This window comes from Ruegeria sp. H6, assembly GCF_056532975.1.
In genome coordinates this window covers 57,672-115,342 of sequence record NZ_JBQFOA010000012.1, presented here as the reverse complement: position 1 = coordinate 115,342, position 57,671 = coordinate 57,672, and the positions used below count along the sequence as shown (strand labels likewise).

52 protein-coding genes and 1 pseudogene (1 of these 53 only partly in view) are annotated in these 57,671 nt (G+C 57.3%); 26 read left to right on the top strand and 27 right to left on the bottom strand.

Annotated elements, in window-relative coordinates; genetic code table 11:
- Positions 1 to 742, bottom strand: partial view of a Na+/H+ antiporter NhaC gene (nhaC, locus tag ACR0AG_RS17775; RefSeq protein WP_480841374.1) — the 5' portion only. Its footprint begins 695 nt before the window's first position; the window shows 742 of its 1,437 coding nt (coding positions 1–742); it begins with the start codon at positions 740 to 742; its stop codon lies off the left edge, out of view.
- Between the two features lie 135 nt (positions 743 to 877).
- On the opposite strand from nhaC, the gene ACR0AG_RS17770 reads away from it, so the two are divergent.
- From ACR0AG_RS17770 to ACR0AG_RS17740, 7 genes are all read left to right on the top strand, one after another.
- A complete protein-coding gene (locus ACR0AG_RS17770; protein ID WP_480841372.1) occupies positions 878 to 1,309 on the top strand; it encodes an Lrp/AsnC family transcriptional regulator in 432 nt (143 codons plus the stop codon).
- A 279-nt stretch (positions 1,310 to 1,588) separates the two neighbouring features.
- Positions 1,589 to 2,857: an MFS transporter gene (locus tag ACR0AG_RS17765; protein WP_480841370.1), complete on the top strand. Its 1,269-nt coding sequence runs from the start codon at positions 1,589 to 1,591 to the stop codon at positions 2,855 to 2,857.
- Between the two features lie 29 nt (positions 2,858 to 2,886).
- Complete coding sequence (locus ACR0AG_RS17760; protein ID WP_480841368.1) at positions 2,887 to 4,140, top strand: ArsB/NhaD family transporter; 1,254 nt, start codon at positions 2,887 to 2,889, stop codon at positions 4,138 to 4,140.
- 271 nt (positions 4,141 to 4,411) lie between these two features.
- Complete coding sequence (locus ACR0AG_RS17755; RefSeq protein WP_480841366.1) at positions 4,412 to 4,729, top strand: hypothetical protein; 318 nt, start codon at positions 4,412 to 4,414, stop codon at positions 4,727 to 4,729.
- A 60-nt stretch (positions 4,730 to 4,789) separates the two neighbouring features.
- Entirely contained in the window at positions 4,790 to 5,506 is a 717-nt protein-coding gene (locus ACR0AG_RS17750; RefSeq protein WP_480841364.1) for a HupE/UreJ family protein, read from the top strand.
- Between the two features lie 12 nt (positions 5,507 to 5,518).
- On the top strand, positions 5,519 to 6,133 hold the full coding sequence (locus ACR0AG_RS17745) for a transmembrane anchor protein (protein ID WP_480841362.1): 615 nt from the start codon (positions 5,519 to 5,521) through the stop codon (positions 6,131 to 6,133).
- Between the two features lie 309 nt (positions 6,134 to 6,442).
- Positions 6,443 to 7,168, top strand: a complete 726-nt coding sequence (locus ACR0AG_RS17740) for an alpha/beta hydrolase (RefSeq protein ID WP_480841360.1) — start codon at positions 6,443 to 6,445, stop codon at positions 7,166 to 7,168.
- 87 nt (positions 7,169 to 7,255) lie between these two features.
- Here ACR0AG_RS17740 and ACR0AG_RS17735 read toward each other — a convergent pair whose 3' ends face one another.
- The 8 genes from ACR0AG_RS17735 to ACR0AG_RS17700 all read right to left on the bottom strand — a co-directional run bounded on the left by ACR0AG_RS17735 (position 7,256) and on the right by ACR0AG_RS17700 (position 15,515).
- The gene (locus tag ACR0AG_RS17735) at positions 7,256 to 7,963 is read right to left on the bottom strand and encodes a hypothetical protein (protein WP_480841358.1); all 708 of its coding nucleotides are present in this window, start codon (positions 7,961 to 7,963) and stop codon (positions 7,256 to 7,258) included.
- A 417-nt stretch (positions 7,964 to 8,380) separates the two neighbouring features.
- Positions 8,381 to 9,403: a HupE/UreJ family protein gene (locus ACR0AG_RS17730; RefSeq protein WP_480841356.1), complete on the bottom strand. Its 1,023-nt coding sequence runs from the start codon at positions 9,401 to 9,403 to the stop codon at positions 8,381 to 8,383.
- The gene (locus ACR0AG_RS17725) at positions 9,400 to 10,494 is read right to left on the bottom strand and encodes a peptidyl-prolyl cis-trans isomerase (protein WP_480841354.1); all 1,095 of its coding nucleotides are present in this window, start codon (positions 10,492 to 10,494) and stop codon (positions 9,400 to 9,402) included. The genes ACR0AG_RS17730 and ACR0AG_RS17725 overlap by 4 nt, the downstream gene beginning before the upstream one ends.
- A 23-nt stretch (positions 10,495 to 10,517) precedes the next feature.
- Positions 10,518 to 11,777: a TRAP transporter large permease gene (locus ACR0AG_RS17720; protein ID WP_480841352.1), complete on the bottom strand. Its 1,260-nt coding sequence runs from the start codon at positions 11,775 to 11,777 to the stop codon at positions 10,518 to 10,520.
- Complete coding sequence (locus ACR0AG_RS17715) at positions 11,774 to 12,277, bottom strand: TRAP transporter small permease (protein ID WP_480841350.1); 504 nt, start codon at positions 12,275 to 12,277, stop codon at positions 11,774 to 11,776. Before ACR0AG_RS17715 ends, ACR0AG_RS17720 begins: the two co-directional genes overlap by 4 nt.
- A complete protein-coding gene (dctP, locus tag ACR0AG_RS17710) occupies positions 12,274 to 12,714 on the bottom strand; it encodes a TRAP transporter substrate-binding protein DctP (protein WP_480841348.1) in 441 nt (146 codons plus the stop codon). The genes ACR0AG_RS17715 and dctP overlap by 4 nt, the downstream gene beginning before the upstream one ends.
- Positions 12,618 to 14,084, bottom strand: coding sequence for an ABC transporter transmembrane domain-containing protein (locus ACR0AG_RS17705; protein WP_480841346.1), 1,467 nt, complete (start codon positions 14,082 to 14,084; stop codon positions 12,618 to 12,620). Before ACR0AG_RS17705 ends, dctP begins: the two co-directional genes overlap by 97 nt.
- Positions 14,085 to 14,102: 18 nt before the next feature.
- On the bottom strand, positions 14,103 to 15,515 hold the full coding sequence (locus ACR0AG_RS17700) for a TolC family protein (RefSeq protein ID WP_480841344.1): 1,413 nt from the start codon (positions 15,513 to 15,515) through the stop codon (positions 14,103 to 14,105).
- 200 nt (positions 15,516 to 15,715) lie between these two features.
- On the opposite strand from ACR0AG_RS17700, the gene ACR0AG_RS17695 reads away from it, so the two are divergent.
- Positions 15,716 to 16,402, top strand: a complete 687-nt coding sequence (locus tag ACR0AG_RS17695; RefSeq protein ID WP_480841342.1) for an OmpA family protein — start codon at positions 15,716 to 15,718, stop codon at positions 16,400 to 16,402.
- A 150-nt stretch (positions 16,403 to 16,552) separates the two neighbouring features.
- Here ACR0AG_RS17695 and ACR0AG_RS17690 read toward each other — a convergent pair whose 3' ends face one another.
- The 10 genes from ACR0AG_RS17690 to ACR0AG_RS17645 form a co-directional block, all read right to left on the bottom strand.
- Positions 16,553 to 18,349 carry an aminopeptidase P family protein gene (locus tag ACR0AG_RS17690; protein ID WP_480841340.1) on the bottom strand — a complete coding sequence of 599 codons (1,797 nt, stop codon included), beginning with the start codon at positions 18,347 to 18,349 and terminating at the stop codon, positions 16,553 to 16,555.
- On the bottom strand, positions 18,342 to 19,340 hold the full coding sequence (locus ACR0AG_RS17685) for an ABC transporter ATP-binding protein (protein ID WP_480841338.1): 999 nt from the start codon (positions 19,338 to 19,340) through the stop codon (positions 18,342 to 18,344). The genes ACR0AG_RS17690 and ACR0AG_RS17685 overlap by 8 nt, the downstream gene beginning before the upstream one ends.
- On the bottom strand, positions 19,337 to 20,329 hold the full coding sequence (locus ACR0AG_RS17680) for an ABC transporter ATP-binding protein (RefSeq protein ID WP_480841335.1): 993 nt from the start codon (positions 20,327 to 20,329) through the stop codon (positions 19,337 to 19,339). Before ACR0AG_RS17680 ends, ACR0AG_RS17685 begins: the two co-directional genes overlap by 4 nt.
- Positions 20,330 to 20,333: 4 nt before the next feature.
- Positions 20,334 to 21,185 carry an ABC transporter permease gene (locus ACR0AG_RS17675; protein WP_480841333.1) on the bottom strand — a complete coding sequence of 284 codons (852 nt, stop codon included), beginning with the start codon at positions 21,183 to 21,185 and terminating at the stop codon, positions 20,334 to 20,336.
- The gene (locus ACR0AG_RS17670; RefSeq protein WP_480841331.1) at positions 21,182 to 22,123 is read right to left on the bottom strand and encodes an ABC transporter permease; all 942 of its coding nucleotides are present in this window, start codon (positions 22,121 to 22,123) and stop codon (positions 21,182 to 21,184) included. The genes ACR0AG_RS17675 and ACR0AG_RS17670 overlap by 4 nt, the downstream gene beginning before the upstream one ends.
- Positions 22,124 to 22,184: 61 nt before the next feature.
- Positions 22,185 to 23,768: an ABC transporter substrate-binding protein gene (locus ACR0AG_RS17665; protein WP_480841329.1), complete on the bottom strand. Its 1,584-nt coding sequence runs from the start codon at positions 23,766 to 23,768 to the stop codon at positions 22,185 to 22,187.
- A 97-nt stretch (positions 23,769 to 23,865) separates the two neighbouring features.
- Positions 23,866 to 24,468 (bottom strand): helix-turn-helix domain-containing protein, encoded by a 603-nt coding sequence (locus tag ACR0AG_RS17660; protein ID WP_480841327.1) that lies wholly within the window; start codon positions 24,466 to 24,468, stop codon positions 23,866 to 23,868.
- Between the two features lie 27 nt (positions 24,469 to 24,495).
- Positions 24,496 to 24,768, bottom strand: coding sequence for a hypothetical protein (locus ACR0AG_RS17655; protein WP_480841325.1), 273 nt, complete (start codon positions 24,766 to 24,768; stop codon positions 24,496 to 24,498).
- Between the two features lie 130 nt (positions 24,769 to 24,898).
- Entirely contained in the window at positions 24,899 to 25,543 is a 645-nt protein-coding gene (locus ACR0AG_RS17650) for an RraA family protein (protein WP_480841323.1), read from the bottom strand.
- On the bottom strand, positions 25,540 to 26,688 hold the full coding sequence (locus ACR0AG_RS17645) for an aminotransferase-like domain-containing protein (RefSeq protein WP_480841321.1): 1,149 nt from the start codon (positions 26,686 to 26,688) through the stop codon (positions 25,540 to 25,542). The genes ACR0AG_RS17650 and ACR0AG_RS17645 overlap by 4 nt, the downstream gene beginning before the upstream one ends.
- 246 nt (positions 26,689 to 26,934) lie before the next feature.
- On the opposite strand from ACR0AG_RS17645, the gene ACR0AG_RS17640 reads away from it, so the two are divergent.
- On the top strand, positions 26,935 to 27,399 hold the full coding sequence (locus ACR0AG_RS17640; RefSeq protein WP_480841319.1) for an Lrp/AsnC family transcriptional regulator: 465 nt from the start codon (positions 26,935 to 26,937) through the stop codon (positions 27,397 to 27,399).
- Positions 27,400 to 27,544: 145 nt separating this feature from the next.
- The gene (locus ACR0AG_RS17635) at positions 27,545 to 29,227 is read left to right on the top strand and encodes a phosphoenolpyruvate hydrolase family protein (RefSeq protein ID WP_480841317.1); all 1,683 of its coding nucleotides are present in this window, start codon (positions 27,545 to 27,547) and stop codon (positions 29,225 to 29,227) included.
- Here ACR0AG_RS17635 and ACR0AG_RS17630 read toward each other — a convergent pair.
- Positions 29,222 to 29,776 (bottom strand): hypothetical protein, encoded by a 555-nt coding sequence (locus tag ACR0AG_RS17630; protein ID WP_480841315.1) that lies wholly within the window; start codon positions 29,774 to 29,776, stop codon positions 29,222 to 29,224. The genes ACR0AG_RS17635 and ACR0AG_RS17630 overlap by 6 nt on opposite strands.
- Before the next feature lie 257 nt (positions 29,777 to 30,033).
- Here ACR0AG_RS17630 and ACR0AG_RS17625 point away from each other — a divergent pair, with 257 nt between their 5' ends.
- The 9 genes and pseudogenes from ACR0AG_RS17625 (at position 30,034) to ACR0AG_RS17585 (ending at position 39,056) form a co-directional block, all read left to right on the top strand.
- Positions 30,034 to 31,038, top strand: a complete 1,005-nt coding sequence (locus ACR0AG_RS17625; protein ID WP_480841313.1) for a branched-chain amino acid ABC transporter permease — start codon at positions 30,034 to 30,036, stop codon at positions 31,036 to 31,038.
- Positions 31,035 to 32,030 (top strand): branched-chain amino acid ABC transporter permease, encoded by a 996-nt coding sequence (locus ACR0AG_RS17620; RefSeq protein ID WP_480841311.1) that lies wholly within the window; start codon positions 31,035 to 31,037, stop codon positions 32,028 to 32,030. Before ACR0AG_RS17625 ends, ACR0AG_RS17620 begins: the two co-directional genes overlap by 4 nt.
- A gap of 43 nt (positions 32,031 to 32,073) precedes the next feature.
- Positions 32,074 to 33,318 carry an ABC transporter substrate-binding protein gene (locus ACR0AG_RS17615; protein WP_480841309.1) on the top strand — a complete coding sequence of 415 codons (1,245 nt, stop codon included), beginning with the start codon at positions 32,074 to 32,076 and terminating at the stop codon, positions 33,316 to 33,318.
- 5 nt (positions 33,319 to 33,323) lie between these two features.
- A complete protein-coding gene (locus tag ACR0AG_RS17610; protein WP_480841307.1) occupies positions 33,324 to 34,109 on the top strand; it encodes an ABC transporter ATP-binding protein in 786 nt (261 codons plus the stop codon).
- Positions 34,102 to 34,557 (top strand): ATP-binding cassette domain-containing protein, encoded by a 456-nt coding sequence (locus ACR0AG_RS17605; protein WP_480841305.1) that lies wholly within the window; start codon positions 34,102 to 34,104, stop codon positions 34,555 to 34,557. Before ACR0AG_RS17610 ends, ACR0AG_RS17605 begins: the two co-directional genes overlap by 8 nt.
- Positions 34,509 to 36,176 (top strand): annotated as a pseudogene (locus ACR0AG_RS17600) (Tm-1-like ATP-binding domain-containing protein). Before ACR0AG_RS17605 ends, ACR0AG_RS17600 begins: the two are co-directional and overlap by 49 nt.
- 14 nt (positions 36,177 to 36,190) lie before the next feature.
- The gene (locus ACR0AG_RS17595; protein WP_480841303.1) at positions 36,191 to 37,027 is read left to right on the top strand and encodes a phosphoenolpyruvate hydrolase family protein; all 837 of its coding nucleotides are present in this window, start codon (positions 36,191 to 36,193) and stop codon (positions 37,025 to 37,027) included.
- 15 nt (positions 37,028 to 37,042) lie between these two features.
- Positions 37,043 to 38,629: a flotillin family protein gene (locus ACR0AG_RS17590; RefSeq protein WP_480841301.1), complete on the top strand. Its 1,587-nt coding sequence runs from the start codon at positions 37,043 to 37,045 to the stop codon at positions 38,627 to 38,629.
- Entirely contained in the window at positions 38,622 to 39,056 is a 435-nt protein-coding gene (locus tag ACR0AG_RS17585) for an SRPBCC family protein (protein WP_480841299.1), read from the top strand. Before ACR0AG_RS17590 ends, ACR0AG_RS17585 begins: the two co-directional genes overlap by 8 nt.
- A gap of 31 nt (positions 39,057 to 39,087) precedes the next feature.
- On the opposite strand, the gene ACR0AG_RS17580 is transcribed toward ACR0AG_RS17585, so the two are convergent.
- Genes ACR0AG_RS17580 through ACR0AG_RS17550 form a run of 7 tightly spaced genes read right to left on the bottom strand, consistent with a single transcriptional unit; the run spans position 39,088 to position 48,555 of the window.
- A complete protein-coding gene (locus ACR0AG_RS17580; RefSeq protein WP_480841297.1) occupies positions 39,088 to 39,603 on the bottom strand; it encodes a hypothetical protein in 516 nt (171 codons plus the stop codon).
- On the bottom strand, positions 39,596 to 42,376 hold the full coding sequence (locus ACR0AG_RS17575) for a 2Fe-2S iron-sulfur cluster-binding protein (RefSeq protein WP_480841295.1): 2,781 nt from the start codon (positions 42,374 to 42,376) through the stop codon (positions 39,596 to 39,598). Before ACR0AG_RS17575 ends, ACR0AG_RS17580 begins: the two co-directional genes overlap by 8 nt.
- Positions 42,373 to 42,639, bottom strand: coding sequence for a sarcosine oxidase subunit delta (locus ACR0AG_RS17570; protein ID WP_480841293.1), 267 nt, complete (start codon positions 42,637 to 42,639; stop codon positions 42,373 to 42,375). The genes ACR0AG_RS17575 and ACR0AG_RS17570 overlap by 4 nt, the downstream gene beginning before the upstream one ends.
- A gap of 11 nt (positions 42,640 to 42,650) precedes the next feature.
- Positions 42,651 to 43,901, bottom strand: coding sequence for a sarcosine oxidase subunit beta family protein (locus ACR0AG_RS17565; protein WP_480841291.1), 1,251 nt, complete (start codon positions 43,899 to 43,901; stop codon positions 42,651 to 42,653).
- Positions 43,898 to 44,572, bottom strand: a complete 675-nt coding sequence (locus ACR0AG_RS17560) for a TetR/AcrR family transcriptional regulator (protein WP_480841289.1) — start codon at positions 44,570 to 44,572, stop codon at positions 43,898 to 43,900. The genes ACR0AG_RS17565 and ACR0AG_RS17560 overlap by 4 nt, the downstream gene beginning before the upstream one ends.
- A 16-nt stretch (positions 44,573 to 44,588) precedes the next feature.
- Positions 44,589 to 46,118: a trimethylamine methyltransferase family protein gene (locus ACR0AG_RS17555; RefSeq protein ID WP_480841287.1), complete on the bottom strand. Its 1,530-nt coding sequence runs from the start codon at positions 46,116 to 46,118 to the stop codon at positions 44,589 to 44,591.
- Positions 46,119 to 46,149: 31 nt separating this feature from the next.
- A complete protein-coding gene (locus ACR0AG_RS17550) occupies positions 46,150 to 48,555 on the bottom strand; it encodes a GcvT family protein (protein ID WP_480841438.1) in 2,406 nt (801 codons plus the stop codon).
- A 300-nt stretch (positions 48,556 to 48,855) separates the two neighbouring features.
- Between ACR0AG_RS17550 and ACR0AG_RS17545 the strand changes: the two genes are divergently transcribed.
- The 7 genes from ACR0AG_RS17545 (at position 48,856) to ACR0AG_RS17515 (ending at position 57,592) form a co-directional block, all read left to right on the top strand.
- Positions 48,856 to 49,470 carry a helix-turn-helix domain-containing protein gene (locus ACR0AG_RS17545; RefSeq protein ID WP_480841285.1) on the top strand — a complete coding sequence of 205 codons (615 nt, stop codon included), beginning with the start codon at positions 48,856 to 48,858 and terminating at the stop codon, positions 49,468 to 49,470.
- A 72-nt stretch (positions 49,471 to 49,542) separates the two neighbouring features.
- A complete protein-coding gene (locus ACR0AG_RS17540) occupies positions 49,543 to 51,102 on the top strand; it encodes an ABC transporter substrate-binding protein (protein WP_480841283.1) in 1,560 nt (519 codons plus the stop codon).
- 57 nt (positions 51,103 to 51,159) lie between these two features.
- The gene (locus ACR0AG_RS17535) at positions 51,160 to 52,104 is read left to right on the top strand and encodes an ABC transporter permease (protein WP_480841281.1); all 945 of its coding nucleotides are present in this window, start codon (positions 51,160 to 51,162) and stop codon (positions 52,102 to 52,104) included.
- Entirely contained in the window at positions 52,085 to 52,960 is an 876-nt protein-coding gene (locus ACR0AG_RS17530) for an ABC transporter permease (protein WP_480841279.1), read from the top strand. The genes ACR0AG_RS17535 and ACR0AG_RS17530 overlap by 20 nt, the downstream gene beginning before the upstream one ends.
- Positions 52,961 to 54,628: a dipeptide ABC transporter ATP-binding protein gene (locus ACR0AG_RS17525; protein ID WP_480841277.1), complete on the top strand. Its 1,668-nt coding sequence runs from the start codon at positions 52,961 to 52,963 to the stop codon at positions 54,626 to 54,628. It abuts the gene before it with no gap.
- Between the two features lie 21 nt (positions 54,629 to 54,649).
- A complete protein-coding gene (locus ACR0AG_RS17520) occupies positions 54,650 to 56,677 on the top strand; it encodes a CocE/NonD family hydrolase (RefSeq protein ID WP_480841275.1) in 2,028 nt (675 codons plus the stop codon).
- A 48-nt stretch (positions 56,678 to 56,725) separates the two neighbouring features.
- The gene (locus ACR0AG_RS17515; RefSeq protein WP_480841273.1) at positions 56,726 to 57,592 is read left to right on the top strand and encodes an alpha/beta fold hydrolase; all 867 of its coding nucleotides are present in this window, start codon (positions 56,726 to 56,728) and stop codon (positions 57,590 to 57,592) included.
- Positions 57,593 to 57,671: the final 79 nt, after the last annotated feature.

Sequence of the window (57,671 nt, the reverse complement as noted above, 5' to 3'; positions counted from 1 at the left end):
GTAGGATCATGGCGATGTTGATCGTGAAATTGTCCTGCAACACCGTCAGAATGGTCGAAATACGCTCGATATTCTCTTCACCGCCTGAATAGGACAGGCCCAGCACCGTTTCGATGATCAGAGTCAGCGTGATCGATACCCCGGTCGTGTAGGACATGTGCTTGATATGCGTGAACAGATCCGTCCCGGCCAGGGCGGGTGCCATGTTGGTCGTGTCGGACAAAGGGGACATCTTGTCGCCAAAATACGCCCCTGACAGGACCGCGCCCGCCACCAGAGGCAGCGGAAAGCCCAGACCAGCCCCAACTCCCATCAGCGCCACGCCGATGGTTCCGGTTGTGCCCCAACTGGTGCCCGTGGCCAGTGATGTCAGCGCGCAGATGACCACTGTGACCGGCAGGAAAACCGACGGGGACAGGAACGTCAGCCCATAATAGATCAGCGTGGGTACAACGCCGCCCAGAATCCAGACCCCGATCAGAATGCCGACAACGATCAGGATGATCGTGGCGGGCAGCGCATTGGTGATCCCGCGCACCATGCCGTTCTGGATGTTTTGCCAGCTAAAGCCACAGCGCAACGCCACCAGCGACGCCACAAGAACGCCGAGCAACATCGGTACATGCGGGTCCAGACCGTAGACAACGATCGAAACGCTGATGCCGACGACAAGTGAGAAAAGCGATACCATCGCCTCCCAAAAGTGCGGCATGCGCGCACCCTTTGGAATATCCGTTTTCATATTCTGCCTCCCGTCAGAGTGATCATTCCTCGATGAAATATCCGGCGAGAGTACTTTCCTTCATGGTCTGTTTTTAGATGGATTTTTGTGCAAGATGATAGTGAGACTTACGATTCGAAGGTCAAAACATTCGATATGGACGAAAAAGATCACCTGATCGTCTCGGAACTCAGGCGCAATTCACGGGTTACGTTGTCGGTTCTGGCATCGTTGACGGGGCTTTCGCGGGTTACGATACGGGCGCGGATAGACCGGCTGGTCAAGTCCGGCGTGATCCTTGGCTTCACCATCACCTTGAAAGATGATGTGCAAAAAGCGGCCATTCGCGGCCTGACGATGCTGGGGATCGAAGGGGTTGGCACCGAACGGATCAAGCGAACTTTACGAGGGTATCCCGAGGTGACCGCAATCCACGCGACCAACGGAAAATGGGATCTGATTGTCGAAACCGGAACAGAAACCGTCGAGGAGCTGGACATCGTTTTGGGTAAGATCCGCCGCATTCCAGGCGTGCGCGATAGCGAAACCAACCTGTTGCTGGCCACTCAGATGAATATCGACGTTTAGTGCGGTATTCACCCTTCGTTCACTCACCTTCAGGTTGGTCTTTCGAGAAACGTTCGGACAGGTCATTTCAGATAGCCGGCCTGCGACACAGGGCAGAGATTTGGCTTTTGGTACGTTTACTGCGCAGTCCGATCGGATCGGCCAAGAATACCTTCCAGCTGAGTTCGATTTCCACTTTGGGTTGTTCTCCAAAGCGGTATCCGACAAAGTGTCTGCAACGCTGAGTGCGTGAATTTCGCAACGGACCGGGCTCAACAGCCGTGACGTGGAGGAAACAAGGTGAGTAATAAACTCCTGAGAAAAGGAGTGGGCTTAGCACCAAAGGCGCCCCGTTTGAATCGTCCTCTGCTTGGCGTCAATTTCTTCGCTGGCGACGTTATGGCTGGGTTCGGGCCCTATTTGGCGATCTATTTGCTCGCTCAACTGCATTGGTCGCCCCAGAATATCGGGTTCGCTCTGGCTTTGGGGTCAATCGTGACAGTTCTGGCGCAGACACCAGCCGGAGCGTTGATCGACTGGACCAAGGCCAAACGCTTGCTCATGGTTGTCTGTGTTTCAGCGGTTGGCCTGGCGGCTCTTACGTTGGTTTTTTTCGAACAAACCTTCGCGATTTTCGCGGCGCAGGCGACAATGGGTGTGGCCCTGGCATTTCTTGGACCGCTGATTGCCGCAATAACGCTGGGTGTCGTCGGGCGCAAAGCGTTTACGCGGCAAACCAGCGCAAACCAGGCCTGGAATCACGCCGGGAATGTAGTGGCTGCCGCGCTTGCCGCCGCGCTTGCCTTAGCCGGATATGTGGATGGAATATTTGTCCTGATTTCCGCCATGTGCATTGGGATGATCATTTGCACGATGATGATCAATCCTTCGGATATCGACCACGAAGCAGCTCGCGGTGGTGTAGCTGAAGACAGTTCCGGACAGGAAAAACCCAGCGGATTTGTTACGGTCATCCGTGATCGCAGGCTTTTGATTTTTGGGGTTTCGATCGTCCTTTTTCATTGCGCCAACGCCAGTATGCTGCCTTTGGTCAGCCAAAAGGTGGCGAGCGGTGGCGACACAAAATCCGGCATTGCTTTTACATCGGCTTGCATAATTTCCGCCCAATTCATCATGATCGGCATGGCGGTACTTTGTGGTAAAACCGCAGACAGCTGGGGACGCAAACCGTTATTCTTGTTGGCATTCGCGATACTCCCGATACGCGCAATCCTATACACCCTGACAGACAATTCGTTCGCCTTGGTTGCGATCCAGTCGTTTGACGGTGTGGCCAACGGTATTTTTGCAGTGCTGTTTCTGCTGATCGTCTCAGACATTACCAAAGGAACCGGACGGTTCAACATAGCTCAGGGTGCTTTGGCCACGTTGGTGGGTGTAGGAGCGTCTGCCAGTAACTTAATCGCAGAAGAAATCGTACAATATGCCAGTTATGACATGGCCTTCTATTTCCTCGCGATCGTTTCGGTCCTGGGTGCGACCATCTTCGCTGCGCTGATGCCGGAAACTGCGCAGCACAAATTGTCACCAAACGCCCTAAAGAACTAACTTAATGCTTCTTAGACGGAGGCCATGTCTTGTCGTTTAGCCTTGTTGTTTCAATTGCCGTTTTCACGCTGATCGCCATCCGAGAATGGCTGCCGTCCTTTCTGAAGATTTGGCATGTGATGGCAGCAGGTGCATTCGTTCTGTTGGTGAGTGGTACGATTTCGCCCAAAACTGCGGTCGAAGTGATCGACTGGAATGTCATGCTATATCTTTTTTCGGTGTTTTCGATCGGTCGAGCGCTTTACGAAAATGGCATTTCGCACAGGATCGCCGGGTGGATGGTCGGGTGGCGGACACCCGGTGTCTCGCTTGTGGCATTCATGATGCTTTTTGCGTTGATTGCCGCCGTCTTAACCAATGATGCCGCCGCCATCATCGGAACTCCCATCGCGTTGATGCTGGCACGCCAGACCGGTGCAGATCAAAAGACATTTCTTGTGGCACTCTGTGTATCCGTCACAATTGGCAGCATGGCGACCCCGATTGGAAACCCTCAAAACCTCTTGATCGCCGCAAGCGGGGAAGTTCCCGCACCAATGGTTACCTTCTTGCACTGGTTGATTGTTCCGACGCTGATCTGTCTTGGTGGCAGCGCGCTTTGGTTATCAAAGCGCATGGTTGTTGTTGCTCCGGATTGCCAGGATTCCGGAATGCTCAAGTCGAGCGAAGGATCGCAATGGCCTGTGCTGGTCGCAATTGCGGTACTTGTGGTGCTGGTTTCCGTTGAGAGTGTCCTTGCCGCGACCGGGTCCGAGCTCGGCTACCCATTAGGTGTAGCCGCAGCTATCGCGTGTCTGCCTGTGTATCTGTTCGACGCATCCCGCGCCAAGACCTTTGTCCGTCTGGATTGGCCAACATTGGCGTTCTTTGTCGCCATGTTTATCGTGACCGGAGCCCTTTTGGATTCTGGCTCGATTAAAACCATACTTGGCGAAGAACGAGATCATATGAATGAGCCGCTCGTGACTGCCGGGATAAGTTTCTTCGGAAGCCAGGTATTTTCGAACGTCCCCCTCGTCGACATGTATCTCAAACTTCTGCCGTCTTTTGATGTGCCTAACCTAATGATGCTGGCCGGAGTTTCTACTTTGGCAGGTAACGTGTTCATCATCAGCGCGGCAAGCAATGTCATCGTACTGCAGATGGCTGATCGAATGGGGGCCGAAGACGTGACCTTTACACAATTTATGAAAGCAGTCTTGCCGATAGGCGTCGTATCAACGCTGGTGACCATCGGTTGGATTTTAGTTCTGGAGGAACACTTGTCCCGAGCAAGTTTCTGAGCATTGGTTCAAATTGGAGCTATTACTTGAAAATTGGCTTATGTACCGAGTTCGGTAGTCGAGGTCTGAAAGAGGTGTAAGGCATCGCCGGGAATAGCTCGATTCATCTCCGGAATGCGATCGGAATCGATCAAAAGCTCTGTCGCGGAATTGACCAACTTGCGCGCACTACGGTAGACATGAACAAAATCGCGGCGGCCGCCTAAAGGCTGCACTCATCGGGCAAGCAGATGCAATGAAACAGGCTTATGAGCATACTATAAAGGCTGGCTTGGCTGTCCTTTGTCTGTCGTTGATCCTGTGGTCCGTGACGCCATCCTTTTCCCACGCACCGGTGGTTTTTGAGACGATTCAGGATCATCTGGAAATGGTCGAGGATCATGGCCATTCGCACGGGTTCGAAGAAGACCTCTTTTGGGCCATGCACGGCCATAGCCATGATGTGGCGGATCATGACCACAATCAGGCCTTTCTCGCCAGTGGCCCCGGCACCAATCCAGAGATGAACGCAGGAGAGGCTTGGCGCGGGTTGTTTCACGCCCAAGGCCCCACCCGTCAGTTCCGAATAGACCGACCTCCGCGCGCTTGATCGGCGCTGCGCGGCTCACGCGCGTTATTGATCAATCCAAATACTAAGCGGAGTTACTCCATGAAAACCTTCATTGAAGGCGTCAGACGCGATCCCAAGCGTCTCGCGTTCTTCGTCTTATCCATGCTGCTGCTATCGACAAGCGCAGCTTTGGCGCATGATGTTACGCCCGGCGATGCCGGCTATATCCAAGAGATCTGGGGCGTGCACATCATCCCCTTCATGTATCTCGGGGCCAAACATATGGTCACGGGCTACGACCATATCCTGTTCCTCCTGGGCGTCGTCTTCTTCCTCTATCGGTCAAAGGACGTTGCGGTCTATGTGAGTCTCTTTGCCCTGGGTCATTCCATCACGATGCTGGCGGGCGTCTGGTTTGGTTGGGGGATCAGCTCATACATTGTAGACGCTATCATCGGGTTGTCTGTCGTCTACAAAGCGCTGGACAACCTTGGGGCCTATCAACGGTGGTTCGGTTTTCAGCCCAACACCAAGGCGGCGACTTTCATCTTCGGCCTGTTCCACGGCACCGGCCTGGCGACGAAGATACTGGACTATCAGATTGCGCCGGACGGGTTGTTGCCCAACCTTCTGGCCTTCAATGTTGGCGTCGAGATCGGACAGCTTCTGGCGCTGGCCGCCATCCTCATCATCATGGGGTACTGGCGGAAAAGTGCCAAGTTCTTCCAGCAAGCCTACACGGTCAACGTTGTCATGATGACCATCGGCTTTGTGCTGATGGGATACCAGATCACCGGCTATTTCGTGGCCGCATAAGGAAATCCAGAAATGTTTAACGCAAAGAAACCAAGCCTCGAAGAATTGCCAAGCTCAACCCAGCTTCTTCGGTCCACCATCATCGCCGCCGTTAGCGCCGTGGCGATCCTGATCGCTGTTGTTTTGCCTGCGGAATACGGGATCGACCCGACCGGGGCGGGCCGCGTGCTTGGCCTGACTGAGATGGGCGAAATCAAGCAGGATCTGGCCGACGAAGCCGAACAGGATCAGCAACTTCATGGGGCTGATCAGTCCTCCAGCTTGCTGGGCGATATATTCGGTCTGTTTGTTGGCTCTGCACACGCGCAGGAGGCGTGGCAGGACACAATCACCTTCACGCTTGAACCGGGCGCGTTCACCGAGATCAAGGCAACCATGGAAGAGGGCGCGACCCTTTTCTATGCGTGGACGTCGGAGGGCCGTCGGATAAACTTTGACCTTCACGCCCATGCGGGCGACCAAAACGTGACCTATGAGAAGGGGCGCGGTCAAACCGAAGGCGAAGGCAGCTTCGAAACCCCTTTCGCCGGTGATCATGGCTGGTTCTGGCGCAACAGGGACGATGAGGCGGTCACCGTTACGCTCAACTTGAAGGGCGCGTATTCGGGAATTGTTCAAAGCGATTAAGACCAAGAGCCGCGCATCCAGGAACCGGATGCGCGGCCCGGTCTATTAAGGCCGAAGCAGAGCAGACCAATCTGGCCGCCGGAACACTTCTTTTCCTCCGCTCTTGAACTTTGACGAACAACATCTGCAGCTTCGGGGTTGTCGCTTCGGCGGTCGCTTGAAAACTCGAAGAAATGCAAATGCACGTCGCAAATCAGAGGAAAATGAGCGTTCCGGTTGATCTGAGCAATCCAGTAGCCAATTGTTCACTTCCTGTTTCGTGTCTACCTTGCACTGGTAAGGTCGCCGTGAAATCAAAATGAGGTCTGGATGAAGCCGCGCGCAATTGTTCTCGTTCACGGGCTATGGCACGGAGGTTGGTGCTGGTCGCGTGTCGCTGATCTGCTCAGAGGTCAGGGATACCGTGTTGATACCCCTACCAATACGGGTGTCGGTGAACGCTCCCACTTGCTGACCAGAGATATTACCCTTGAGACGTTTGTGGACGACATCGTGCAACATGTTCTTTTTGAGCAATTGCAGGATATCATTCTGGTTGGTCACAGCTTCGGAGGGGCCACCGTCACGGGCGTCGCCGATAGAATCCGCGACAGGGTCGCGAAGCTGATCTATCTCGACGGGGCAATTCTGGAATCCGGCGAAACTTGGATGAGCCTTCTTGACGCGGAGTTCGCCAAGGCAAGGACAGACTTGGCGCAATCCAGCAGCGGTGGGCTTACTTTGCCCCCAGTTGAACCGGCTGCAATGGGTGTGACCAAGGATGAAGATGCAGCATTCATCCAATCCCGCCTGACACCGCATCCGTTTGCTACGATGACAACCGCGTTGGATCTTGAACGGCCAGCAGGTGATGGGCTGGATGTGCATTACATTCAATGCACGGATCCGCCTTACCCACCCGCCAATCTGTCGCTGGCGCGGGCCCGTGAGAAACACTGGCCAGTCACTCAGATTGCGACCGGTCACGATGCTATGGTTCTGGCACCTGCACTGGTCGCAGACGAGATCGCCCGGATTTCTGGATCAACGGGATAACTGCTTGTTGCCCCGATTCAGCTAGTGTTTTAACGCCGTCATTCGGGGTAGGTTTCCGTTCAGGGGCCTTGCGCGGACCTTATCGTATCAATCGCTGGCCCTTTCGGTATCCAGAACGGATCGGAGTATGAAGCGGGTTGCGGGATCAATTTCATCGCCTTTTAGCAAGGCTCTGAGCTCAGGATTGAGTTCGGTGGAATTCCATTTTTGCAGCGTAGTCGCGATCCGTGCCGCCGATGAGCTGTCATTTGCCAAAACTCGGGAAAACGCGTCTATTATGTGCGGTCTGTATTCTGGGCGAACTGTTCCGCCATCGGCCAATGCCTTTATCAGTGCCTTTTGCTTTCCCGGATTGTCTTTAATTTGCGGCAGCGCGTTCCCGATCGCGCGGATCGCGGAAAGGCCATCTACCTCAATACCGGCAAGCGCCCATTCATAGACGTTTGATTTGTTCGATTGTAGAACTTCGGCAAAGTTGGATCTTACAACCTGTGCGGCGTTTTCATCGGTTTGCAGGCCCAGCAATCGAATGGAAACGGGCACGAAACTCACGCGATCGACTCTGCTGAACTCAATCAACAGCTGATCCGTGGGTACAGATATCTCGACCCCATGGATCAGTTCATACGGGGCGCGGTGCATCTCGATCAATGCAACATCGCGCAAGGCTTTGTCCTGGCTGGACAGATAGTCAGCAAAGAACGCAACACGGTGTTGATCAATCGAATTGGTCGAGGTCCAGGATTCTGCCGACATTCGCAATCGTTCCACGAAGTCGGCTCTTTCCTCGGTCATCATGAATATTCTTGTCCAACGCCTGGAAAGGCTTAAGCCGGATCCCGTTTTGTCTGTCGCTCCGTAGGTGAAAAGCACCGTTTTGTCGGGATCTGAAAGAAGCGTGCGTCTTGTGGAGCTGTCGATCAGAAACGGAATCTCGGGCATCTGATGGAAGGTTCCGGCACTTTCTTTCCAAACCTGGACGGGGGCGAACTGGAATGAATTGCCCTCTTTCGGGCGCGCCAGCACAATGAAATCTGCGGTAAGAATATGATCTGTGATCGATGCTTCGGGCAATTCGAAACAAACCGTACACGCGTGCGAGGTCCGCGGGTTTACGACGCCAAAGACAAGTAGGCAGAGACTGCACAGAAGCAGCGAAGGGATCGGCATTCGCTTCTTATGTCTACCAATGCGCAACATGACCGGCCTGTTTTACCCCCAAAAACCAACGATGCGTTCGACCAGCCAAAAGGACGCGATTGAACCTATCAGATAACTGGTCGCTGTGTTCAGATAGTGACCTCTTTTTGCATTGAGGTGGGCCAGAGCCGGGGCAAGGCGCAGGATCAGAGTTCCCAAAGCAAGGATCACAACGACAAATAGGATCTGGCCAAATTCAACACCCAGATTGAACCCGAGCAGGGCGACAAAAATATCCGCGTCGGGCAATCCGATTTCGCTTAGGGCGCCGGCGAAACCCAAACCGTGCAAGAGGCCGAAGGAAAAGGAAACCACCCACGGCCACCTCTCGGACAAACGCATGTGATCCCCGTCTCGCTTGGCAATTTCGACCGCAAGAAAGACTATGGACAGTGCGATAACCGCCTCGACCGGCGGGGCAGGGACACGGATCACATTCAGCGATGCCAGGGCCAGTGTGATGCTATGCGCCAGAGTGAAGGCAGTGATCGCCCCAAGCAACCGCCATTTATCCCGGATCAGCACCAACAGCGCAAAAACGAACAAGAGATGGTCGAAGCCTTCAAGAATATGGTCCGTTCCCAAAGCAACATAACTCAGCAACACCGAGAATGCGCTGACATCAGCGGGAACCTCATAGCGCGTATTGTCGGGGGTCAGCCGCACTGTCGCTTGTGGCAGGTCCAATCGATCCACGCGGGCAAGCACATCGGTTCGGGTGTTCCCAAGGCCCGGGACGGCAATGGAACTGCCGGCCAACGGTTTGGCGCATTGAGCGGTCCAGCTGGAAACCCAGGCCAACCCGTCAAACCAAGGGGCCGGAGGAAACGGGTTTTCGCAGTGTTCGGGCAGGCGCACGGTGATCGGCATCGGGCTGCCGTTCACATCCGGTTTTCGCCAGAAAATGCGATAGGTGTCCGGTGTGGTTTCAGTGATTTCAAGATAGCCGGGTTCAAGCGCATGTGCCGATGCTTGTGAGGTGCCAAAGAACGTTAAAGCTGCGGCGATCAATGAAAACAGGATACGCAATATCATTCGCTTTCCTGTTCGGTCGGTGCAATTGTTATGTCGTATCGGTGTTCAAGCTGCTGAATGAACTCTTCTGTTGCATCGGCTTGGCGCATTTCCTGCCAACGGCGCAGCACGGTCTCTTTTACATCTTCATAATCCGGCACAGCCGAGGGTTGCGCCTGTTCGACCCGCACCAGATGCTGCCCATAGCCTGAAGAAACAGGGCCTGCCCATTGACCGACCGGAAGGTCCGCAACAGCGGCTCCGAATTTCTGACCAAACGCTCTGTCGACACTGTCGGTGGTCGACAGCGGCAGGCGGTTTGGCAACAAAGATAAGGTTTCCAGCCCGTTCGGCATTGTCCCATAGTTCAGATCGGCTATGAGTGTTTCTGTTTCCTGCAAGTTTTCAGGCGAGATCAGATAATGCTCGAACGACACTCGGGCAGGCACGCGGAAATCATCTTTATGGTGTTCAAAGAACTGTAAAAGTTCGGTCGCGTCGGGAACATTTCCTGCTGCGGCCGAGGCTGCGATAAACTCCATTTTCTGCCGAAGACGATTGCGGATAATCGGATCATTTTCGTCCATACGAACCGCGCGGGCTTCGCGTACAAGCACCTCTTCCCGAACGTAATTGGTGATCAGATTGTCCAGTTCCTCGCCCGTGGGTGGGCGCTGCCGGGTGTTTGCAAAGTTGCGTTTCAGCTCATTAATATCGCTGCGCGTCACCTCAAACGACATTTCGCTTGGGTCTGTTTCCGTACCGTTCAGCAGAGCGTACAAACCGAAAATCCCCACACCAATCAGAAGGAAATGCAAAAACGGTTCTCGGAGGGTGCGATAAAGCATCGTTTCAATCTCGCCAGGGTTTTGGTCAGTTTTGCACAGCGTCATCCCGAAGGGAATTGTGCGGAGCAAGCAACATGCAGCTCCACACATGTGAGAGAGCGGCGCAGGTCGTCCGGTGGCTCGGGCAACAACCGAGGGGGGATGCTGTCCCGAGCCCGCGAACCGCTCGAAGAGCCCAGGATTCGGCTTGAGGCGGACCCTTCGAGCGGCCGAGCGACTACGCTTCGCCCGCGATATCGGATGTGGGAAAAGGACAATGCCCAAACTTGTGCAGTGTTGGCTGTTTTTTAGCGGAAAATCAAAGACAGCCCGGGTACGAAGGTCACAATCAAGAGGCCGGACATCATGATAAACAGAAACGGTAGCACGCTACGCACAATGCGGCCAAAATTCTCTTGAAATGCTCCCATGGCCACGATGAGGTTTATTCCCAGCGGTGGCGTCAGCAGCCCGATCTCAAGATTGATAATCATGATGATCCCAAGATGGACCGGATCGATACCGTAAGTTCGCCCAAGGCTGACAAGCAGCGGGGCCAGGATGACTATGGCTGACATCATGTCCAGAACGCATCCGATGGCCAACAGCAACAGGTTCACTGCAAGCAGGAATGTGATTTTTGAGGCAATGACTGTTTCGATCCAATCGGCCAAAGCCATCGGCACCTGATGTGACACCAGCAGCAGGTTCATGCTGAGGGCAATCGCCAGAATCGGAAATATTGACCCTAGCGTGATTGCAACTTCGACCGTGGCGTCGCGCAGCCCTGAAAAGGACAGTTCGCGATAGACGAAACATTCGATCACAACCGCATAAAGCGCGGCTACCGCAGCGGCTTCTGTCGGTGAGAAATAGCCGGAATATATGCCGCCCAACAGGATGACCGGCATCAAAAGCGCCCATGTTCCGTTGCGGATTGCGACGACAAGGCGTCCCATAGAAAACCGCTCTTTTTTCATGTGTCTGTTGGAAAAAAACGCATAGGTGGAAAGAAGGATGGCCAGCATCATTCCGGGCAGAATACCTGCCTTGAATAGGTCAAGAATGGATGTTTCCGTGGCAATACCGAACAATATCAATGGGATGGATGGCGGAATGATCACACCAAGTGTCCCGGCTGTGGCGACGGCCCCCAGCGAAAAGGATTTCGCATAGCCCTGACGCAGCAAGGCCGGGTAAGCCACTGATCCGACGGCCAGCAAGGTGACAACGGATGACCCCGAAACAGCCGAGAATATGGCGCAGGCCAAAATGGTAGCGACCCCCAGCCCGCCCGGAAGTGGCGCCGTCAGGGCCGACATGATGTCAATCATCCGTGCGGCAATTGCACCTTGGCCAATGACCGTGCCACAAAGCAGAAAAAGAGGCACGGACAGCAAAAGCTCTTTGTCTAGCGCGATCCACATGTCCTGGATCAGATACAACGGCTCTCCGTCGCCCCAGATCAGATGGACGAGCGAACCGAGCGTCAAAAGCGTCACCACAAGGTTCAGCCTCAGCGCCAGCAGACCGATGGAAAGTCCAAATAGCAGGAGGGCAGATGTCATTCGACAACCAACTCTTGCGGTCTGAGCGCCGGGTAACAGGCGAAGAGTGCGTGACGCAGTGCAACGGAAGCAAAGGCATAAGGCACGATCAGGTATATCGTCCAAAGCGGCACGGTGATGACGCGAGCAACGTCCTGAAACGCATAGGCTTCCCGAACGAAGGTAAAACCCAGCCAGCTAAATCCAAGCCAGACCAGCGCCATGAAAACGTCGCCGCACTGTTGGGCGCGTGCGGTCAACGATGCAGGTAAAAGCTGATCGGCAAACCGGGGCCTTAGGTGCCGCCCGCGCGCCGAGGCCAGACCGATCCCAAGAAACCCGGTGAATAACATCAGATAAACGGACGTCCGTTGCGCACCATGCAACCAAGATTGCGTGAAAACGCGCAGCCCGATGTCAGCGATCAGCAACCCGCAGATCGCCGCCACAAGAATAGATACGATAGCGGTTTCGACCTTCCACAGAATGGACAACGTCAACTTTGCCGCGCGCAGGGTCATTCGCCCTCGCAAGCGGCCTTTGCTTCAAGAAGCTGTGGCCACAGCGCCTCGGCCCGCAAGCCCGCGACAAAGGCAGGCCAGTTTGGTTCCACCTTGGCCTTCCACGCCTTCCTTTGCGCGTCGGTCAGGGCATGAACCGGACCGCCAGCGGCGGAATGTCGTTCGATCATGGCCACTTCGGTCCCGCGGACGGATGCGCGCAGCTCTGATGTGGCAGGGATGGCGGCTTTCAGCACATCAATCTGTTGAGGCGTCAGGCGGTCAAGCGTGCGGTCACCGATCATCACAGCACCGGCCTGATGGGTGTGTCGGGTTTCCACAAAATGCGGGGCGACCTTGTTCAAACCAAACGCAACAAAGGTGAGCCCGGTAGCCTCACCAGCATCGACCATGCCGGTTTGAAGGGCGCCGGGCAGTTCGACATAGGGCAGTTCCATGCCAGACGCCCCGACAGGATCATTGCAGCGATGACAGCACCCATTGTCAGGTTGCCCTCAAGCGCCAGATAAACGCCGATCACCACGATCCCGATCGAGGACAGTTGCTGCGCAAACCCCGTGACCGTTGTCGCCAGCGTCGCCAAGTTACGGCTGCGTTCCTGCGTGGCGGCAGAGTCCGCGACCATACGTTCCCACCGCCCCTGCATCCGGCCCTGGCCCGAAACTGCCTTGAGGGTCTCAAGGTCAGTCACAGCTTCGACCGCTACGGAATTCTTGACCCCAGCCGCCTGACGATCCGCGTTCGCGGCCCGGCGTAGCGGGAACAGGATCAGCGCTCCCATCACCAAAACACAACTCAGCGCAAGTGCCGGCGGCCAGGCCAAAGGCCCGCCTATATAGGCGATAACGGCGATGAACAGGACCGCAAACACCAGATCGGTCAGCGAGGCCAGCGTCTGCGACGAAAAGAAATCGCGCACCTGTTCATAGTCCTTGAGGGTATTGATCAAACCCCCGGCCGGTTGCGCCTGTGCATCCAGGCGCAGATCCGTGATATGGCGGAAAATCACGGATGATACCGCTAGATCGACCCGGCGCGAGACCTTGTCAACCACACGCGCGCGGAGCCATTTCAGGATCGCATCCACTATCAGAGCCAGACCGATCCCCGCAACCAGTGACCACAACGTGACAAGCGCCGCGTTGGGAAACACCCGGTCATAGACATTCATGGTGAACAACGGCACCGCAAGCGCCAGCACATTGATCATCGCCGAGGCCATGATCACCTGCATGTAGTCCGGCCAGAACCGGTTCACGACGCTCCAGTACCAGTGCCGCGTTGTGTCCGGCGCAGGGGCGTCGGATGGCAACATGTCTTCGGCCTGCAACAACATCGCATGGCCTGCATAGTTCAGCGCCAGTTCGGTCAACGAAACCGTAAGCGGATCGTCCGAGCGCGCGGGCCACAGAACCCTTGCGTCCGAGCCCTCGACGCTTTGCAGCACACAGGCGTCGCGGCCCTTGAGAAACAGGACCACAGGCAGGACAGAGGCTGGAATATCGGACAGATCGCGCCGTGTCAGACGGGCGCGGTATCCCTGCGCCTCGGCCGCCTTAACAGCCTCGGTCGGGGTCAGGCATCCTTGCGCGTCCAAAGCGTGACCTGCCGTCAGCGCATGGACGCCAATATCCTGACCGCGCAGTCGCATGCAAGCTGCCACGGCACTGGCCAGCCTGTCCGTGGGTCTGTCCTGAAACGACCAATCCCTGTCACGCCGCGCATCCGGACCACTGCCCTGGACAACGCGCGGCGCAATCTTCACGCGGGCGGTCGGGTGCTGGTCCGAGCTGTCTTTGCTGGCCATGGCATTGCCTCCGGCCTGTCAGTCAATGGATTTGCGCCTGTCGCGGAACGTGCTGGCGTCCAGACGCTGCTCGTCCCCCGTCTGGCTGCGTGGCGTTACATTCAATTCATCGCGCGCGTAAACCCGGGAATCCTCGGGCGGTTCGATACCCATCGACCGCAGCAGAATGCCGATCGACGCAAGGATCCGATACCGCACATAGTTCTCGGCAGACTTGGCGTTGACCAGATTGGCCTTGGCCTGAAACAGCGCATTCTGCGTGTTCAGCACATCCAGCAACGAGCGTTGGCCTACGGTGAATTCCTGCTCGTACGTGTCGAGCAGTTTTTGGGCGATATTGACCTGCGCGGTGATCTTCTTGGTCCGACGCTGCGCGGATCTGTAGATTGCATAACTCTGGCGCACCTCGTTTTCCACATTTCGGGTCTGTGCCAGCAGCCGCGCGCGGCTTTCGCTGGTGCGGCGCACCTCTTCCTGCCGCGCCGCGCGTTTCGAACTGCCTTGGAACTGATATCGCATGACCAGACCGATGCGCGCATCGGTGACATCACCATCAAATCCGCCTACATCCTCACCCACGCGCCCGTCGGCCTCAAGGAACAGTTTGGGGTAGGCGTTGGCATTCGTGCGCCGCGATTGCGCCTCGGCTGAACCCACATCCGCCTGCAAAAACCGGATCGTCGGATTGGTGCGGCGCGCAATCTGCAGCGCTGCGTCCTGATTGGCAGGCAGAGATCGGCGGACATCGGGCACTGACGTCAAACCCTGCGCCTCGACACCCACCACGGCAAGAAACAGGTTGCGGACATCGTCGAGGTCGAACTCGAACGAGATAATGGTGTCTTCGGCCAGGATCAGGCGCTCCTCGGCCTGTTGCAGATCGCCTATGCCCACGACACCGCTGTCATAGGCCCGCTGCATACGTTGCAGGACGTTCACATGGTAGTCGCGGTTTTCGCGGGCAAGCCGTACCAAAGACTGCACGCGCAAAACGTCGGCATAAAGCCGGATCGCCTCAAGCGACAGAACTTCGGACCGTTCCAGAACCCGCAATGCGGCAGCATCGATCCGATAGGCTTGCCGCTCAATCTCGGACCGAGTTTCACCGGCATCAAACAACAATTGCGACATCCGAGCGCCGAACTCATACCCGCCGATCCAGCCATCTGCGGCGGATAAGTCGGGGGTGGTATCGCCGTCATTGATGCTGCTGCCTGCAAAGGCATCCAACTCAAACCGGGGCGCCCAGAAACTGCGGGCCTGCTGCAATTCGAACTCGATCGCCTGTTTGTTTGCCTCGGCAGCGGTAATTTCCGGGTTGGTTTCGAGAACAAAAAGGATAGCGTCTTCAACCGAAAGCGCGCTGACGGGTTGCGGCGCGAAAACTGCGGTCAGACACATCATCGCCGAGCTGACCAAAAAAATACGCATCCTGTCCCTCATGCGTTGTTCTGATTAAGACAGCAGTAGTAAATTATTCCAAACGAGATTGCCCAGATTTGTGCGCTTGCCAGGAAAGTTTCGTGCTACCCCTTTTGGTCGTGCCCTTGCACTATTGCTCTGAGTAAACTTAGATTGGGTCTGTCGCTTTGATACATTTTAAGATGTGTCAATTTGTGAATGAGGTCAACATGCTGCACCGATTTGGATTGGCGCGAGTTATTGCAACGCTTTGCATTTTGCTGTTTCCGTTGGGATTGCAGGCGCAGAGCTTTGGAACGGTGAACTTCAACTTCGACTCGGACCAGCTTGACGCCCAGGGCCAGCAACAAGTGGCTGAGATTGCCGAACGTCTGAAAGCGGTGGACAGCTACAAACCGACTGTTGTGGTGGGGTTTACAGACGCAGTGGGATCAACCGGCTACAATCAGGACCTTGGTCAGCGCCGGGCGAATACCGTGGCCCAGGCGTTGATTGCGGAAGGCGTGGCTGTGGACCGGATCGGCGACATCTCAAGCCGCGGCAAGACCGATCTTTTGATCGAGGTCACAACGGCAGACCGCCGTAATCGCCGCGTGACGGTCGGTTTGGCAGAAATACTCGCGGCGTGCCGCAGCTACCGCGAGGTTCAACTGTCTGAGGCCGCAATCGGAGATGAGTTGCAGGGCGATCTTGTCGAACGGCTGCAAATAGCGGCCACGCAATACGCTCAGCTGACAGGATCAGGCCGGAACGGTCCGGCATTTCAGATGGCTGGTGCCGCGCGCGAAGATTGCGGCAAGGCTGTCGGCCTAGGCGCTGCTTCAATCCGTAAGATCGAGTATTCGAAACGCTGCTTCTGCAGTTTCGCACGACTTGAGGTAGCTTTGGGCGGTTGATCCAATCGCATCCTTGTTTTTGCAGGTTGTTTTGGATCCGCCGGAGGGACCTGAAGCCGTTTTTCAGTCATCGATGCCCTTGGGGTTAGTGAGAAGATGGCGATTTGGCTCACCAATTCGAAAACCAGCTCATGATATCTTTCCAAGCCCTCAGGTTAACGCCTCACAGGCTTTGTTCGCCCACTCAAGGGCAAGCGGTGACAGATTTGCTCTCAGATGCTTCAAGACATTCGCGTGGTATTCGTTCAGCCAGGCGCGTTCGGATGTCGTTAAGTGCTCTTTGATCAACATTTCTGTTTGAACCGGGCACCAGGTGAGGTTTGAAAAGGTCAGGAATCCGTCCTCCTCCTCTACGATCTGGAATAGATTTTCGATGCGAATTCCAAAGCCACCAACCTCATAATATCCGGGTTCGATGGACAGGATCATGCCGGGGACCAGATCGATCGGGTTATAGGGTTTTCCGATACGCTGCGGGTGTTCGTGTACGGACAACCGGTGCCCGACACCGTGGCCGGTGCCATGATCGTAGTCCAACCCCAAGTCCCATAGCGGTCGACGACAGATTGCGTCGATGTGATGGCCTTGCGTTCCCGGTGGAAAGCGCAGGGTGGCGATGGCGTGAAACGCTTTGAAAACAGCTGTATAAGCCCGGTCATATCCATCAGGACGGGACGATCCGAACGCAAAACTACGTGTTGCATCGGTTGTCCCTGTCTCATACTGCCCGCCTGAATCCAACAGGTATGTTCCATCGGCTTGGATCGGGACCCGATTGTCATCTTGCGTCGCATAGTGGCACATTGCAGCGTTGCCGCCCGCGGCGGAGATCGTGTTGAAGCTTTGCTCCAGAAACCCTGACCTGTCGCGCCGAAAACTCAACATCGCCTGCTCGGCCTCTCGCTCGGTTACTGGCGCACCTGCTGCCGCGCGGCGTGGGACTTCGGTGTCCAACCATGCACAGAACTCGACCCAGGCTATGCCTTCCTGAATGTGGCAGGCCCGCATACCTTCAATCTCAACCGGGTTTTTCTGCGCTTTGCTGGCTGTAACCAGGCTGGAACGCGGCATCTTTATCGCATCGACCTGATCCAAAACCCCGCGCACAGCCATAGGTGAAAAATCGGGATCGAACAGAACCTGCTGTCCGGCGGCAACCCGACCGGTCAATGTAGGCAGAAAGTCCCCGGGGGCCAATCGCCGAACTGAGTCCGGCAAATGGTCTGCGACATCCTGGGTCAGCTTTTCCGGGGCAACAAACCATTGGACCTGGCCGTCCGCATCCACCAAAGCGAAGGATTGCGGGATGGGGTTAAACGCAACGTCCGCGCCTCTGACATTCAGCAGCCAAGCGATGTTGTCGGGCTGTGTTTCGACCAGCAGATCCGCGTTCAGCGACCGCATTTGTTTCACCAGGTCCTCGATCTTGTCCTGGGCAGATTTACCCGAAAACTGCATCGGGAACGGCACTATTCGACCCAAGGGCGGAGAAGGTTGATCAGACCAGATCGCATCAACCGGATTGGAACTGACCGAGATCAGCTCGCCCTGCTTCAGCGCAACCGAAAAGCGGTCAAAGAGAACAGGAGGCACATGCATGGCGTCATAGCCGATGCGCCAACCTGAGCAGGACTGTTCAGCCAACCATTGCTCGGGGAGGTCATCGAACAGGTGATGGTGTGAAAACAACGGATCGGAACATTGGTTTGCCGCCTGAACCACGTACCGCCCGTCCACGAACAGGGCGACTGTGTCCATCGTGACGATGGCCAGACCCGCCGACCCGGTGAAACCTGTCACGTAAGCCAATCGTTCATCATGCGGTGCCACATACTCGGCCTGATGTGCATCATACCGTGGCAGAATGAACGCATCCAATCCCTGCGCTTTCAGTTCAGCACGCAAAGCGGCGATGATTGGGGCTTTGTTTGTATCCGCGTCAAGCATGGGCATTGATCTCTTCAACGTGGTGGCAGGCAACTTCGCCTCGTCCTTCGAAGGGCTGCAAGGCAGGTAGGGTCGTTGTGCAGGTTGCGGTGGCATGAGGGCAGCGCACGTGGAACGGGCAGCCAGACGGCATGTTCAGGGGTGAAGGCAGCTCGCCTTCCAGTTTCACCGCCTTGCCCCGATCATCCGGGTTCATCGACGGTGCAGCAGACAGCAACGCCTGACTGTATGGATGCGCAGGGGCCGAGAACAGGGTCTCGCTGTCGCCGATCTCGACGATACGTCCCAAGTATATCACCGCCACCCTGTTCGACACATGGCGGACCAATCGAAGATCGTGGGCGACAAACAAGATTGTCAGGCTCAAACTGTTTTGCAGTTCCAGCAACAGGTTGACCACCTGCGCCTGCACCGAAACATCCAGCGCCGAGACCAGCTCGTCCGCGATCAGGACTTCGGGTTCCACGGCCAGCGCACGGGCTATGGCGATGCGTTGGCGCTGACCGCCTGAGAACTCATGCGGCAGCTTGTGCTGCGCATCCTCGGGCAATCGAACTAGTTCAAGCAGTTCGACGACGCGCCCGGGTATGTCCGCCTCGGCGCGCATATCATGCACACGCAGCGCCTCGGTCAGGATCTGACCTGTCGTCATGCGCGGGTTCAGCGAGGAGTACGGGTCTTGAAACATCATCTGGACCCGGCGATTGTAAGCTCTGTCGGCGCGCCGCTCAGCGTCGAAGACATTCTGCCCGTCAAAATGGATTTCACCCTGACTGGGTTCATAGAGTCGCACAATGCAACGGGCGAGCGTTGATTTTCCGCAGCCGGATTCACCCACTACACCCAGCGTTTCGCCCCGCATCAGATCCAAGCTGACACCGTTCAGCGCGTTGACAACGCGCCCCGGGCGACCTTTCAAGAAATCCGCCGGACTGCGCCCCAAAGGAAAGCGCAGATGCAGATCACGGATTTCCATCACTGCTGCGTTCATGCGGCATTCCCCTGAGACTTTGTGATCGTATTGAAACAGGCCACCTGACGCCCTTCAGCGATCAGAGACAGGGTGGGTCGATCCTCGGTGCAGGGCACGATGCAGGACGCGCAGCGCGGGGCAAAAGCGCATCCCTGCGGCAGCGCATCCAACCCCGGAGGTACGCCAGGAACAGAGTAAAGCGGTGACCTTGGTGGCAGATTCTCGGGCACCGAGCGCATCAAACCCACGGTATAGGGGTGGCGCGGTTCTCTCAGAACGGCGCGCACCGGGCCTTGTTCCACGATCCGACCGGCATACATCACGGCCACGTTGTCACAGGTCTGTGCCACCACACCCAGATCGTGTGTGACCAGCAAGACGCCCATATCCATGTCCTGCGCCAGCCGAAGGATCAGGTCGAGGATCTGCGCCTGAATAGTCACGTCCAGCGCAGTGGTCGGCTCATCCGCGAGCAGTAGCTTGGGATTTGCGGCCAGTGCGATGGCAATCATCACCCGTTGCCGCATCCCGCCCGAGAACTGATGCGGGTAGTCTTTCAACCGTTGCGCGGCTGAGGGGATGCCGACCAGATCCAGCATCTCGACTGCGCGGTCCCGTCGCGCTGCGCTTGGCAGATCGGTATGGGCCCGAAGGGTCTCTTCAAGTTGCAGGCCAACCGTCAGCAGAGGGTTGAGCGAGGTCATCGGTTCCTGAAAGATCATTGCGATCTCGCGACCTTGTATCTGACGCAAAGCACGATCTGGCATCCCAACCAGATCGCGCCCTTGCCAGCGCACCTGCCCCGATACCTCGCCATAGCGGCGCGCCAAACCGATGATCGATCGTAAAGTGACACTTTTGCCCGACCCGCTTTCTCCGACCAGCCCCAGCACCTCACCCCGTGCGACCGAGAAACTGACATCGCGCAGCGCGGGCAAAGCCCTCCCATTGCGGTGGAAGGTTGTGTTCAGCCCGTCGACCTGCAGGATCGGTTCGTGTTCGTCCATCCTTCTACCCTCTCGGTCTCAGCAAATCGGCCAATCCGTCGCCCAGCAGAGAAAAGCCCAGCCCGGTCAGCACGATTGCAAGGCCCGGCATCAGGCTCAGCCACCATGCGGTTGATATAAAGTTGCGTCCTTCCGCGATCAGCACGCCCCACTCGGCCTGTGGCGGCTGCGCGCCCAGCCCCAGATAGCCCAGGGACGAGCCTAACAGGATCACCAGCGCCATGTCGGTCATCCAATAGACAATGACCGGCGTGATCGCATTCGGTAGCAGGTGGCGGAAGATGATGCGCCGGTCGGAATAGCCCATGACAACCCCAGCGGCGGCGTAGTCATTGCCCAGTTGGGCAATGACCTCAGCCCGCATCAGGCGCGCGTAATAGACCCAATAAACCACCGAAATGGCAATATACATGTTGACCAGGCCCGGCCCCAGTACGGCGACCACGGCAATAACCAGAACCAGAAATGGGAAGGTGATGACCGCGTCGACAATACGGCCAAAAATCAGGTCGGCGATGCCTCGGTAATAGCCCACTAGCGCCCCGATGATCACGCCTGTGACCAGCGCAAAGACCGTACCGAAGACGGCCATCTGCATATTGACCTGATAGGCCCAGATCACGCGCGACAGGCTATCGCGACCCAGTAAATCGGTGCCGAAAGGATGCGCCCACGAGGGTGGCTGCCGGATCGCATTGTAATCCAGTGCGTTTGGATCATAGGGCGCGAAAAAGCCCGGAAAGATCGCCAACAGAATCGAAAACCCTATGATCAACAAACCGGCCACAAAACCCGGCTTGCGTAGCGCCAGACGCAGGAATGAGGGGCGATCGACGGTGAAGGTCACATCACTCATTGCAAGCGCATCCTTGGGTCTAGCCGGCTCTGAAACAAGTCCGTCATCAGGAACACCACCGAGACCAGAACCGCAAAGGTCAACGTCAGACCCTGAATCAACGGGTAATCGCGGGCAAAAATGGCTTCGAGCATCAACCGTCCCATGCCGGGGACGGCAAACACCGTTTCGGTTACAAGCGTGCCGCTCATCAGGTTGCCGATCGACAGGCCCAGAAGCGTGACGGTCGAAATCAGCGCATTGCGCAACACATGCCGCCCAAGGATCAGCCGCGATGGCAGGCCTTTGGCTCGGGCGAATTGCACATATTCCGCGTCCAGCACCTCGATAATCGCGCTGCGCAGGTTCCGCATGATGATGGCCGAGGTATAAAGCGCCACCGTGACCGAGGGCAGAAACAGGTGATAGAGCCGCTCGGTGAACGTGTCGCCATAGCCGCCCACAGGGAACAGGCGCAGCTGTGCGGCCAGAAAGGTCAGCAGAACAAGACCGATATAGAAAACCGGCATCGACAGGCCGATCTGGAACACCGTGCGGATTACCGCATCCGGCCAGCGCCCGCGATTGAGCGCGGCAACAAAAGCCAACGGGCCGGCGATCAACAGCGACAGGACCACGGAATAGACGGTCAGAAACACAGTGATCGGCAAACGGTCCGCGATCACATCCATCACATCCGTTCGCATCAGGATCGAGCGTCCAAGATCACCCTGTACCGTATTGCTGAGAAACAGCCAGAACTGCACAAACATTGGCTCGGTCAAGCCAAGCCGTTCGCGGATCGCCTGAATGTCGGCATCCGAGGCGCGGTCACCTGCCATCGCAATAGCCGGATCACCCGGTAACATGCGCACAAGAAGAAAAATGATGACCATGACCAGAAAGAAGGTCGGCACCATCATCAACAGGCGCTTGAAGATATAGTTCAGGCTGGACACATCCGCGCTCCGGCAAAAAGGCCCCGCCGTCAGGGTACGGCGAGGCAAGGGGCATCAGCTCTTAGCGGCTGACTGTTGCTTCATCGAAGATGTTATTGCCCAAGGGCGTCTGAACATAGCCCTCAACCGCAGTGCCCAAGGCGACAGCGAAAGGCGTTTCGTACATGAACAGCAGCGGGGCGGCTTCGGCGTAAAGCTCTTGCATCTTGGCGAACTTGGCCTTGCGCGCGTCGGGGTCCATTTCCTTGGCCGCCTCTTCAAACAGGGTGTTGAACTCGGCGTTTTCCCAACCTGTGCCGACCGCTTTGGCTGTTGGCGTATAGCCCAGCCAGCCGACGACCTGACTTGGGTCGTTCACATCGTTGACCCAGCCATAGGTATGGATGTCAAACTCGCCAGAGCGGTTCTTGGCCCCGCGCGTGGCGCCATCGACTTGTTCGACCACCAGCTCGATGCCCAGCTCACCCCACATCTGCTGAAGCGCGGCAAAGATCGTGGCGTCATCCGCAGAACCGGCCAGCGTTGTCAGAGTGACCTGAGTTCCAGGCTCCAGACCGGCCTCGGCGATCAACGCCTTGGCCTTGTCCATGTCATAGGAATAGAGCGGGCTGAGATCAGAGGCGTATTGGGTTGCCTTGGCCATCAGAGGCGAGCTCATCGGCTGCCCGGCGCCATGCAGGACCACACCGATCAAAGCGTCCTTGTTGGTGCCGTAGTTCAGCGCCTGCCGCACGCGGGTATCCGCCAGCGGGTTGGGCGAGCCATCGGCGCGGGTATCGCGCGTGTTGATCGGCGAATAGATGATCCGCGTTGATGGATAAAGCTGCATGTCGATATTGGGATCGCCCTCAAGCTCGGCGACGCGGCTGAACGGAATGAATTCGGCTGCGTCCACCTCACCGGCCTGTAGGCTCAGGATGCGCGTTGCGTCATCCGGAATGATCTCAAAATGTACGCCTTCGAGGTAAGGCAGCGGTTTGCCGTCCGCCCCCATGCGCCAGTAATTCTCGTTGGCGCAGAAATCCATCGATGCCCCCTGTTCAAACCCGCAGAGGTAAAACGGACCGGACCCGACCCCTGCCGACGTAGACGCAAAGATCGCAGCGGATTTGTCTTGATCGGTCTCGCCGCTAGCCGCGTCAAAGGCCGCCTTCGAAACAATGGCGGTGTTGAACGTCGCCAGCATCGACAGGATTGTCGGATCGGGATCACTCAGGGAAATCGTGATCTCGTTGCCCTCAGCGGATACCGAGTCAATTGATCCCAGAAGACCGGCCCAAGGGCTAAGATCCGGGTTGCGCGCGCGGTCCAGGGAAAAGACGACGTCGGCACCGGACATGGGCGAGCCGTCGGCAAAAACGATACCGTCGCGCAATGTCAGCGAGACGGACTTGCCATCGTCGGACACGGAATGTGTTTCGGCAAGACCCGCTTCGACCGAGTTTCCGTCGGCGCTGCTGCGCAGCAGAGTGTCAAACAGACTGCCAACCATCCAGATATCAGGGTTGCGGTCGGCATAGATCGGATCGATCAGCCGCGAACCGTCATACCGGGCGAAATTGAGCGTCCCGCCCCGTTCTTGTGCCAGCGCTGGCACAGCCATCGTAGTGACAAGCGCCAATCCCAGTGCCGTTTTCAGTTTCATTTTCTTCTCCTCCCGCAAAAGCAAGTGCTTTGTGGAACCGGAGAGTAAGCGATTCTTAACAATACTAAAGTTTTTTTTAGCTGTAGATGAAACTTTTTTAGTTTTCCCTGCCAGCTTCGCTCATGGGTGAGGTGGTAACCCAAAGCTCAACGGCCTCGGTTTCACCCAATACAACCGAGTAGTGAAGCGTGGATGTATCATGGTGAATCACGTCGCCGGGCGATATCTGGTAAACCTGATCGCCGAGATGATATTCCAGCTGACCTGACAGCAGATAACAAAACGCTTCGCCTGTGTGGCACATATGTTCTGACACATGTCCGGGTGGGCGATGCACGATTTGCGGGTGAAACAGCGCGCCCGCAAACCCTGGGCCCAGTTTCTCGTAGAATCGTCCGCGTGTGCCCAATGAGTAGGTTTGCCTGCTGTCTTTGGCAACATATTGCGAAAACACTTCGGGCACGCTCAGCAATTGCTCGATGCTTGTCTGTAGTGCTGCAGCAATCGACATTAGTGACGTCAAGGACGGCGAACTAATGCCCCGTTCGACCTGTGACAGAAATCCGGTCGTCAGCTCGGCAGCTTTGGCCACCTGATCGAGCGTCAGCCCCATCGCCTTGCGCCGCCGCCGGATCGCGTGCCCCAACTCGGTCGGTTTACCTTTTTGCTTGGGTTTCGCACGCTCATTCGAAGCTTGCATACGCGATCTCCTGCGGTTCACACATGGTCAGCCATTCAACCCAATATTCACCGAAAGATCAAAATTTATTTTAGGCATGCTAAAGTCATCGAACCAGGCCACATTGATTTCCATTTGCTGAACTACCTCGGCTTCGATGGCACAATAGAGCAAAATACCGCGCCTTCGCTTTCGCACAAATCTCGTGCCATCGCCGCGAAGGGTGTCACTATCCCAGTCCATGTGGCCCAAGATTGCATCGCTCAAAAGATCAAACGAATAGGCCGTATGTAACAGGTCGTTGTAAGTATCAGCCGCCATCAACTCGGTTCCGTGATGGCGATCACAAATCTTACCGATCAAAGCACGCGTTGAATGATCGTTTGGCTCTGCCCGGCAGCATCGGATAGCCAGTTCCGAAGCCCGACATCCATTTGCCCTTTCAAGCGAACTACAGCCCGAACACTTCTTTGGCTGAGTGGCCCAGGTTAAGCTTCTTGATCCAGTCTTTCTCTGTCGCAAGTTTCGTTTCAGCGTCCACGAGCCGATCCCTGACCTGAACCGGGTCAAGAGCCGCAAGGCCGTCCCGATCGCCAATAATCAGATCGCCGGACGCGATCTGACGACCGCCGAAATTGACGATGCCGTTGAGAACACCCGTCGCTGCGCTTGTTGGTCCACGTGGGTTCACTCCGCGCGCGTAAACAGGGAAATCCTCCCAGCTTGCCACGGTGGCGATATCGCGTATCGGCGCGTCCACGATGACCCCCGCGCAACCGATCTTTTTAAGATGCCCCCCTAAGATTTCCCCGATAAGCGCTGTTTCCATCTGCCCCCCACCTGCGATGACAATGACATCATCGGGCTGGGCGTGATCGAGTGCAAGAACAACCGCGCCAAAGTCCGGCGGGCTAACGGCAACCGTAAGGGCGGGACCCAAAAGAGGTCCTGTCGCCGCCGTCGTCATCAAACGAATATTGGGGTCAATTTGACAGGAAGGATCTACATCCACGGCTATGCTTGTGGGGATGTCTTTCCAGGCGGCAATCTCATCGGCCGCAATGGGCCTTGAGGTGTCGTGGATCGTGATACTCATTGATTGTGTTCTTTCTTCAGGCGGTCCAGCGCCCGGGCCAGGCGCTTGACGCCTTCGGTAAGCTGGTCTTCATCGCAACGCGTGAAATTGATGCGCATGCCGGTTCGCATTTGACCCAACGCGTCAAATACGCTGCTGGGAGCGATACAAACCTTCTCTTCCAGCCCGATTTCGAACAAGCGATCCGTGTTGATCCAAGGGGCCCGCGCTGTCGCCCACACGAACATGCCACCTGCCGGAATCTCCCATTCAAGCCAATCACCCAGATGATCCGAAAGCGCAGCACAGAGCGCATCCCTGCGGTTCCGGTACAAGCTGATGGCCTTTGGCTGATTGCGTTCAATCAGATCGGATTTGAGGATTTCGCAAGCGATGCGTTGCGTCAGGCCACTGGTACACATGTCCGAACCCTGTTTGGCCAGCGTCAAGGCCTGGATCATCTCGGGACGTGCGATCACCCACCCGACGCGCAGGCCCGGCGAGATCAGTTTGGACATCGTTCCCAGATAGACCACGGGTCCGGGCCCGCCTGCCGACAGCGCAATATCCAGTGCGTTGGGCGGTAATGTGTCTCCATAATTCAGGCTTTGGTAGGGGTCGTCTTCAATCAACCACGCCCCTGTCGTGATTGCGGCCTGGACAAGCCCTGTTCGTATCTCGGTACCAACAAGCCGCCCGGTTGGGTTCGAAAAATTGGGAACAACATAGGCAAATTTCGCACCGCGCAGTGCTTGCACCGCGTCAAACCTATCTTCAAACAGATCGATATTCCGATATCGCGGGGATCGAGGACGCCAGGCGTCTAGCGCACCCAGATAGCTTGGGTATTGGCCTGCTACCAGATCGCCGCTCTTCAATAGCACCTTGCCGACCAGATCAAGCCCCTGCATTCCACTGGTTGTGACAAGGACATTATCTGCCGTCAGCTGGCAGTCTTGGGTCGAAAACCGCGCGGCCAGAACCTCGCGCAGCTCCGCAATACCTTCAATTGCGCCATATCCCAGCGTTTCTTCCGGATAAGTCCGGATCACGCGCGCGGCCAGTTCCGCCATCTCCTCGGCGGGATATAAAGACGGATCAGGCAACCCACCTGCAATGTTGATCAATCCCGGGATTTGACCGGCGGCCAGAAATGTGCGCGTCACTTCATTTGTCTGAGAAAGCCAGCCTGCAAACGCTCTGCGGTCGTAGGCTCCTTCCGTTGTGATAGCGTCCAATGCGTCACCCCTCATCAAAACGTCCAATGCGCTGACCGTTTCTCAAGCCAGTACGTTTTCAGAAGTTTACCATGTTTTCTGCGGGTGTTTCCCCGCGTTTTGCTTTGCAGTTCCTAGAAAAGCTAGAGGTTTACACTACAAACACAGAAGTTTTTAGAATAATCTCTCAATATGATGAATTTTGACGACATTGATCGCCGGATTTTGAAGCACCTTGGTTCCAATGGTCGTTTGCCCATCAATGATCTGGCTGAACGTGTAGGGCTAAGCCCGACGCCTTGTGCGCGACGTGTGCGTCGGTTGGAAGAAAACGGAGTAATACAGGGCTACCAAGCGCGCATTTCTCGTAAGGCACTGGGAAAGTCTATCTGTGTACTGATCTCCGTCAAACTGTCGCGCCAACATGCAGACGGCCACAGTGCTTTTCAGCAAACCGTTGCGGCCAGCCCCGAGGTGACGGAATGCTTGATGGTGACGGGGTCAGCCGACTACCTGCTGAAAGCATGGTTCCCCGACATCGCGCATCTGCGCGATTTCATCACAACAACGATCCAGAACATGTCAGAGGTGGCCGAAACCTCAACTATGCTTGTCGTTGATGAAATTGATGCCGAAACAGGTGAAAGCAGAATTGATTGACGCAACTGGTTATGAACTGTCGAGCGACCGATTGACACATATTGTCAGTTGTTCTGCAATGGGTGCTACATAAGCTTAAAGACACCTGAAGGTTTTGAGATATCAAAGCTTGTTTCAGGACAAAAAAGTCGAGATCTGTAGTACCATGCGTCGTCAGGCCGGATTAAAAATCGGAGCCGCAGTGGGGAGCGGAGTTGTTGCGAGGGCGGCAGAAGCAGGCGGTGCGGATTTTCTGTTGGCGATCAATGCAGGCCGAATGCGGAATATGGGCCTGCCATCAATCACTTGTATGCTTCCAATTCGGGATGCAACCGATGCCACTTTGCCCTTTGCCGAGCGCGAAGTGTTGCCAAACGCGCGGGTTCCCGTCTTTGTCGGTCTGACAGACTGGTCGATCAAGGGCGATGAAGGAGTGATCCGCAAAGCGCTTGATGCCGGCTTTGCAGGTGCCGTGAATTTTCCAAGTGCGATGCATTATTCAAGCTCGATGCGACAGGTTTTGGACCGTGCGGGTATGGGGACTCAGTCGGAGATTTCCATGTTGCGCCGGGTGCAATCGGCCGGCGGGCGAACACTGTTTTATTGCGGCACACTTGGTGACGTGCGCGCCGCAGCAGATGCGTCGCTAGATGCGGTGGTTTTCAATTTCGGATGGAATGTTGGCGGTGCTGATAGCCATACCGCTGAAATCACTTTGGAGGAAGCCGCTCTGCGCGCGCGCGAGGTGGCGCTTTTGGCCCGGCGGGTCCGACCACAGATGGAAGTCTATCTGGAAGGCGGCCCGATCCTGACTGCGGATGACCTCAATTTCGTCATCCGCCACGCCGATATTGACGGCTATGTTGGAGGGTCCACCATTGATCGCTTCCCGGTTCAGCACTCGGTTGCCAACCAGATTGCGGAGTATAAATCAGCATCCCTGGCAATCGGCGCGCGCGCGCAAGAGCAGCGTGAGGCATTGACACTGGTGGCAAAGCACGGGCTTTGGGGGCATTCCGACGAATTGGCCGATTTCGCGGTGTCGCTTGTCCGGGCGCGCGACAAGGCCCGTCACATCTTTCTGACCGCCCCTAAAGGAGCAGACATACATGCCGCCTTGAATGTTCTGACCCAGCGGCGTGGGCGGCAACGGCTGGCGCGTTTCGATTTTGCGCAATCACCCTCGGCGCATATGGCAAATGACATTTTGTTCGGTCGCGCGGACGGAGGCGCGCAGCGACCAGGTCTTCTCTTCGAGGATGTGGATTTCGTCGTGCTTTATAATAGCGCCCAGATGCCGCGGCTGATACGGCGCAAGCTGAAAAACCTGATCGATGCGGGTCGGGCATCACAGATCGGTGGCCGTGTATCCTATCCGGTCACCGCCCGTTTGATTTTGGTTTCTGACCAGGAACCGCCAGAGGGCTGGGGAGACGTGCGATCAACCCTGCTTCGGTTTCCGAGCCTCCATGAGCGCCATCTGGATGTGCGCATGATCCTTGAACATCACTTCGCAAACATGGTGGCAGAGGATCGAATTCCCGATATCCGCCCGGCAGCGTTTCGGATTTTGGCGGCCAATCCTTGGCCGGGAAATGATGCAGAATTGCGGCGCATCGCCGAAACCCTGACGCATCAGACAGCGAAACGGGTTTATGAAGCCCATGACATTCAACAATTGTTGTCCGGTGAAGCCGCGCGCGCGGATGATCTGACCTCTGATGAGGCCAAACGCCAGCAGATACTTCTGGCTTTGACCCGCAATGGGTTTCGCAAAGCAGATACCGCCCGCAGCCTGAACATCAGCCGGAAAACGCTATACAACCAAATAAAAAAGTTCGGGCTATAGAGGTTCTGGTCGCAGAACCACCGCATCCAGCCCGTCGGGCCAGGAGTCAGGCAACGCGGCCTCGGTCTTGCAAATCAGGCCCAATAAAGGAATGTCCAAATCCGGCAACTTGGCCCGTATTTTCGCGATCTGGCCTGAACGGGTCCGGGGAGAGGGGAACCCGGCCCGAAAGGCACTGACCCCTGGCAATACGAACAAAGTGTCGACGCCGTGTTCAATCGCGCACATGGCGTTATCCCCTGTGCCAACGGTCGCAAGCGTCTTGAATCCCGCAAGCCCGATCTGCGCAAGTGCCGTCATCTCTTGATCGAAACTCAGGGAAACATCTGACAAATCTTGGCGGAAATCAGCATCGTGCTGAGACAGGGATGGGATATTCGTCACCCATTCAATTTCCTGGTCCTTGAGATTGCGGACGAGCTTGGGCACGTTGACGATTGGATTGGCCAGAAACTCTCCGACAGCCGCGGTTTTCGGTATCTCGTCGAACTCCAGACTTTGTGGGTCACAATGCGGGCCGGGCAGAAGCAGCGCAATTTCCGGTGGCATTTTATGCGAGGTAACCGGGTTTGAGCGCGTGACGTCGCCTGATGGCAGAGCTGCGCAACTCTCGTCACGTGATCTGATCTGCCAGAAGAGTTTTTTCGCTTCTTTTCTGATGTTACCCATTTTTACCCAAAATCCACCATATGCAAACTTGCTTTGGAATGTGCACCTGTCAACCTTTTCGCGTCACAGATCGCGGCGCTTTGGGAGGGGAACGTGCATTATCGAACTGTCGGAATTGCGTCGGGCCGCTTTGCGTGATGCGTGCATGGCAAGCATATCCGCTGCGCACAGCGCTGGTCCTGGCATTGGGTCTTTGTCTGGTGTGGCTGATCTTTGTGGTTTGGCCGGAATGGCTGACGGATATCCTTGGTCGCAAAAAGACCTTTGTGAATACTCTGCTGAACGGGTTGACCCTGGCGGGTTTGTATTTCCTTGTTGCCAGCGGTTTTACATTGATCTTCGGGCTGATGCGTAACGTCAATCTGGCCCATGGCTCAATGTATCTGCTTGGCGGCTACATTGGTTATGAGGTGGCAGAGGCGACGGGCAACTGGTTGCTTGGTGCGATCGTCGCCTTTGTAATCCTGGCCGCGATCGGAGCCGTTCTGCAAGTGGTGGTTTTCCGGCGTATGCAGGGTGATGACCTGCGTCAGACGCTCGTGACCATTGGCATTTCTATCATCGCTGCGGATCTGATGTTGGCGGTCTGGGGCGGCACCACCTACCAGTTTGAACCACCTGAACAGTTGTTTGGTGCCGTCGAACTGCCGATCATCTCCACCATCCGGTCCAATGGAACCGAGGTGTTCATAAAATACCCGTTCTACCGACTGTTTGTGCTGATGGCCGCTGTCACATTGGGTGTTGCGCTGTGGCTGTTCCTGAACAGAACCAAAACCGGCATGATGATCCGCGCGGGTGTCGATGATCGCAATATGCTCGCCGCCACCGGTGTCAACGTAAACCTTGTGTTTGTGTTTGTCTTCGCGCTCGGCGCGGGGTTGGCAGAATTGGCCGCGGTGATCGGTGGCACAGCCCTTTCCATCGCGCCGGGTGAGGATGTGCGCTATCTGCTGGCCTCATTGGTTGTTGTCATTGTAGGTGGTATGGGCTCGATCTCGGGCGCCGCCATCGGGGCGTTGCTGATCGGGCTGGCCGAGCAATTTGGTCTGGCGTACTTCCCGACCTATGGCGTGGTGCTGACCTTTATCATCATGATCGTTGTTCTCGCAATTCGGCCCCAAGGGATCATGGGCAGATGAGCGTGCTTGAGCGCATAACGCCCGGCCTTTGGATCGGAATGGCCCTTGTGGTGCTCTTTCCGCTTGTGGCCAATAATTTCTTTATCGTGCAGATCGGGGCCTACAGCCTGATCCTTGGTACAATTGCATTGTCCCTGATGATCCTGGCGGGCTACGGCGGTATGGTTAGTCTGTCGCAACTGACGGCGGCGGGGCTTGCCGCCTATATGCTGCCGATCTTTGGCACCAATACCCAGGACGTTTTGGGGCTGGGGTGGAGCCCTTGGGTGACGATCCCGTTGGCCTTGCTGGTCGGGGCCTCGTTCAGTGCCCTTGTCGGGCTGATCGCGGTACGCACCAGCGGCATTTACATGATCATGATCACACTGGCGGTTTCAGTGTCGGTCTTTTTCTTCACACGTCAGAATTACGACGTGTTCAACGGGTTCACCGGATATGCCGGAATAGAAGCGCCCAAGCCCTTCGGCCTCGATCTTCGCAGCCCGATGCCGTTCTATTACCTTTGCCTGATTGTGGCCGCAGGTTTCGCGATTGCCACAGTCTATGTTGCGCGCACACCTTTCGGGCTGAGCTTGCAAGCTGTCCGCGACAACCCACGCCGCGTTTCCGCCTTGGGCTATTCGGTCACCGCCGTGCGGGTTCTGGCTTTCTTTCTGTCCGGGATCGTCGCCGCAGCTGGTGGCATTTTGCTGATCTACTTCAACGGGCGCATATCCCCGGGCACGATTGGTGTGGATGTCGTCATCGACATTCTGGTGATCGCGGTTGTTGGCGGCCTTCGGCATCCGATTGGACCGTTTCTCGGCGCATTGGCCTTTGTTCTCCTGGGTAACTTCGCCATCGATCTCATTGACCGCGAACGCTTTAACACCGTTATCGGCGCGGCGTTCTTGCTGGTTGTGCTGTTCTCACCTGATGGCCTGCTGGGGCTTTGGGAGAAGCTGAAACCCCACATCGGACGAACGGGCAAGACCCAAGACAGAACCCCGTAGCAAACGGGGCAAACATAACCAATTCATGAACGGGAGGAAAACAATGAAAACCAGAAACCTGATGCTAGGCGCGTCCGTTGCTGCAATGATGAGCGTGACCAGCGCCTGGGCCGATGACCTCAAGATGGGGGCGATCGCCGTTCTGGAAGGCGCATTCGCTGTGCTGGGCGAGGACGGGATGCGGGGCGTTGAATTGGCCTTGCGCGAATTCGACTACACCGCTGGCGGACATAAGATCGAGCTGATCACAAGCGCCACCGACGGCTCGCCGGACAGCGCTGTACGCGCGGCCCGCAAGATCGTCGAGCAAGATGGGGCGCCCATTGTAGTCGGGCCGCTCTCTGGGTCCGAAGGTTTGGCAATCCGCGACTATGCCAAGACACAACCCGATGCGACTTTCCTCAACGGCGTTTCCGCGGCGCAAGACACAACCTTACGCGAAAGTGCCGACAACTTTTTTCGCTTTTCGACCGAAGGCGCGCAGTGGATGGCGGGATTGGGCGAATATGCCTATGACGAGAAAGGATATCGCTCTGTCGCCGTTCTGGCCGAGGACTATTCGTTCCCTTACACGCAAGTCTTTGGCTTTCTGGAGCCGTTTTGCCGTCTGGGCGGGTCCGCGCCGCAAGATGCACGCTTTTTCGTACCCATTGGGAACAAAGACTATAGCTCTGTGATTGCAGCCTTGCCTGACGATGTCGACGCAATTTTCGTTGCGCTTGGCGGAGCAGATGCCGTGAATTTCCTGAGCCAATATGAACAGGCAGGCGGCGATCTGCCTCTGATCGGCGGCTCGATCACTGTGGACCAAACTGTTCTGGGCTCCAAAGGGCGCGCCCGCGACTTTGTTGTTGGCACACCGTCTGCGGGGCCGATCTCGGACACGTGGGACGATCCACGTTGGGCCGAATTCGTGGCAGCTTACACCGAAGCATTCCCGGATGGTTTCCCGTCTCCGTCGCTTTTTGCGCATGGCTATTACATCAACACCAAGGCCGCTCTGCTGGCGCTGGATGAGGTGAATGGCGATCTTTCCGATGGGGGCGCGGCGTTTCGCGCGGCGCTGGCCAACCTGTCTTTTGAGACGCCCACAGGAATGGTCAGCCTTGATGAACGCCGCCAAGCCATTGCGGATATCTTCCTGACCGAAGTCACCGAAGGGCCAGACGGCAATCTGGTCAACAAGACGATCAGCGTTACGCCTGCCGTCTCGCAAACCTTTGGCCTGAGCTATGAAGAGTTCCTGAAATACGGCCCGGTCAGCCGCGAAAACCCGGCCTGCGAGTAACGACCTTGGACCACGCCGACGCTCTCTCTCGCCTTCAGTCCGCCGGGCAATACGCCCTGGAACTAGAGGCTGTCAGCCGCCATTTTGGCGCACTGGTTGCTTTGGCCGATATCAATCTGGCGGTCAAAGCAGGAGAACGTCGCGCGATCCTTGGGTCCAACGGGGCGGGCAAAACGACGCTTTTCAATGCTGTAACGGGTGATTTTCCCGTCACGACCGGGCGTATCCGGTTTTTTGGCGAAGACGTGACAAGCCTGCCTCCGCAAGAACGGATCCGGCGTGGATTGCGCCGGACCTACCAGATTTCTCTTTTGTTCGAGAACCTCAGCGTGCGCGACAACCTGTTTGTTGCCTGCCGTGGTGTTTCGCCCCGCCGCGCCTCGCTCCGCCGCGCTGGCCCGTCAGATCCTGCGGCAGAGATGGCTACATTCCTTGCACGTGCCGTACATCTGCAGGATGTCGAAGACACTATCGTTGGCACACTCAGCTATGGGCAGCAGCGCCAGTTGGAAATCGGCATGGCGCTGGCCGGTGCCCCCCGCTTCATCCTGTTTGACGAACCCGCCGCTGGCCTTTCCCCATCGGAACGCACCGAATTGGTCGAAATTCTAAGTGCGCTACCGGATCACATCGGTTTTGTTATCATCGAACACGATATGGACGTCGCCCTGCGCGTGTCGGAAAGTGTGTCGATGATGCACAATGGTAGAATATTCAAAGAAGGCACCCCGGAAGAGATCGAAAACGACCCCGAGGTGCAGGCACTCTATCTCGGAGATGGTCATGTCTGAGGTGCTGAGCGTCAAAGGGCTTCACGTCTATTACGGCGCATCCCATGCGCTGCAAGGGGTGGATATCACCCTGAACGAAGGCGTTCATGCCGTGCTTGGCCGCAACGGTATGGGCAAAACGACACTGTGTAACGCGATCATGGGACTGGTGCCCATCGGGTCTGGTTCCATCCGGTTTGAAGGGCGTGATATCGCGGGGTTGCCGTCGAACAAGATCGCACGGCTGGGCATAGGCTACACCCCGCAAGGCCGCAGGTTGTGGCCCTCGCTGACGGTGGATGAGCATTTGCGGTTATGCGCCAAGCCGCAAAGCCCGTGGCCCGGATCTACGACACGTTTCCCCGTCTGGCTGAACGGCGCGGCAATGGTGGCGCGCAGCTGTCGGGTGGCGAGCAGCAGATGCTGGCCATCGCCCGCGCTTTGCTGCCCGGACCGCGCCTGTTGGTGATGGATGAACCGACCGAGGGTCTTGCCCCTGTGATCGTCGATCAGGTGGTCGGGCTCTTGCAACAGATCGGCTCGGCGGGGGATGTCTCGGTACTGCTGGTCGAGCAGAACCTCTCGGTCGCCACATCCGTGGCCGAAGATATCTCGATCATGGTGAATGGCCGCATTTCCACGGTTTTGCCAGCGGCACAACTGGCCTCTGACCGGGCGCTGCAAGAGCGGCTATTGGGGGTCGGGCGTCACGACCAGGGCGAAGCAGATATGCCGGTGGAAACAGCCGCGCCAGAAATGCCCGCGGAGGATGTGCCCGAGGAAACAGCGGCACCAAGCAACGACTACACCCCGCCCCCCCGATGGTCTGCCGATGCGTGGGAGGAAAAGTCCGAAACACCCGCCACGGCACCCAAACCCATTTCTGTGAACGGAACGGTCATTGTGGCGGGTACATTCGACACCAAAGCCAAGGAATTGACCTTCCTGCGCGACAGGCTTTTGGCGCAGAAGCTTGCGGTGAAGACCGTGGACTTGTCCACCTCGGGCAAACCCTCGTCAGCGGATATCCCACCGCACCATGTTGCGGCCTGACACCCCGGGGGTGTGAACGCGGTGATGACGGGTGACAGAGGCAGCGCCGTTGCGGCGATGGCCGAGGCATTCGAGGCGTGGACACGCAAGACCACTGGCCTGCGCGGCATGATTTCGGCAGCCGGGTCAGGAGGCACGGCGCTGGCGACACCTGCGATGCGCGCGCTGCCCATCGGGGTACCGAAGGTCATGATCTCTACCGTGGCGTCGGGGGATGTCAGCGAATATGTCGGTCCGTCAGACATCATGATGATGTATTCCGTAACCGATGTGCAGGGGCTGAACCGTATTTCGGTGCAGGTGCTGGCCAATGGCGCGGATGCGTTGGCAGGTGCGATCCGTTTCAAATCAAACCCTCTTCCCAGTGATTTTGACAAGCCCGCTATCGGGCTGACGATGTTTGGCGTGACCACGCCTGCGGTGCAGGCCATTACCGCAGGACTTGAAGAACGCTATGAGTGTCTGACCTTCCATGCCACCGGCACGGGCGGGCAATCGATGGAAAAGCTTGCCGATAGCGGATTGCTGGCTGCAGCGCTGGACATCACCACCACCGAGATTTGCGACCGCATGATGGGCGGCGTGATGCCCGCCACCGCTGACAGGTTTGGCGCGTTTATCCGAAGCCGTATCCCATATGTCGGATCGGTTGGCGCGCTTGACATGGTGAACTGGCATGGCCGCGACACGGTGCCCGAGCGCTATAAGGATCGGCTGTTTTACGTGCACAATCCGCAAGTGACCCTGATGCGGACAACAGCAGAGGAAAACGCCGCGCTTGGCCGCGAAATTGCCGAAGCGCTGAACCAGATGTCCGGACCGGTGCGGTTTCTGCTGCCCTTGGGAGGGGTGTCCGCCCTTGATGCACCGGGCCAGCCCTTTCATGACCCAGCCGCAGATCAGGCGCTTTTTGAGGCAATCCGGCACGGATTTCAGCCCGGGGCCAACCGCAAACTCATCGACGTCAATTGTAACATAAATGATCCGGCTTTTGCCGCAGCCGCATTGGCTGCCTTCGCCGAGATCGCCGGATAACAGGAGCCCGAACCATGCCCCGATTTGATCGTCAGGAGATTATGGCCAAGTTTCAGACCATGAAGGCCAATGGTATTCCGATTGTCGGCGGGGGTGCGGGCACAGGGCTTTCGGCCAAATGCGAAGAGGCGGGCGGGATTGATCTGATCGTCATCTACAATTCGGGCCGTTACCGTATGGCGGGCAGGGGATCTTTATCGGGATTGTTGGCCTATGGTAACGCCAATGACATCGTGATGGAGATGGCCCAAGAGGTGTTGCCCGTCACCAAGCAGACGCCTGTCCTTGCCGGGGTCAACGGCACCGACCCGTTCTGCAACTTCGACAGCTTTCTGGATGATCTCAAACACGCGGGCTTTTCCGGTATTCAGAACTTTCCCACGGTGGGGCTTATCGACGGGACGTTTCGGGCCAACCTCGAAGAGACAGGCATGTCCTATGGCATGGAAGTTGATCTGGTGGCGCGGGCCCACACCAAGGGCATGCTGACCACACCTTACGTTTTCTCATCACAAGACGCGGATGCAATGGCCCGCGCAGGTGCGGACATTTTTGTGGCGCATCTGGGTCTGACAACAGGCGGGGCAATCGGGACGGAAACCGCGCTGAAACTAACGGACTGCCCGGCAATCGTCGACACCTGCGCCGAGGCTGCTTTGTCCGTAAACGCGGACGCGTTGGTACTGGTCCATGGCGGTCCGGTCTCAAGTCCCGACGATGCAGAATACGTACTAAGGAACACGGAAAACTGCCACGGGTTCTATGGTGCCTCCTCGATGGAGCGCCTGCCGACCGAAGTGGCCCTGACGGAACAGACGCGCGCCTTCAAAGCGATCCGCGGCAAAGCGTAACAAGGGGGAAGAAGCATGTTAAACGCAGGGATAACATGGATCATCGTTTTGATCGTTGCCGCGATCATCGTGGTCTGGTTCTTAAATTGGCTTTATCTGCGTGGCGCGTCAGACAGGGCGCATGTGCGCACCGGGTTTGGCGGGCGAAAGGTCACCTTGGACGGGGGCATGTTCGTTCTGCCGATCCTCCATCAGGTTGTACCTGTCAGCTTGGGTCTGTCGAAAGTGGTGGTCAAAGCCAATCAGGAAGACGGGTTGATCACGTCCGACCGGATGCGCGTCGATGTGGACGCGGAGTTTTTCCTGCGGGTGACGCCAGAGGCTGGCGCGGTTGCGCAGGCGGCCTCAACCCTTGGCGCGCTGACCAACAGGCCCGAAGATCTTGCTGCGTTCTATGAAAGCGAGTTTCTGGGCGCTTTGCGAGCGGTCGCTGCCGAGCAATCGCTGAACGGTCTTCATGAAAACCGCGCAGGTTTCATTGAGGCGGTGCAATCCCGGATCTCGCCAGTTCTGGCACGGAACGGGTTAGAACTTTCTTCGGTTGCAATCCGCAATCTCGACCAGACCGCGCTTGAGCATTTCAACCCGGCCAATCGTTTTGATGCCGAGGGTTTGACCCAGCTGATCGACACTGTCGAAGAACGGCGACAAGCGCGTAATGCGATCGAACAGAAATCCGCCGTGGCCATTCGCGAAGCCAACCTGGCGGCGGAAAAGGAAACGCTTGCGCTGGACCGCGAAAGTCAGTTGGCGAAGCTGGAACAGGAGCGGGAGATCGAAACTCGCCGCGCGGCGCAAGGGGCCGAGATCGCCCGCGAGCAGGCCGAGCGTTCCGCCGAAGCAGAAGCGGCCCGCATCGCAGGCACGCAAGCCATCAATCAAAGTGAAATTGCTGCGCGTGAGGAAGTGGAACGCGCGCGCTATGCCTCCGATCGGGCGCTCGACGAAAGTCGGATTCTGCGAGAACAAGAGATGCGCTGGCTTGAGATCGAGCGCGAAAAATCCATCGACGTTGCAAAGCTCGATACCGCCATCGCCGTGTTGGCCAAGTCAGTCGAAGAAGCAAACGCCCGCATCGAAGCCGAGGCGCAATTGACCGCCGCAGCCAAAGCCGACGAAGCTGTGGCCACGGCACAGCAACTACTCGCGGCAGAGCGTGTGGCCGCTGTTTCACGGATCGATGTCGCGCGGGACACCGACGCAGAGAAACTTCGGTCGGCCGCCCTGGCAGAGGCAGAACGCCTGCGCAACGAAGCAGACAACCTGCTGAGTGAAGATGCCCGTGCCGGCCGTTTGCGTGCGCAGCTCATCGGAAAGCTCGAAGCGGTAATCGCAGAGACCGTCAAACCCATCGAAAAGATTGACGGCATCAAAATGGTGCACATGGACGGCGGGACTGCGGGCAATGGGGGCACGCCCACCGATGAGGTGATCAATTCGGCGCTGCGTTATCGCGTGCAGGCCCCGATGATTGACCAGTTGATGAAAGAGATCGGCGTGGACGGGGCCAATATCTCAAAGATGGGGGATGTCTTCCGCGCCGCCAAGGACGCGCAGAGCCTGGCAAAAGATACGGTAAAAAAGGAAAGCTCCGATGATTGACGTTCTGGTATCCTCGGTGATCCCCGCAGAAATCAGCCGGGTCTGGGCGGTCGTGCGCGATTTCAATGCTATGCCTGCCTGGCACCCTCTCATTGCGCAATGCCGGATCGAGACCGGAGCCCCCTCGGACCAGATCGGCTGCGTGCGCAATTTCACCCTGACAGATGGCACCCGCATCCGCGAACAGCTCCTGTCGCTCTCGGATCGCGAATACGAGTTTTCCTATCGTATCCTTGATGCAGATGTCCCGTTGCAGAACTATTCCGCCGGGTTGCAATTGTTCCGCGTCACGGATGGCGAATTGACTTATGGACGTTGGTGGGCCCGGTTCACGGCACCTCCGGGTCAGGAGGAAGAGCTTACGAACACGGTTTCAAACGGCGTGTTCCAGGCAGGGTTTGATGCCTTGAAGCAGCGTTTTTCCTGAGATTTTGCCCAGATTTGCGTAAAAGACCCTTCTATGGAAAGAGATTTTGTGGCGAAGGCATCAGACATTCGACAAGCGCCTCTCGGTTTGCGCGGGTGACATGGAGGCGAAAGCGATCTTCCTCGCCGAAACGATAGACGAATACCCCTAATCCAAAGAGCAGCCGTGCGACGCTTTTGGAGGGCTGTTCCAGAGAAATCTCGGTCCCCCGGCGCAGCATGGAGAACGCCTCGGGGCCGCTTAGATCAAACACAGCGTAGCCGTCGGTGATATCAGAAATTGCCAATCCACGTACGCTGTCCCAGCCATCCTGCTGCTCGGGCCCATTCACCAGAAGAATCCTATCCCGGCGTAAGCTGAGGGCATAGCTTCCTTCGGCAACGATATCGGGCCAACCCGCGACCGGCAGGTCAAAATGCTGAGACAGCCCAACCCCGGACACCAGTGTTTGACGCTCAATCGAAACGGGGGCAAGGCGACAACCGTCCCATTCCAGCGGTTCGGTCAGGGGGCCAGCAGGGGGCCATCTGTGGCGATCATCACGCATTGAGGCGGCTCCCCTCCGGGTCAAAAAAACAAGGGGCGCAGATTTCGGCAGGGGAACGGGTCTCGTTGTGCCAGATGTCGATGCGCTTGCCGATGCGTGCCTGACCGCTTTCGATAATCGCCAGTGCAATCGGGTGGCCAAGCGCCGGGCTGTCATAGCTTGAGGTGACATAGCCCAGCGATCTTGGCCTGTCCTCGCCTGTGACCACGTGGGCCCCTGTCGCAAGCGGTGGGGCACCTTCAGGCACCCTTAGGCCGACGAGTTCCTTGCGCGTCGTGCCCCGGGCCTTGGGGCTGTGCAGGCTGCGATCTCCGACAAAGGGGCTTTGCTTTTTCTGCCGGGGCACCCCGAAGCCAAGATCATGAGGCATGGTTTCCCCGTCCGTGTCCTTGCCCACCATGATAAAGCCTTTTTCTGCCCGAAGGATCGACATGGCCTCGATGCCGATCAGCGTCGCATCAAAAGCCCTGCCTGCATCGACCACCGCCTGCCAGAGCTCGGCGGTAGCGCTGGCACGGATGGTCAGTTCAAAGCTGAGATCCCCGGAAAAACTCACCCGCGCAACGCGAAGGGGCCGGTCTTTGAACCGGGCCTCCCGCAGGCTCATATGTGGGAATGCCTCGGCTGCAAGGTCGATCCCAAGATCCAGCGCCTGCAGAATGTCGCGGGCTTTGGGCCCGGTAACGGTCACCGTTCCATAGGCTTGGGTCAGGTCGTGGATGAATATCCGGTCCGGGTCGTTTCCATCCTGCCGCCATGTTTCCAGCAAGTTACGCACCCCATCGACGTGGCTGGACGAGCAGGAGATCAGGAAGTGATCGGGGCCCAGCCGTGCAACCACCCCGTCATCATAGACGATCCCCCCTTCGGTCAGCATGAAGCCATAGCGGATATAGCCCGGTTTCAACGTCCTGATCGTATTGTAGTAGATGAAGTTGACGAATTTTTCGGCATCCGGCCCCATCACCTCGATCTTGCCCAGAGGTGAGCCGTCCATGATACCCGCTGTTTCCCGCGCACGCCGAGCTTCGAATTGGATATGGGATCGCGGGTCGTCATTGCCATACCAGCCGGGGCGCAGCCAGCCGCCATATTCGCAAAGCGCCGCGTCGGCGGCGCGGTGCTGGGGCTCAAGCGGCAGACGCTTGACCGGGTGCCAGTTCTGGCCGCGATGATGCCCGTGATAGGTCTCGATCGGGATTGGCACAAAAGGCGGGCGGAAGGTTGTTGTTCCGGTTTCCGGGATCGAGCGGCCCTGGAGCGTGGCCATCGCGGCCAGCCCCGCCATATTCGAGGTTTTGCCCTGATCCGATGCCATGCCAAGGGTCGTATAGCGCTTCAGATGTTCGACCGACGCATAGTTTTCCCGTGCGGCGAGCTCGACATCTTTCAGCGTCACATCATGCTGGAAATCAATCCATTGCCGCCCTTTGGAGCCCGGGTCCGGCCAATGGGGAGTCGTGTGATATGTACTTGTTCGGGGTGTCTCGCATCGTGCGTCGGCCAGGGCGTTTTCCAGGTCAAAGCGACCGTTGGCGGCACCTACAACCGTTATCCAGTCGGGGCCATTCCCGGGCACGAAACTTTGGAGTTTTTCGTCCCAGTCCAGTTTACCACCCGCGTGCCGCCACAGATGAACCAGCGGGGTCTGACCGCCAGACACCAGCAGGCAATCGCCTGGCAATGCGCCATCTTTATATGCAAGCGACCGGAAGGTTTTTGGACCTATGGCCCTGAAGGGACCATTGCTGATCTGAACATTGGAAACGTCCAGACCTGCCATCCTCAACGCGTCAACGCTGTACGCGGCGGTGCTGTTATTGTGCAGGGCCAAAGCCTTTTGCCCCGGTAAAACCCCATAACGTGCCAGATATTCATGGGCACCAAGCAAAGACAGTATTCCGGGCCGGTCGTTGCCCGCAAAGGTCATCGGGCGGTCCAGCGCGCCGCTGGCCAGTACCAGCCTGCCCACCCGCATGCGTGTCAGCGATGGTGCGGTTCCAAACCCCCCTTGAGTGACAAGTCCCACCATATGGTGGTCAAAAATGCCAAAAGCCGTGGTCAGATTCAGGATACGACCACCAGCGGCCTTGATTGCGGCGAGATGCTCGGCAACCCAGTCGGACGGCGTTTTCCCCTCGATCTCCGCGTGTTGATACGCGCTGCCGCCCGGCACCCGGTGATCATCGACCAGCACCACATTCTCGCCCGCTTCGGCGGCCTGACGCGCCGCGACAAGACCCGCAGGACCACCGCCCACAACAAGCGTCTCGCAATATTCGTGGATCTGATCAGAGACATAGGTCTCGTCCACCTTGGTCGACACCGCACCAAGCCCGGCCATCTTGCGGATCATCGGCTCAAAGAGGTGCCAGTTCGGCCACATGAAGGTCTTGTAGTAAAACCCGGCCCCCAACCAGCGATGAAAGAGGTCCAACCCGCCCTTGATATCGTTTTGGGCCGAAGGCCAGGCGTTGACGGCGCGGGCCTCCATTCCATCCTCAAGATAGGTGGTTGTCGCCAGACAATTCGGCAGCTCGTGCCCATTCCGGGCGACATTCATGATTGCGTTGGGCTCATCCACCCAGCCCCCCCACACGCCGCGCGGGCGGTGGTATTTAAAGCTGCGCCCCATGATGCGCACGCCATTTGCCATCAGGGCCGAGGCCAGCGTGTCGCCCTCAAACCCCTGATAACTGCGCCCGTCGAACGTAAAGTTCAGAACTTTACTACGGTCGATCAATCCGCCGTCGGAAACACGGTGTGAGGTCATTGCGCGGCCTCCCTGAGCGGGCGGGTGGACAGCACCTCCATCGTCAGGCTGTCGCGTTCCATGAGGAACATCTCGGCGCAGGTCAAATGTGTCCAGACCTCACGCACCCGTCCCTTTTCGTTGCGCTGTGCGTGCAGATAGCTCGCCCAATCCGCGTCGGATATGTCCTGGGTCGTGTCGGGCCGGGTTTTGCCGGCCTCGGCAACAAAATGAAACTCGCGCTCATCGCGTGGGCCACAGAAGGGGCATGTGAAAGCCTGCAACCTGGTTCCTCCTAATGCGCGATGCCTGAGGCCGCGCCCTCATCGATCAGAAAACCACTTTCGAAGCGGCTGCGATCGAACGGGCGGCTCAGATCGTGGTGCTGGCCGGTGGCAAGGTGGTGCGCGAACAGCCAGCCGCCTGCGGGGATCGCTTTGAACCCGCCAGTGCCCCAGCCGCAATTGATCTCCAACCCATCCACGCCGGACGGCCCGATGATAGGAGAGCTGTCGGGCGTGACATCGACGATACCGGCCCAGTGGCGCAGCAGTTTGACCTTGGACAGGGCGGGCATCATTTCGGACAGCCCGCCAAGAACCGCCTCTTGCATCGGCATATTGCCGCGCTGCCCATAAGACGGCACCCGGTCCAGCCCGCCGCCAATCACCAGCCCACCCTTGTCTGACTGGCTGACATAGACGCCCAAGGCCGGGGCAAGGATCACCCCGTTTACAACGGGCTTGAGCGGTTCGGACACAAACGCCTGCAAGGCATATGAGGTAATCGGCAGGTCAAACCCGGCCATCTGTGCGATCACCGAAGAATGGCCCGCAACCGCAGCACCGATCTTGCCCGCACGAATTGTGCCTTGCGAGGTTTCGACACCGACACACCGTCCGGCTTCGGTGATGATGCTCTGAACCTCGCAGTTCTGGATGATATCCACCCCCAAAGCGTCCGCCGCCCGGGCATAACCCCAGGCCACCGCATCATGACGACCCGTCCCCGCACGACGTTGCAGGACACCTCCGTGGATGGGATAGCGTGCATCCGGGCCGATGTTCAGAACGGGTTCGAGCCTGCGGATTTGATCTGCGTCCAGAAGCTCGGCGTCGACCCCGTTCAGGCGCATGGCGTTGCACTGCCGCGCCGCCATTTCCATATCGTGATGGGAATGCGCGCAAACCAGCATACCACGTTGTGAGAACATGACGTTGTAGTTAAGTTCCCGGGACAGCCCTTCGTAAAGCTTGACCGAAAAATCATAGAGCGCGGCGCTTTCGGGATAGAAGTAGTTCGACCGGATCGCCGTGGTATTGCGCCCGGTATTGCCTCCGCCCAGCCAGCCTTTTTCAAGCACAGCGACCCGCCGGATGCCATGATTTCTGGCCAGGTAATAGGCCGTCGCCAGCCCGTGCCCACCACCACCGATGACGATGATATCATATTCGGGCTGCGGCTTTGGCGACCGCCAGGCGGGTTTCCAGCCCTTGCCGGCGCGCAGGCCCTCACGAAAGACTGAGAGGGCAGAATACCGCTTCATGGTGCCTCGCTCCGCGAGAGAGCGAAGGCTTTGAAGGCTTCGAACGTGTCCTGATCCGCCGCTTCGCCCGTAAAGGCCCGCAGAAACTCAGGCGCGCGGTTCAGACGCTCTTCCATGCTCTCGTGCAATTCCAGCGCGTGATAGCCGATCTGCATGAAATAGACGATCCGCGCCCGTGCATCGGCTTCCTTCTCCGGGAACCCATGTCTCAGGAATGTGCCAAGCACCGCGTCCAGACGTTCCTTGTCCGCAGCGTCAATCCGCTGGCGCACCTCACTATCCCGCCGGGCCCATTCGCGAACGGCAAAATCAAGCCCGGGATCAAACAGAGTGTCATCCACAAAACAGCGGAAGAAATTGGAAACAGCCTCGCCAATAGACCCGGAGGGCATCGCGCATTGTGCCACGATACTACGCGTATTTCTCGCCTCCCATTCGTCCAGAAGAGCATAGAGAAGATCTTCGCGGTTCTTGAAATACCAATAGAAACTGGAGCGCGAGACCGACAGCCTGTCGGCCAGTACCAGGATCTTCAGATTGCCGACACCTTCATGCACCAGGACGTCGCGCGCAAGGTTCAGCCAGTCTTCGCGCGTGACCTTGATGTTCCCGACCAGAGGGTCCCGGTCGGGGTCTTCGCGGACAAGCACGGGGGCAGCTCGTTTTGTCATGGGTCAGCTTTCGGGCTTAGCTTTCAGGCGGGGCGCCGCCTTCGGATTTACGTTTGGCGATGAACTCTTCCAGCGCACCGACGCGGTCTGTGTCAAGTTTCAGCCCGCTTTCCTGTGACAGAATGCTCTGCCAGAGCTCGGTGGCCCGGGCAGTGGCGTCTTTTGCGCCGCGCTCGGTCCAGGTGCCAAAATTGGCGTAATCATGCACGATGGGCTCATAAAACTCGGTGTTATAGCGCGCCATTGTCTGGCTGGTGGCAAAGAAATGCCCGCTTGGGTCGACCTCTTTGAGGGCGGTGTCAAAGCCGATTTCGTCTGGTCCAGCTTTGGCACCGGCGCAGAGTTCAGCGATCATATTGAGTACTTCGGCATCGGTGACGAGTTTTTCGTAAGAGACCGTCAGGCCGCCTTCAAGCCAGCCCGCTGCGTGAATCACAACTGTGGCTCCGGCCATCAGACAGCCCCAGAGACCGAACTGGTTTTCATTGGCTGCTTGCACATCGTTGAGATTGGAGGCCGACCCGGCCGCCGACCGCCAGGGAAGACCAAGATACCGCGCCAATTGTCCTGCCGCCAGCGATGCCTGGAAATGCGCCGGTGTGCCAAAGGCAGGCGCGCCGGATTTCATATCTACGTTTGACGTAAACGTGCCGTAACACACGGGTGCGCCGGGATTGGTCAGTTGGCTCAGGGTCAATGCCGCCAGAACCTCGGCATGAGACAGGGTGATCGACCCGGCTACCGTGATCGGGGCCATTGCGCCCATCAGGGTAAAGGGGGTCACGATACACATCTGACCAAACCGCGCATAGTCGATCAGACCCTGCGCCATCGGGATGTCCAGCGTTCTGGGGCTGTTGGTGTTGATGATGGTATAGACCCAGGGATCGGCCTTGAACTCTGCATCTGAAATGCCCCGAAAATCCCGGATCATTTCAAAGTTGTCCATGTTCTGAGGCGTTCCGCGTGCAAAGGCAAACGGGAACTTGTCGGATAAAGTCAGATGCGCCTGGGTCGTGAAATAGTGCCGTTCATGCGTCGGCACATCCTGTGGCTCAACCTGGGGCGAGATCATCTGGAACACATCGAAGTGGTGCACCAGTTTCAGATACTCCTCATAATCCCGTGCCGAACCGGGGCGACGCCCGCGAATGCAATCCGTGGCATTCGGTGCGCCGGCGCCCGGTTGAAACACAAGGCTGCCCAATTCCAGCGTGATATCGCGGTGCCGCGCACCCGCTTTGCCCTGAATGGATCTAGGGGCTGTGGCCAGCGCCGCCTCAACCAGATCGCGCCCGATAAAGACCATCTCGGTGGTCTCATCGACACGCGCGCCACCTGCGGCAAAAATCTTGCGCGCCTCAGGCAGCAGAACCTTGACGCCCAGCTCCTCCAGCGTGCGCAAAGCCGTTTCGTGCATGTTCGCGACCTCATCGGTCGAAAACACATTCATTGTCGGAAAGGGGTTTCTCAACTGGCGATAGTTTACCTGCCGTTTCGGTGCCGTCGCCGTTTCCGCCGCAGCCCCACGTCCCCTTCGGCGCATGCGACGCCTGCTTTCATTCTCGATACCCATATCAGCCACGCATCGCCTGGCCCGCTGGATCATACGGGGACGGCGCAATGACTTTCGCGTTTCGCTCGGCCCCGACAATGTGGACGGTCAGCGCCGTGCCCTCCCCTGCCGCTGCGCGATCCACCATGGCGATCGCCAGCGATTTGCCGACCGTATGGCCATATCCGCCCGAGGTGACGAAGCCAACGCGAGTGCCATCCTGCCAGATGGGTTCAAAGCCGCTGGCATCGGCGTCCGTTGCCTCGACTTCCAAGGTGACTTCGATTTGGTCGGGGCCATTGCCATCGCGTTCAGCCAATGCCGCCTCTTTGCCAATGAAATCGCCCTTGTCCCAGGCGATCCAACGATCCATGCCGGTCTGTGCTGCGGTATAACCTTGAGTAAATTCCGCCGACCAGATGCCAAAGCTTTTTTCCAGACGCAGGCTGAGCAAAGCGTTGAAGCCATATTCACGGATGCCGAATTCAGCGCCCGCATCCAGCAGCAGCCTGCGCAGGGCAATGTGGTCGCCATAGCGGCAGTTGATTTCATAGCCCAGCTCGCCCGCGACCGACATGCGCGCCACGCGGGTGCGCAGCAGGCCGATGTCAAACGTGCCGCAGCCCATGAATTTCAGATCACCCACGGGCCCGTCGGTCAGTTTTTCGATCACCTTGCGGGAATTCGGGCCCGCCAGCGAGAAACCGGTGATTTCTTCACCCAAATCGCGCAGGGTGACGCCTTCGTCCATGTGATCATGGAACCAGCGCATGTGCCATTCGCGCAGGTAGTAGCTGCCCATGATCCACCAATTGCCATCGCCCCAGTTGAACAGGGTCAAATCGCCCTTGAGCTTGCCTTCGGGGCTGAGCATCGGGGCAAGTTTCGCACGGCCCGGTTTTGGCAGCTCACAGGCCATCACACGATTAAGCCAGGCCTCGGCATTCGGGCCCGAAACCTCGTAGCGAGAGAAGGCGGAGATATCGAGCAAACCAACATTCTCGCGCACGGCTTTACATTCCTCGGCGACAATATCGAAAGCATTCGAGCGCTTGAGCGTCGGGGTCTCTTCAAATCCCTTGGGCGCAAAATAGAGCGGCACTTCCATATCCCAGCTTGCGCCCCAAACCGCGCCTGCCGCATCCATATCCGAATAGGCCGGGGCCATTTTCAGCGGACGACCTGCGGGCAGCTGCTCGTTTGGATAGGTCATCACGAACCGGCGGGTATAGAACTGTCCGGTCGTCTGTTTGATGTATTCCTTGTTCTCGGCAAAGGCGCCAAAGCGGGCCACGTCCATGCCATAGACATCTGCCTCGGGCTCGCCATGGATCATCCATTCGGCCAGAGACTTGCCGACGCCACCACCCTGCAGGAAGCCCGCCATCACGGCACAGGCACACCAGTAACCGGGCTTGCCGCGCACCGGGCCGACAAGCGGATTGCCGTCCGGGGCAAAGGTAAAGGCCCCGTTGACCCATGTTTTGACACCAACATTCTGAAGGTCGGGGAAGCGTTCGAAACCGAGGATCAACTCTTTTTCGATCCGGTCCGGGTCTTCCTGTTGCAGTTCGAACCCGTATTCCCAGGGGGCGCCGTCCATCATCCAGTGCTGGTGGTCCACCTCATAGATCCCCAGCAGAATGCCCTTTTGGTCCTGACGCATATAGGTGAAGCCTTCGAGGTCCACAGTCAGCGGCAGTTCCTTGTCCAACTCGGCCACCGCCGGGATGGTATCGGAAATCAGATAATGGTGGTTGAGCGGCGAGACCGGCAATTCGATACCTGCCATCCGGCCGACTTGCTTGGCCCAAAGGCCCGCAGCGTTGACGACATGCTCGGTGTGGATGGTGCCTTTTTCGGTCACCACTTCCCAGCCGTCATTGGTTTGGTTGAGCTCCAGAACACGGTTATGTTCGATCACTTCCGCGCCATGTTTTTTGGCGGCCCCGGCATAGGCGTGCACCGTGCCGGTGGTGTCGATGTAACCTTCACGCTCGGCCCACATGCCACCTAAGATACCGTGCGTCGACATGATGGGGCAAAGCTCTCCGGCTTCTTCAGGCGTCACAAGATGGACGTCGTCAATGCCGATGGACTGGAAGGTGCGATAGGCCGATTGCAGCCATTCCCAGCGGTCCGGTGTCCCCGCAAGCGTCATACCCCCGGTCATATGCATGCCGACGGACTGGCCCGATTCTTTCTCGATCTCGGACAACAGGTCGATCGTATAAGCCTGAAGGCTCGCAATATTGGGATCCGCATTCAGGGCATGAAACCCACCTGCCGCGTGCCAGCTTGATCCCGCTGTCAGAACGCTGCGTTCGATCAAACACACGTCTTTCCAGCCGAATTTCGCCAAGTGATACAATACGGACGCGCCAACAACGCCCCCACCAATAACCACAGCGCGGTAATGCGATTTCATGATCTTCTCCCATGTAAGCCCGACACAGATCGGGCCATGCAGTCCACTTAGCTCAGTGTTCTGTTCAGAACTGTCCATTACCGATAGCGGAAATAGGCACATATGTCCAGAAAAGGAAGACGGGGAAGAGCACCGCAAGAATCAAAGCAATTGTGGTCAATTTTTTACGGAAAAAAGAATTTTGTTGCTAAATTCTTTTTTCCGGAGAAATGTTGTGAGCAATTCCACAGTGAAAGGTTTCTGATGCGAGTCCAAAACCCGGCGGTTGAAACTGACGCAAATTTTGATCCTGGCATCGAAATGTTCGGCGCCGAGGTGCGGCAGCTTCGCAAGACCAGAGGAATGACACTGGTAGAGCTGTCGACATCAAGCGGAATATCCGTCAGCCACATCAGCGCCATTGAACGAGGCGCGGTGAACCCGTCGCTCGACAAGGTTGCCCGGATCGCCAAATCCCTCTCGGTGCCGGTCACATGGTTTTTTGCGACCCGCCCCGGCGAGGGGCCGAAGGAACGCGCCTATGTCGTGCGCTCTGAAAACCGCCGCAACCTCATGCCCCTTTATGATGACAAAGACACCGCGGAAACGCGAACCGACTGGCTTTTGTCCAGCACCATCGGCGGAGATTTTCACGTTGGGCTTACCGAATACAAACCCAACGAAAGCGGCCAAAGGTATAATCTTGTCGCCCGCAGCGGGGATATTCATGCGGTTGTGATTGAAGGCACGCTTGAGCTGTTCATCGAGGACGAAGTCATCACCCTCAACGCCGGAGACAGCTTTAGCTTTCCGGGTGAAATTCCGCACTCCGTGCAAAACATGACGGATGCACCCGCGCGGCTTGTCTGGGCCGATTCGCGGGTGATCCGCCGAAAGGACATCGAAGTTCCCAACGGAGGTGCTTCGAACCTCTGAACACATTTCGGGCGGGCCAGAAAAACAAAAAAAGGCGCGCCTCTGCATTTTCTCACACACAGGGAGATAACCATGAATCACTACGCGAAATCCGGGGTTTCCCGACGGTCTGTGCTGGCAGGTGCCGGTGCATTTGGCGCGACAGCGCTGGCGTTTCCGCATATGGCCGTCGGTTCCGATGGCAAGATCCTGACGGTGCGTTCGTACAGCGATCTTCAGGTGCTGGATCCGGCGTTCCGTCTGTCTGCGCCCGAGGGGGATATCATGCGCGCGATCTACGCGGGGCTCGTGGCCAGCACGCCCGGCGACGAATGGGGCTTCAAGCCCTATGCTGTCGAGACGATGGAGCAGCTTGATGACCTGACAATCGCTTTCAAGCTGCGCGACAACATCGGGTTTACCGATGGCTTTGGCCAGATGACGGCCGAAGACGTCAAATTCTCGATCGAACGCATCGCAGATCCCGCCACTGAAAGCGCCTATGCGGGAGACTGGGCGGCGCTGAAAGAAGTGGAAGTCAAGGACACGCTGTCTGGTCTGATCCACCTGAAAACCGCATTTGCACCGCTTTGGACCTCAACCTTGCCGACGGAAACCTGTTCCATCCTGTCCAAGAAGGCCGTCACGGAACTGGGCGGGAAGATCGAGACCAAACCCGTTGCGCAATCGGGCCAGTACCTGCTGACAGAATGGGTCCCGAAACAGCGCACGGTTCTGAAACGCAACCCCGATTGGGCGTATGAGCAAGGCGGCTTTGAAGAAATCCACATCGTTCCAATCGAAGATCCCGCCACCGCAGAACTGGGTTTCGAATCCGGTGACCTGGATCATACCTGGACATCGGTTTCCTCGATTCAGCGCCTGAAGGAGAGCCCGCCTGCCGGTGGCGTGGTTCTGGAAAAGCCGTCTCTGGCCTATGTCTGGCTGGGCATCAACCAGGATGTGGCGCCCTTTGACAATCCTAACGTCCGCCGTGCGGTCCAGTATGCAATCGACCGCGAGCTTGTTGTGGATGCGGCGTATTTCGGGGCGGCTGCAACATCGACCGGCATTATCGCGCCGGGTCTTCCGGGGCATCGCGAGGCGAACCTTTTTGACTATGATCCCGACAAGGCACGCGATTTGCTGGCCCAAGAGGGCGCGACCAATCTGAGTGTGACGTTGGACATTCTGAACCAGTCCGAACGCCTGACTGCTGCACAGGTCATTCAGGCGAACCTTGCGGATGTCGGCATCAATTGCGAGATCAAGCAAAATGACAGCGGCACCTTCTGGACCATGGGGTCCGAGAAAGGTGATTACTGGAACAAGCTTCAGCTCTACCTTCAGCGGTTCTCGATGCAGCCTGATCCATCCTGGGCGACGGCGTGGTTTACGCCGGAACAGGTCGGGGTCTGGAACTGGGAACGCTTCAACAGCCCCGAGTTCGGCGAGTTGAACGCCAAAGGTCTGATCACCACTGATCCGGCAGAGCGCGATGTGATCTACAAGCGCATGCAGGATCTGATGGAAGACTCCGGCAGCTATGTCTTCCTAACGCATGAGGTCACGGGCGTGATGCACCGCGACACCGTCGCACCGGGTTTGCGCCCGAATGGAGAGCCACTCTTTGCGGACTTCCAGCCGGTTTAATAACGCAGCAGCCAGCGCCCTTACGTCCGGGCGCTGGCGCTTTCGCGGAGCGAACCCATGTTAAGCTATGCTCTCAAACGCCTGGGGCTTTCTGCCGTGATCGTCTCGGTCGCGATGGCGTTTCTGTTTTCTATGATCTACCTCATTCCCGGTGATCCGGCTTCGGTGGCCTTGGGGCCGCGGGCGACGGACGCCATGAAAGAGGCGTTTCGGGCCAAGATGGGGTTGGATCAGCCCATCTTCGTGCAATTTTGGAACTTTTATACCGATGCCTGGAGTGGTGACTTAGGGATCGAAGTGCTCTCGAACCGTCCGGTTTCTGCAGTGGTTCTTGAACAACTGCCCTATACGCTCGCGCTCATTGCGGGCGGTATCAGCTGGTCGGTGGCCTTGGGCATCCCGCTTGGCTGCATGGCGGCTGTTAAACGCGGCAGCTTTGCGGATCGTCTTGTGGGTATCCTCTCGGTGGCGGTGATCGCAGTGCCATCTTTTGTGGTCGCCATCTATGCATTGCTGATTTTTGCGGTTCATTTGCAGTGGCTTCCAGCCATCGGTGCGGGTGAGCCCGGTGATCTGGGCGACCAGATCATACACCTGATCCTGCCGTCGCTGGCCGTCGGGCTTGGTTGGGTTGGCTATATTGCCCGGATGGTGCGGGCGTCGATGCTTGAGGTTCTCGAAGCCTCTCATATCAGAACCGCACGCGCCTTTGGCCTTCCGGACCGAATGATAACCTATCGCTATGCGCTCAGCATCGCGATCCTTCCGACCATCACCCTGTTGGGCGTGGGCATCGGGCAAATGCTGTCTTCTGCCGTCTTCGCTGAAATCGTCTTTGCCCGTCCGGGCGTCGGGAAACTTGTCTATGACGCTATTCTGACGCGCAACTTCCCTCTTGTGACAGGTACCGTGCTTGTCACCACCGTTCTTTTCGTTCTGCTCAACCTTGTGGCAGACCTAGTTGTAGGAGCTCTGGATCCCCGTGCAAGAAGCAGCTTCTGAACCCGCCCACGAACCTTCGGACTTTGTTCTGAATCTAAGGCGTTTGTTGAAAGAACCCATGGCGGTTTTTGCCATAGCGCTGGTTCTGCTGGTGATTTTCGGCGCGGTCTTTGCCGATTTCATTTCGCAATATGATCCCACGCGGATATCGCCACGGGATCGGTTTCAACCTCCAAGCGGCGCCCATTTGCTTGGCACCGATCAGCTGGGGCGCGATTTGTTCTCGCGTGCGCTGCATGGTGGCAGAATTGCCCTGTATGTGGCTTTGGTCACGACGCTTATCTCACTGGTGATCGGGATCGTCCTGGGTCTTATCGCGGGATACGGGCCGCGCTGGCTCGATAACATCCTGCTGGTGATCTTCGATGCGGTCAAAAGCTTTCCGACCGTCATGCTGGCACTGGCGCTTGTCACCTTGTTTGGCCCATCCCTGACCGCTGTCATGATCGTTGTCGTTCTGGTCAACGTGCCCGGCTATGCAAGGATTATCCGAACGCAAACGCTGGCGTTGAAATCGTCGGAATTTGTGACCGCCGCCAAAAGCATGGGCGCCTCAAGCGCGCGCATCATGCGGGTGCACGTGCTGCCGAACGTAATCGGACCCTTGGTGATCCTGGCGTCGATGGACATCCCCGTTGTAATCGCGATCGAGGCAGGAATGAGCTTTCTTGGCCTTGGCGTTCGTCCACCAACCCCAAGCTGGGGGTCTATTTTGAACGACGGTTTCGCGCATATTCGCGCGACGCCCTGGATCGTATTGGCGGGCGGCCTGCCGATTATCATCACAACGCTTGGCTTCACCTTCCTTGGCGAAACCCTGCGCGATGTCTTTGATCCCAGATTGAAAGGACGTTGAATGACCATTCTTTCAATCCAGAACCTGAACGTCCACTTTTCGACCGACAAAGGTGACTTTCACGCGCTCAAGAACGTGGCCTTTGACGTGCCGGAAAAAACCATCGTTGGAATTGTCGGTGAATCCGGGTCGGGCAAATCGACGCTGATCAACTCGATCCTGGGTCTGTTGGCTGACAATGGCCGCATTGAGACCGGGTCAATCAATTTCGAGGGTCAGGATCTGACGACACTGGACAAAGAGCCGATGCGCGATCTGCGTGGTCCCAAAATCTCATGCGTGTTTCAAGACCCGATGGGGGCGCTGAACCCGGTGATTTCGGTGCGTCAGCAGATGCGCAATATCCAGTATCGCGACAAGATCAGCGATGCCGAAAAGGATGCGCGCTCGCTTGAGATGCTGGAACTGGTGCAAATTCGCGATGCCAAAGATGCGATTGACTGGTTCCCGCATCAGTTCTCGGGCGGAATGAAACAGCGGATCGCGATTGCGATGGCGTTGATGATGAATCCCAGCCTGTTGATCGCGGATGAACCGACAACCGCCCTCGATGCAACGCTTGAGGTGGTCACGCTGGATCTGCTGAAGGATCTGCAGGAAAAGATCGGGTGTTCAGTGCTGTTCATTTCGCACCATCTTGGTGTGATCGCCGAGCTCTGCGATGAAGTTGCGGTCATGTATATGGGCGAAGTGGTAGAGCGTGGCTCAGCCGAGGCCGTATTCTCAAACCCCCAGCACGATTACACGCGGCGTTTGTTGGAATGCGATCCGGCGCACCAGAAAATCCGCACGCACCGTTTGCCGACCATGCATGATGAACCGGGCAGCTTTGTGCCCAAACCGGTTCCGCCATTGCCCGAGCGATCGGCATCCGACAAACCGCTTGTTGCCGTGCGAGATGCACGGGTGACGTTCCATGGAGGCACCCTTTTCAACAAAGTCGAAATTGTCGGTGTTGGTGGTGTGAGCTTCGATCTGCACGCGGGCGAAACGCTTGGGCTTGTCGGTGAAAGCGGCTCTGGCAAATCGACACTGGCCCGCGCCATCGGCAGGCTCAACATGCTTGCCGGAGGCTCGATTACCTTTGAGGATCGCGTCGTTCACGATCTGGGCCCGCGTGACATGAAAGCCTACAGGCGCGAAGTTTCGATGATGTTTCAGGATCCCATCGGCTCACTCAGCCCGCGGATGCGGGTGGGGGATCTGGTGGCAGAACCCTTTCGCATTCACGGGATCCAGAATGTCGACCTGAAGCAAGAGACCTCTCGCCTGCTGACACTGGCGGGGCTTGGCCCCGAATTCGCCGATCGTTTCCCGCATCAGCTTTCGGGCGGTCAGGCGCGACGGGTCGGTGTCGCCCGTGCGATTGCATTGAACCCAAAGCTTATTATCGCAGATGAGCCGACGGCGGGGCTTGATGTCTCGGTGCAGGGCGAGGTTATGAACCTGTTGAATGATCTGCGCGAAACGCTTGGTCTTGCGATGATCTTTATTACACACAACCTGCATGTTGTGCGCCACGTCGCCGACAGGATTGCCGTGATGTATCATGGTGAATTTGTCGAGTTTGGCGAAACTGACACGATATTCGGCGCACCACAGCATGATTACACGAAAAAGCTGCTGGCTGCGAACCTGGCGGGTCCTGAACAGCACCTGCATCACTGACATGTCAAGCACGAGGAACGGATGAGCGGCTTCGACAGTATTGAAGAGATTGAAACCTATTGGTTTACGATGCCCGATGGTGTGCGGCTTGCTGCGCGCATCTGGTTGCCGGAAGGCGCCCGGGAAAACCCGGTTCCGGCAATCCTTGAATACATCCCCTATCGGCGTCGCGACCGGACACGTGCCCGCGACGAAAGCATGCATCCGCATTTTGCGGCAGCGGGCTATGCCTGTGTTCGCGTGGATATTCGCGGCTATGGCGACAGCGAAGGGCTGGTGGAAGACGAATATTCGCATCAGGAAATTCAGGACGGTCACGACGTTGTTCAACTGATCGCAGTTCAGGATTGGTGCGACGGCAATGTCGGCATGTTCGGCAAAAGCTGGGGGGCTTATAATTCCTTTCAGGTCGCCGCCACGCGCCCGCCGGCGCTCAAGGCCATTGCCCCGGTGATGGGCTGTGATGATCGCTGGCGCGAAGATATCCATTTTTTTGGTGGCAATCTGGCAAATGACAATTTCTGGTGGGGCTCGATCATGCAGCTCTACAACGCGCAACCGCCAGACCCGGACATCGTTGGCTGGGACAAATGGGAAGCGATCTGGAAAGAGCGGCTGGAGGAGACCCCCTTTTGGCCCGCCATGTGGCTTGAGCATCAGACCCATGACGAAATGTGGCGGCGTGGTTCGATCTGCGAAAACTATGATGATATACAGGTGCCGGTCTATTTCTTTGGCGGGTGGGCCGATCTGTTCCGTGACACTCCGTTCCGAATTGCCCAATATCTGAATTGCCCGGTGAAGATTTTGATGGGGCCTTGGGCGCATCTTTATCCCCATGAAGGTTCACCAGAACCCAAAGCCGATTTCATCGATGAAATGATCCGCTTTATGGATCACCACCTGCGCGGTATCGACACGGGTTTGATGGATGAAGCACCGCTGAAATTCTATATCCCGGATGCGGTGCGCCCATCTGGTACGCGCGCACATCGCCCCGGCCGTTGGATCGAAGAGGAAATCTGGCCATCGCCCAACGTATCTGTGTCGACCTATCACCTGAATGACGGCACGTTGGATGTATCAGCGTGCGAAGCTGCACCGATGTCAGTGTGTTCGCCCCAGACCTTTGGATCGGTGGGTGGGGATATGTGCTCTTTTGCCGTTCCCGGAGATATTCCCGGCGATTGCCGGATCGACGCCCACGGCGCTATGCTGTTCCGGTCAGCGCCGCTGGAGACGGCCATCGACATTCTTGGCCAGCCAGAGATTTCGCTGCGGGTTGCCTCTGATCGTGCGCAGGCTTTTGTCGCGGCACTTTTGATCGACGAAGCCCCAGATGGGGCGCAAACCCTTATCACGCGCGGCTTTTGCAATCTCAATCATCGCAACAGCGACATGCAGCCACAAGATCTGGTGCCGGGTGAAGAGGTCGCCGTGACAGTGCCCCTGCATGGCATCGCCTATCGCCTTCCCGCCGGCCACCGCGTGATGGTACAGCTTGCCTCGGCCTACTGGCCAATCCTTTGGCCCAAACCGGAACCGGTCACGCTGACGGTCACGCCTGGACGGTCCCATCTGTCACTCCCAATTCGCAATGCTTCGGCAAGCGAAATGGATCAGTCGCGCTTTCCATCCCCGCCTGATCGAACCCCTGCAAAACCCACCAAAACCTCCTCGGGCGGCACGATGTTTCGCAATCAGACGCGGGATATGATGACCGGCGTTCAGACCGAACATACCTATATTGACGGTGGCGTTTTCGGGCCTGTTGGGGCGTCGACGATCCTTGAAACCGGCACGACACTTCACGACATATCCGAGCGTAAATATGCGATCCATCCAGATGATCCGCTAAGTGCCAAGGCGACCATGGAACAATCCCTGCGCCTGGAACGAGGGAACTGGAAGGTCCTGATCAAAACCTGCTCGGAACAAACCGCCACACGCACGCATTTTCATTTGAAAGACAGGCTGGAATGCTGGAATGGCGACACCCTGTTTTACTCGCGCGAGCGGACACATAAAATCCCGCGTGATGGGATGTAATCTTGCATATGGGCCATTGGCCCGCTCAACCCTGTCTGAGGACTAGAAATGGCAGCATTCCCCGAATTTGGACCAAACGCGGAATTTCACGAGTTTACAACGGCACAAGGCGTCTCGATGCGTGTCGTGACCGAAGGTGAGGGGCCCAATGTGGTCTTTGTACCTGGCGGCGACCAGACAGCTGAGGCCTATGCGCAATTGTTTGCCCGCCTTTCATCTCGTTTCCGCTGTGTGACCTACGATCCGCGCGGCGCCGGCGAAACCAAATCGCCGCCACCGCCTTGGTCGATGGCGGACTATGCCGTGGATTGTGCCGCGGTGATCGATGCGTTTTGTGACGGCAAAGCTGCTGTGACTGGCTTGTCGCTTGGTGGTCTGGTGACTGAGGCTGTTGCCGTTGATTTCCCGGACAAAGTCATTGTGGCAATCCCGATGGGAACCGCGGCCTATATCGACGGTTTCACACGCGACTGGATGCAGGCCGAGATCGACCTGCGCAAAGACGGTGTGCAATTGCCGGACTATTTTCTGGCACCGCATTATGCCGTTTATGCTTATCCGGCCAAAGCTTTGGGTGATCCGCAGCTCTGGGCCGAAATCAAAGACAGTTTCTCAAAACGTTTCAGTGACCGCAATCCGCAAGACACTATCGACCAATGGGAAGCCTGCCTTGAGTTTGATTGCCGCGAGGCACTGAAAACCTGTCCGGTTCCATTCCACGTGATCGCCTTTTCCGAAGATGTTCAGACGCCCCCGTCGATGTGCAAAGTGGTTTCTGACCTGGTGCCGGATGGCAGTTTTTACGAACTGCCGGGTCTGGGTCATGTCTCGATGCTGCGGCATTTGCCAGGAGTTGTATCAGACCAGCTTGAGAGCATCCTCAGGGCACATTTCGAGGTAACGGCAGCACTTTAGCGCACGTGGTGAATTGGCGCCCTGTCAGCCGGTTGTCCAGCCGAACAACAGAACACCACGCATGGTGTTTTGGCCTTTG

Bases quoted from the DNA above. Each gene is read 5' to 3' on its own strand.
- ACR0AG_RS17770 (WP_480841372.1), top strand. From the start codon at position 878: ATGGACGAAAAAGATCACCTGATCGTCTCGGAACTCAGGCGCAATTCA.
- ACR0AG_RS17750 (WP_480841364.1), top strand. From the start codon at position 4,790: ATGAAAACCTTCATTGAAGGCGTCAGACGCGATCCCAAGCGTCTCGCG.
- ACR0AG_RS17745 (WP_480841362.1), top strand. From the start codon at position 5,519: ATGTTTAACGCAAAGAAACCAAGCCTCGAAGAATTGCCAAGCTCAACC.
- ACR0AG_RS17740 (WP_480841360.1), top strand. From the start codon at position 6,443: ATGAAGCCGCGCGCAATTGTTCTCGTTCACGGGCTATGGCACGGAGGT.
- ACR0AG_RS17735 (WP_480841358.1), bottom strand. From the start codon at position 7,963: ATGACCGAGGAAAGAGCCGACTTCGTGGAACGATTGCGAATGTCGGCA.
- ACR0AG_RS17730 (WP_480841356.1), bottom strand. From the start codon at position 9,403: ATGATATTGCGTATCCTGTTTTCATTGATCGCCGCAGCTTTAACGTTC.
- ACR0AG_RS17720 (WP_480841352.1), bottom strand. From the start codon at position 11,777: ATGACATCTGCCCTCCTGCTATTTGGACTTTCCATCGGTCTGCTGGCG.
- ACR0AG_RS17715 (WP_480841350.1), bottom strand. From the start codon at position 12,277: ATGACCCTGCGCGCGGCAAAGTTGACGTTGTCCATTCTGTGGAAGGTC.
- dctP (WP_480841348.1), bottom strand. From the start codon at position 12,714: ATGGAACTGCCCTATGTCGAACTGCCCGGCGCCCTTCAAACCGGCATG.
- ACR0AG_RS17705 (WP_480841346.1), bottom strand. From the start codon at position 14,084: ATGGCCAGCAAAGACAGCTCGGACCAGCACCCGACCGCCCGCGTGAAG.
- ACR0AG_RS17700 (WP_480841344.1), bottom strand. From the start codon at position 15,515: ATGCGTATTTTTTTGGTCAGCTCGGCGATGATGTGTCTGACCGCAGTT.
- ACR0AG_RS17695 (WP_480841342.1), top strand. From the start codon at position 15,716: ATGCTGCACCGATTTGGATTGGCGCGAGTTATTGCAACGCTTTGCATT.
- ACR0AG_RS17690 (WP_480841340.1), bottom strand. From the start codon at position 18,349: ATGCTTGACGCGGATACAAACAAAGCCCCAATCATCGCCGCTTTGCGT.
- ACR0AG_RS17685 (WP_480841338.1), bottom strand. From the start codon at position 19,340: ATGAACGCAGCAGTGATGGAAATCCGTGATCTGCATCTGCGCTTTCCT.
- ACR0AG_RS17680 (WP_480841335.1), bottom strand. From the start codon at position 20,329: ATGGACGAACACGAACCGATCCTGCAGGTCGACGGGCTGAACACAACC.
- ACR0AG_RS17675 (WP_480841333.1), bottom strand. From the start codon at position 21,185: ATGAGTGATGTGACCTTCACCGTCGATCGCCCCTCATTCCTGCGTCTG.
- ACR0AG_RS17665 (WP_480841329.1), bottom strand. From the start codon at position 23,768: ATGAAACTGAAAACGGCACTGGGATTGGCGCTTGTCACTACGATGGCT.
- ACR0AG_RS17660 (WP_480841327.1), bottom strand. From the start codon at position 24,468: ATGCAAGCTTCGAATGAGCGTGCGAAACCCAAGCAAAAAGGTAAACCG.
- ACR0AG_RS17655 (WP_480841325.1), bottom strand. From the start codon at position 24,768: ATGGCGGCTGATACTTACAACGACCTGTTACATACGGCCTATTCGTTT.
- ACR0AG_RS17650 (WP_480841323.1), bottom strand. From the start codon at position 25,543: ATGAGTATCACGATCCACGACACCTCAAGGCCCATTGCGGCCGATGAG.
- ACR0AG_RS17640 (WP_480841319.1), top strand. From the start codon at position 26,935: ATGAATTTTGACGACATTGATCGCCGGATTTTGAAGCACCTTGGTTCC.
- ACR0AG_RS17635 (WP_480841317.1), top strand. From the start codon at position 27,545: ATGCGTCGTCAGGCCGGATTAAAAATCGGAGCCGCAGTGGGGAGCGGA.
- ACR0AG_RS17630 (WP_480841315.1), bottom strand. From the start codon at position 29,776: ATGCCACCGGAAATTGCGCTGCTTCTGCCCGGCCCGCATTGTGACCCA.
- ACR0AG_RS17625 (WP_480841313.1), top strand. From the start codon at position 30,034: ATGCGTGCATGGCAAGCATATCCGCTGCGCACAGCGCTGGTCCTGGCA.
- ACR0AG_RS17620 (WP_480841311.1), top strand. From the start codon at position 31,035: ATGAGCGTGCTTGAGCGCATAACGCCCGGCCTTTGGATCGGAATGGCC.
- ACR0AG_RS17615 (WP_480841309.1), top strand. From the start codon at position 32,074: ATGAAAACCAGAAACCTGATGCTAGGCGCGTCCGTTGCTGCAATGATG.
- ACR0AG_RS17605 (WP_480841305.1), top strand. From the start codon at position 34,102: ATGTCTGAGGTGCTGAGCGTCAAAGGGCTTCACGTCTATTACGGCGCA.
- ACR0AG_RS17595 (WP_480841303.1), top strand. From the start codon at position 36,191: ATGCCCCGATTTGATCGTCAGGAGATTATGGCCAAGTTTCAGACCATG.
- ACR0AG_RS17590 (WP_480841301.1), top strand. From the start codon at position 37,043: ATGTTAAACGCAGGGATAACATGGATCATCGTTTTGATCGTTGCCGCG.
- ACR0AG_RS17585 (WP_480841299.1), top strand. From the start codon at position 38,622: ATGATTGACGTTCTGGTATCCTCGGTGATCCCCGCAGAAATCAGCCGG.
- ACR0AG_RS17580 (WP_480841297.1), bottom strand. From the start codon at position 39,603: ATGCGTGATGATCGCCACAGATGGCCCCCTGCTGGCCCCCTGACCGAA.
- ACR0AG_RS17575 (WP_480841295.1), bottom strand. From the start codon at position 42,376: ATGACCTCACACCGTGTTTCCGACGGCGGATTGATCGACCGTAGTAAA.
- ACR0AG_RS17565 (WP_480841291.1), bottom strand. From the start codon at position 43,901: ATGAAGCGGTATTCTGCCCTCTCAGTCTTTCGTGAGGGCCTGCGCGCC.
- ACR0AG_RS17560 (WP_480841289.1), bottom strand. From the start codon at position 44,572: ATGACAAAACGAGCTGCCCCCGTGCTTGTCCGCGAAGACCCCGACCGG.
- ACR0AG_RS17555 (WP_480841287.1), bottom strand. From the start codon at position 46,118: ATGCGCCGAAGGGGACGTGGGGCTGCGGCGGAAACGGCGACGGCACCG.
- ACR0AG_RS17550 (WP_480841438.1), bottom strand. From the start codon at position 48,555: ATGAAATCGCATTACCGCGCTGTGGTTATTGGTGGGGGCGTTGTTGGC.
- ACR0AG_RS17545 (WP_480841285.1), top strand. From the start codon at position 48,856: ATGTTCGGCGCCGAGGTGCGGCAGCTTCGCAAGACCAGAGGAATGACA.
- ACR0AG_RS17540 (WP_480841283.1), top strand. From the start codon at position 49,543: ATGAATCACTACGCGAAATCCGGGGTTTCCCGACGGTCTGTGCTGGCA.
- ACR0AG_RS17535 (WP_480841281.1), top strand. From the start codon at position 51,160: ATGTTAAGCTATGCTCTCAAACGCCTGGGGCTTTCTGCCGTGATCGTC.
- ACR0AG_RS17525 (WP_480841277.1), top strand. From the start codon at position 52,961: ATGACCATTCTTTCAATCCAGAACCTGAACGTCCACTTTTCGACCGAC.
- ACR0AG_RS17520 (WP_480841275.1), top strand. From the start codon at position 54,650: ATGAGCGGCTTCGACAGTATTGAAGAGATTGAAACCTATTGGTTTACG.
- ACR0AG_RS17515 (WP_480841273.1), top strand. From the start codon at position 56,726: ATGGCAGCATTCCCCGAATTTGGACCAAACGCGGAATTTCACGAGTTT.